This window comes from Corallococcus sp. RDP092CA, from assembly GCF_041903675.1.
Lineage (GTDB): Bacteria > Myxococcota > Myxococcia > Myxococcales > Myxococcaceae > Corallococcus.
In genome coordinates this window covers 1-41,828 of the sequence record NZ_JAYESI010000048.1, presented here as the reverse complement: position 1 = coordinate 41,828, position 41,828 = coordinate 1, and the positions used below count along the sequence as shown (strand labels likewise).

The following is a 41,828-nucleotide window of genomic DNA, read 5'->3' as shown; positions in this document are numbered from 1 at the left end:
CCCGCGCGGGTTTCTGGGGCGGCAGCAGTCCGGCCAACCGCTCCCATTGCGCGTCTGTCAGTTCTCCTCGGCTCATGCCCTTCTAACACCCGGCTGCGCTCGATTTATTTGCGGACACGCCCTAGAAGACGAAGGGGAAGTGCACGGGGGCGTTCATCGCGACGCGATGCACCGGGAACTTCCAGCCGCGCACCTGGTCCTCGATGCAGCCGGCGAGCGGGGAGCCCTTGAGGGCCTCGGTCTCCATGGCGACGCCGGACACGGCGCCGGTGGTGTCCACGGACCAGCGCACCTGGAAGCGGCCGCCGTTCTCCAGCGCGGTGCCGGTCTTGAAGTTCTGGACGCAGGCGGCGATGGCGGGCTGGTTCGTGACGACGACGTTGGTGATGTCTCCGGGCGTGAGGTTCTCGCGCTCGGAGGTCGGGGCGGGCGGGATGTAGACGGTCTTCTCCGGCTGGGCCTGCTTGGGGGCGGCTCCGGGGCCCTCCGCGTCGTCGGTGAAGCCCAGCTCGCGGGCGAAGTCCTCGTCGAGCTCGGACTCGGGCTGCGCGGCCTCCTCGGCCTCGGCTTCGGCGGCCTGACGGGCCCGGGCCAGCTCCTCCTCGGAGATCTCGCCCCCGAAGGACAGCTCGTGGACCTCGCCGGAGTCCTCGGGCGCTTCGAGCGTGGACGCGCGCGGGGCCACGAGGGCCTGCTTCTTCGTCACCGGCGCGGGCTGCGTGGACGCAGCGGGCTCCGGGGCCAGCGTGTGCAGGCCGGTGGTCAGGCCCGCGCTCGCGGGGCCCGCGAGGACAGGCGTGTCCGGCGTGAGGGCCTGCGCGGCGCGCTGTGCGTCCATCAAGGAGGGAGTGGTCACGCCGTCCGCGATGGACGTCGGGAGGTCCGGAGTGGCTGGGGCGCTGGAGGAGGCCAGGGCGGCGGGGTCCGCGACCACGGAGCCTGGAGCCGCGGCTTGCGTGGCCAGCGTGCCCGGCCGCGCCGCCGCGAAGCCCTGCGTGCCCGGAGCGCCGGCCTGCGCGGCCACGACCTGCGCGTGAGGCGCGGGCCGAGTCTCCTCCTTCGACGTGAGCCGCAGGCCCGCGACGACGAGGAGGCCCGCGGCGAGCGCGCCCATCGCCACGGCGCTGACGAAGGACATGGGGCTCAGGCCGAGGATGCGCGTGGACGCATCCGCGATGGCGGGCGGAGGCTCGGGCGCCACGGGGGCGTACGGCATCCACGGCTGCTGCGCGTAGGCCGCGGCCGGGGAACCCGGCGTGGCCCAGGCGGGCGGCGGCGCGGCGTCCCAGGACGTCACGGCGCCACAGGAGGTCTCCGCCGGGGCTTCGGGCGGGGCCTCGTCCGCGCGCAGCCACTCCGGGATGACGATGTTCGCGGCCTCGGCGGACAGCGTGAGCGCGGGCTCCACGTTGTCGTTGGAGGACGGTGGCAGCGACTGGAGCCAGGACTCCTCGGTGGAGGCCAGGTCGAGCAGCGTCCGCAGCGGGCCGGTCGCGAAGGACTCCGGCACGAGGTCCTCTTCGTCCGGGGTCTCGAAGGCGAGCGCGCGATCCAGGCACGCATCCAGCTCCGCTTCGAAGGACTCGGGGTCGCGGGAGAAGTCCGAACCGCACACCTGCGCCCGCGAAGACACATCCCCTGTCAGTAGCTCGCTCACGCCGCCTCCCGCCGCCCGTACCGCGCCAGACCGCCGACCACCGCTCACTGCCAGGGGGCCGATGTTAGGGACGCTCCCCGTTCGCGCCACCGCGAGCGTCCTGCCGTGAACGCTCCAGCGGTCATTTGCCCGCGACCGAGGCCCGAAACGTAAGGTCTCGCACTCCACCCTGTACGCCTGTGTGCCGACAGGGTCCGGCTTTCCACTGCCAACCTGCCATGTCAGGAGGGGGAGGTAGACCCTCGGGGCCCACCGGCACCGCATGAGCGCCAGGCCCACCGCCACCGATGCGGTCGAGCTCCTCCAGGCCGCCGCGAAGCAGCTCTCTGCGGTGGATCCGGTCCATCAGCGCCGCATCGCGAAGCGGAGCGACGCACTCGCCACGGAGCCCCGGCCCATGGGCGCGGAGAAGCTCAAGGGCAGCGACTGCCCGCGGATCCGCGTTGGTGACTACCGCGTCGTCGGCCTGTTCGAGGACGGCCGCCTCGTGGCGTTGCCCGTCGAGCTGGGCCACCGGCGGGAGCTCTGCCGCGAGAAACATACGTTCTGGACATCTCATACGGGACGCCCCGACACGGCGCGCCCCGCCCGTCCGAATGGCCCCTGGCCTCCTCAGTACCGCGGGGTGCCCGCCTTGGGCGTCATCAGGTTGCCCGGCGGGGCCTGGACCCCGTTCACGCGCAGGCCCGGGTGCATGAAGGAGGGCGCGCCCTGGAGGAGGGCCGCCGGGAAGTTGAGCGTGGGCTTGGACTCGTCATCCAGCGCCTTCACCTGCTCCGGCGTGAGCTTCACGTCCAGCGCGCCCAGGTTGTTGTCCAGTTGCTCCAGCGTGCGCGCGCCCACGATGGTGGAGGCCACGCCCGGCCGGCCCCGCACCCAGGCCAGCGCCACGCGCGCGACCGTGGTGTCGTGCTCCTTCGCCACGCGCTGGAGCACGTCGATGAGCCTGTAGGTCTTCTCGTTGAGCGACGCCTCCACCCACGCGCCCCGGGCCACCTTCTGCTTGCCCGCGTTCTCCCGCGTGTACTTGCCGCTCAGCAGCCCGCTGCGCAGCGGCGACCACGGCGTCACCCCCATCCCCAGCTCCCGCGCCATCGGGATGAGCTCGCCCTCCACCGTGCGCTCCAGCAGCGAGTACTCGATCTGCAACGCCACCAGCGGCGCCCAGCCCCGGAAGAAGGCCGTGACCTGCGCCTGCGACACCTTCCAGGCGGGGGTGTCGGAGAAGCCCACGTAGCGGACCTTGCCCGCGCGCACCAGGTCGTCCAGCGCCCGCATCGTCTCCTCGATGGGCGTGTTCGCGTCCCAGACGTGCATCCAGTACAGGTCGATGTAGTCCGTCTGGAGCCGGCGCAGCGACTCATCGCACGCCGCCATCACCGACTTGCGGCCCGTGCCACCGCCGTTCGGGTCCTTCTCGAACATGTTGGTGAAGAACTTGGTCGCGATGACCACCCGGTCCCGCTTCGCCGGGTGCCGCCCGAGGTGGTCCCCGATGATCTTCTCCGAGTGCCCGAACGTGTAGTTGTTCGCCGTGTCGATGAAGTTGCCGCCCCGCTCCAGGAAGCGGTCCATGATGGCGTTGGACGTCTCCACGCTGCTGCCCCAGCCCAGGTCCTCGCCGAACGTCATGGCGCCCAGACAGAGGGGGCTGACGCGCAGGCCAGAACGGCCCAGGGTGACGTAGTGGTCGAGCGACATGGACTGGACTCCCGCGGAAGGGATGGCACGACCGGAGACGCGCGCGGAGCCAATCCCAGACGCCTCCACCGCGCCAACCACCGTGGCGCCCGGACGTCCAACGTCAGACAGGCACGGGCGCGCATCCGCCCACCGGAGGACATCCGCGTGGCCCGGCGCTCCGGCCCGGCGCGTCAGACGCGCCCCACCGCGGCGCTCGCGCCGACGGCCGCCGCCCCTGGGAGCCAGGTCCATGTCCGGCGCCTGGATTCCCCGGCCTGCCCTCCTGGGATAGAGGGTGTCCCATGCGAATCCTCTTCCCTGCCCTCCTGGGCATGACGCTGGCCGCGGTGGGTTGCTCGTCGTCCCCCGAAGTGACCGATCCCCCGGACTCCCCCACCGTCGAGCGCGGCCCCAAGACCCTCGCCGTGGACGGCGACCCCAACGGCATCTGGTGGGACGCGGAGAGCGCGACCCTCTACATGGCCGACGACCAGAACAACCGCGTGCTGCGCTACCGCGACGGCGAGGGCATCTCGAAGGTGGCGGACCTGCCCACGGCGCCCGCGAACGGCCCGGGCCTGGGCGGGCTCGTGCGGCTGTCGGACGGCACGCTGGTGGTGGTGCGCTTCGGCGGCGGCACCGCGGGTGACGTCGTCTACGTCAAGCCGGATGGCACGTCCGCCGTCATCCCCAACCTGCCCGCGGTGCGCCGCCGCATCGGCATCACCGTCACCGAGGACGGGCAGCTCTACGACGGATACTTCGTGCGCAACAACAACGTGAACGTGGGCAGCGTGGCCCGCCTCACGCTGGAGGGCACCGAGGAGGAGGTGGTGGGCGCGCTCCAGAAGCCCGTGGGCGTGCTCGCGGTGAAGGACACGCTGTTCATCAGCGACCAGCTCGCGGGCAAGGTGTACCGCTCGCCGCTGTCCGCGCCGTCGCAGCTGGTGGCCTTCGCCACGCTGAACAGCCCGGACCTGCTGGCCGTGGGCCCCAGCGACACGCTGCTCACCGGCAGCCGCGACGGCACCGTGCTGAGCATCCGCCAGACGGGCGAGGTCAGCGTGCTGGCCGGCGGCTTCCAGGAGCCGCACGGCCTGGCCTACGACGCGAAGAACAAGCGCCTCTTCATCGCCGACCATGACGGCACCCCGGAAGACGGCACGAACCACACCCTGCGCATCATCCCGCTCGAATGAAGTCCGCCCCCCTCCTCACACTGGCCCTGCTCGCCTCGGGAACCGCCCTGGCGCAGGAGGACTCCCCGCGCTTCACCCCCACCTTCGTGGGGGAGGTGGACTACCGCGTCCACGCGGACGACATCGAAGGCCACAACGGCTTCAACCTGGCGCGCCTGCGCCTGGGAGGCCGGGGCCAACCCGTGCCCTGGCTGGTGGCCGTGGGCACGGCGGAGTGGGCGCAGGAGAAGCCCGCGCTGCTGGACGCGTACGTGGACTTCCTCGTCATCGACGGGCTGCGCTTCTCCGTGGGCTACGCGAAGACGCCGCTGTTCCCCGCCGCGAGAGACCAGAGCATCGAGACGCTGCCCATCCCGGAGCTGCCGCTGGTGACCACGGCGTTCTGGCCCCGCCGCGACCTGGGCGCGGAGGTGCAGTGGACGCCCGCGTCGCTTCCGCTGGAGGGCTGGCTGCGGCTGGGCAATGGCTCCGGCAGCCCGCTGGGCAACGACAACGCCCAGCCCTCCGTGGACGTGCGCCTGGACGTGCGCCACTCCGGAGTCCGCGTGGGCGCGGGCGCGCACGTGGAGGACGCCTTCGACCGGCCCGGCATCGGCGGGCGGGGGGAACAGAACTTCCTCTTCTACCGGCCGCCTCCGGTGTCCGGCTACCGCACCGTGACAGAGGCGCACGGGCGGGTGGACGCGGGGCCGGTGCGCGTGGACGTGCAGGCCGCCGCCGCGTGGGAGCACCGCTCGCGCGACACGGATGGCAACCCGGCCACGCCGCGCGAGTCCCTGCCCACGATGAGCAGCCAGGGCCTGGGCGTGGAGGCGTCCTGGGTCATCCGGGGCAAGCCGCGCGAAGGGGCGCGGTGGCCCGAGGCGCTCGCGGGCGTGGGCTCGGAGGGCATCCCCTCCGGCTCACTGGAGGTGGCCGCGCGCGTGGAGCGGCTGTGGCTGGGCCGGGGCGCGCCGGACGTGGAGCCCGGAGGCGCCACGGGCGGCGCGCTGGCGTTCCACTGGTGGACCACGCGCTTCCTCGGCTTCGGCGTCGCGGGCTACGTGAACCACTACGACACGCCGCCCGTGGAGATGCCCACGCGCCACTGGTCGTACCTGGCGCTCCTGCGCACCACGGTCAGCCTGCAATGACTAGCGGTGGTGCGCGTGCTGGCGGTCCGCGTGGTGCTGGAGCTGGCGCCGCGCGGCCTCGAAGGCATCGGTGACGGCCTGGTAGGCATCCGCGTGGGTCGCGAGCTCCACCGGCTCGCGGTCCGCGACGATGTCCCTGCCCGGCACGTGCAGCTCCACGCGCACGTGGAAGCGGTGGCCCTGCGCGTGGTGGCGGTGCGGCTCCTCCACCACCACGTTGCAGCCGGTGATGCCGTCGTAGAACTGCTCCAGCTTGTCCGCCTGGTCGCGGATGTGCTCATTGAGGGTGTCGCTCGTCTCCATGCCCCGGTAGGTGATTCGCAGTGCGCGCTTCATCGTCCGCCTCGGGTAGGGCTCCGTGCTCTGGAGCCGGTGTGGATTCAAGGCATTGCATGGGCCCTGCCAACCCCTGGGACCCACCGGGATACCTATAACGGCGCCATTTCCGCGGGGCATGACGGGACACGCGCCCCGGTGCATGGGGCACGTTGACTCATGGCAGTTTGCGCAAGCGAGGCAGCAGCTCCGCTACTGGACGCCCGAGGTCCTCCGCGTCCAGGTACACCTGCACCGCGTGTCCTACGCCTTCCACGGGTGCGTCGAAGTAGTTGCGCTTGGTGGGCACCACCCAGGCGAACCCGGTGCGCGGCAGGACGAAGCTCGGCGCGTTGCCGTAGGTGAGGAAGCCGCCCGTCCGCTCCCCCACCAGCGGCGCTCCGGTGGCGCGGTGCAGGGCGTACGCGCCGCTCTCGGACGGCGATGGTGGGGGTGAGCAGGCCGTCCTGGAAGGACACGGTGGGCCCGGACGCGGCCACCTTCGCGCCCCAGTCCTGGAAGAAGGCATCCGGATCGAACGTGCGGTGCGCGAGCAGCTCCGGCCAGCCGGAGTAGGTGGTGCGCAGGAGCTGGTGCAGGAAGCGCACGTCCTCCGCCAGCGCGGCGCTGTCCACGCGCGTGGCGGGGGGTGGGCTTCGGGCGGCGGAAGGCCTCGTGCAGCACGGGGCTCGCCGGATCGTAGCAGTACGCGGCCCCGGTGCTCCGCGGGTCCAGGTAGGGGGAAGGGGCCGCCGTCAGCAGGCCTCCCACGAGGAGGAAGAGGTGCATGCCCGGATTACGGCGCGGCCCCTCCCGCCATTGCCAGACACGAGGCTCAGCGACTCACGGTGAAGCGGCCGCGCGCGAAGAAGACGTGCGCGTCGTCGACGAGCACCTGCGTGCCCGGCCCCGAGCGCCACTCGTCGATGAGCGCCTCCATGCGTCCGGCGGGCAGCGGCCAGACGCTGCCGGCGGGGGGCTTCTCCACCAGCACCAGGTCGTAGACGAGGTCGTCGGGCTGGGGCCCGCCCACCGCGAAGACGTCGTCCCGCGCCCCTGCCTCCGCGACGAGGTTGCCCTCCAGCAGCACCCTCCCCCCGGGGTTCTCGGCGAGGACGTCCAGCGCGCGCCGGACGCTCGCGAGGCGAGGGGCCGTGGCCGGACAGTGCGCGGGGAAGACCGCTGGCGTGAAGAGGGTGCGCCCCGCGGCGCGCACGGTGTTGTCGTTGGTCGTGTAGAGCAGGAGGCCGGTCGCGACCAGCACCCAGGCCGGTGGGCGGTGCTGCCGCAGGAGCGGCAGGAAGACCATGACGACCGCGGCCATCAGCGGCGCGCCGTACTGGAACCGCCACGCCATGCCCGTGAAGCGGATGGCCAGCATGGGCAGCAGCAGCGCCAGCCACAGCGGATCCGGCCGCCACTTGCGGCGCCACGCCCAGATGCCCAGGGGCAGGAAGGCCGCCAGCAACGTGCCAATGCGCGAGAGCTGCTTCCCGCCCAGCCGCTCGCGCAGGTACGCGCCCCAGCCCTGCCCCGGCTCCGGCAGCAGCCGCGAGCGGTAGTCCACCGTCTGCCCCAGCCACCCCGCGCGCCCCACGAACACGAACGCGAGCCACGCCGCCGACAGCGCGAAGACCGCCAGCGCGGCCCGGCGCTCGCCGCGCAGCCACAGCCCTCCGGCGAGCACCAGGCCCACGAAGGGGAACTCCTCCTTGCACGCGAACAGCAGCACCAGCGCGGCCAGCATCCACCCCGTGCGCTTGAGGCCATACGCCACCGCGAGCCACGTCCACGGCAGCATGGCCCACGTGGTGGGGTGGATGGGGAAGGTGAGCGCGGCCGTCGTCCCGGGGTTGAACAGCAGCAGCGCGGCCAGGAGCGCGGTGGAGGCCCGGTCCAACAGCCCTCGCGCCTGGAGCCACACGAGCGGCGCGAGCGACAGCAGGACGAAGGCCGCCTCCGCCACGAGCCCCGCCCACTTCGCGGGCAGCACCGCGACGAGCGGCCGGGCCAGCCACAGCACCGGGTCGAAGTGGTCCGCGAACACGTGGACCTGCCGGACGCTGAGCCAGGGGTTCGGCTCCTGGAAGGACAGCCGCGCCAGCGCCTGGGTGTAGATGCCCAGGTCATAGCTCGCGAAGCACAGGCGCGCGGCCTGGAGCCACACCGGCGCCACGACCACGCCCAGCCACAGCAGCACCAGGCCCGGCAGCACGAGCAGGCTCCACCAGCGCTGTCGGGACTCGGAGGGGACGGTCATCGCGGACGCGCGGCCTTGTAGCGCGCTTCCGCCGGGGAGGCGATGGGTTCAGCGGCGCTCAGCTCGGGGACGGGATGGGGGCCCGGCCCGGCTCCACGACCTGCGGTCCTCGGCCGGGGAGTCGCACGTTCGCGTCGGCGTCGGACTCCTCCTTCTGCTGCTTGTCCAGGAGCGCCGCCTGCGCACGGGCGCGGTGCAGCCCTTCGCCCACCCACTCGTAGGTCCGGTGCAGGAAGAAGGACGCCGCGCTGAGCGCGAAGATGGAGGCCACGAAGCGCGTCTCGCGCGGGCGCACCGCCGACGCCACCATGAAGCCCGAGGCCACCCACGGCGTCAGGCAGAAGGGGCAGTCCAGCAGCTCGCCCAGCGCGCGCCGGGGACCTTCGCCCCGCGCGGTCTCCACCACCTCGCCCGCGGTGCTGTCGGACGCGTAGCGCGTGAAGGGGGCTCGCAGCACGCCGAAGACCCGGTCCAGGGCCACCAGCCGGGTCACCGCATGCGTCGCGACGCCGAACAGCACCAGGTCCTTCCAGCCCGGGCGCTCCGGCAGCCGCCTCCCCGAGACACGCATCCACCCCAGGAAGCCGAGCAGCGACGTGCTGAACGTCCCGATGAGCGCCGCGTACGAGCCCAGCGGGTGGTGTTCCGAGTCGTAGCCAGCGAACGGTCGCGTTGCCTCGAGCGCTCTCATGGGGTGCGCAGCCTCCGTGCCGCGAAAGGTGTGCACTCCCCCGGCCCCGAGCATCCGGGCAGCCAGGCGCGCGGGCACTCGCTCCGGCGCGGCCCTACTCCGCCGCCGTCATGTCCAGGACCGCGGCCCCTCGCACGCGGCCTTCGCGCAGGGCCTGGAGCGCCTCGTTCGCGGCGGACAGGGGAAACACCCGCACCTCCGTGCGCACGGGCACGCGCGGCGCGAGCGCCAGGAAGTCCGTCGCGTCCTCGCGCGTGAGGTTCGCCACCGAGCGCACCACCCGCTCCTCCCACAGGAGCGAGTAGGGGAAGGATGGGATGTCACTCATGTGGATGCCGCCGCACACCACCACGCCGCCCTTGTCCACGGCCTTCAGCGCGGCGGGCACCAGCGCCCCCACGGGGGCGAAGAGGATGGCCGCTTCCAGCGGCTCCGGCGGCAGCGTGTCCGAGCCTCCCGCCCACACCGCGCCCAGCGCTCTCGCGAACGCCTGCCCCTCCGCGTCGCCCTCGCGCGTGAAGGCATACACGCGGCGCTCCTGGTAGCGGGCCACCTGGATGAGGATGTGCGCGGCGGCGCCAAAGCCATACAGCCCCAGCCTCGCTCCCTCGCCCGCCATGCGCAGGCTGCGAAAGCCGATGAGCCCCGCGCACATCAACGGCGCGGCCTCCGTGTCGCTGTACGCGGCAGGCAGGGGGAAGCAGAAGCGCGCGTCCGCGACGGTGTACTCCGCGAAGCCACCGTCGATGTCGTAGCCGGTGAAGCGCGCCGTGTCGCAGAGGTTCTCCCGGCCGGAGCGGCAGAAGCGGCACCGCCCGCAGCTCCACCCCAGCCACGGCACGCCCACCCGCATCCCGGGCGCAAGGCCCTCCACCCGCGCGCCCGCCTCCACCACCGTGGCCACGATCTCATGGCCCGGCACCAGCGGCAGCTTCGGGCGCGTCAGCTCCCCGTCCACCACGTGCAGGTCGGTGCGGCACACCGCGCAGGCGCGCACCCTCAACAGCACCTGCTCCGGCCCGGGCTCCGGGATGGGGCGCTCCTCCTGCCGCAAGCGCTGTCCGGGTGCGTGGAGCACCATCGCCCGCATGGTCCCTGCCATGGCCCGCCTGCCTCCCCACCCGCGCCCTTCGCGGGTGTCGAGGACAAGCTAGTCAGTGCCAGTTGACCCGACCGCTGCCGTTGACCCGCACCTGGGTCGACTGCGCGTGGCCATACAGGTCCACGCTCCCGGACGAGTCGACCGTGACGACCGCCCCGCCCCCGTCCACGTACGAGGAGACCGCCCCCGAGCCCCGCGACGTGATGCGCACGTCCACGGCCCGCAGGCCCGAGGCGCCGATGCCACCGCTGCCGTCCAGCCAGGCGTCGAGCCGGTTGGCGGTGCCCGTGAGCGTCGTGAAGCCGGAGCCGTCCGTGAGGGCGCGCACCTGCTTCGCGGAGCCCGCCCACTTCAGGCGCCCGGAGCCGGTCTGCGACAGGTCCACCCACTCGGCCAGGCCCTCGCCGGCCGCGCACAGCTCCATGCTCCCGGAGCCGCTGAGCTTCGCCTCCAGGGTGCGCACCCCGCCGCAGAAGCTCAGCGAGCCGGAGCCCTTCGCCAGCAGCTTCACGTCCTCCTTCACGTGCTCGAAGCCCTCCACGCGCAGGGAGCCGGAGCCATCCTGCGTCGCGCCCACCATGCGCGGCACGCGGACCTCCACCCGCGCCGCGCCCTGGGGCGCGAACGCGCCGTCCGTCTCGATGACGAGCGTGTCGCCCTCCGACACGAAGGTGCGCACGCGGTGCTGGAGGTTCTCATCCAGCGTGACCTTCACGTCCGGCACCTCGCCCTCGCGCACCACCACCTCCAGCGAGCCCCGGTTCTCCACGGTGGTGAAGTCGGTGGTCACGCGCGACTCCGTGACGGTGTTGCCGTCGCCCTGCAGCTCGTCGGTGAAGTAGCAGCCGGACAGCAGCCCCACCGCGAGCGCAACCCCTCCCAAGCACTTCCACATGGTTCCCTCCCGAATCCCGAATCGGATGCCGCGTCAGAGCTGCACGCCCAGCAGGACGCCCGGCCACACGCGCACGGTGGTGCGGCCCCCGTCGGAGACGCTCCGCCACTCGGGCCCGATGCCCAGCTCCTCCCACCGGTCCCCGTTGTCCCAGGTCACGAGCGTGTTGCCGGTGACGCCGCCGATGAGCGCGAACCGCCTCGCCACCTGCCAGCCCGCCACCAGCCGCAACTGTCCCAGCACGTTCAGGCCATCGCCATCGCGAAAGAGGTTGTCCGTGTGGACGCCGCTGCCAATGACATCCAGGTCGAAGAACAATGGCCCCGCAGGGATGTGCGCGCCAAGGCCCACGCCTCCCACGTAGCGGCGGCGGTGCGTGTCCGTGCCCGGGTTGAAGCCCAGCGTCAGCAGCGTGTGGAAGTGCCGGCCGCCGAACTTCACCGCGGCGTTGGTGTACGCGATGTCGCTGGCCCACAGCTGGAAGTTCGCCTGGCCGTTGCCAATGAAGCTGAGCAGGCCCAGGGCCTCGCCCTGGGACTCGCGCGCCACGTTGATCAACCCCAGCTGGAGCCCCTCCACCTTGCCCGCGACGTTGACCAGCCCCACCTGCGCGCCGGACACGTCCCCGCCCACGTTGAGGAGCGACAGCTGCGCGCCCTCCATCTGGCCCGCGTAGTTGAGGCCCGTGGAGGCCTGGAGCCCCGTCATCGAGGGGGCGATGTTGGCGCCCACCGCGAACTGCGCGCCCTTGAGCGGCGCGCTCGCGATGTTCGCGCCCACCGTGAACTGTCCCCCCACGCCGCCCGAGCCCGCGATGTTCGCGCCCACGGAGAACTGGCCGCCGGACAGCTCGCCGCCCACGATGTTGCCGCCCGCGGAGAACTGGCCGGTCACCGCCGCGCCCTTCACCACGTTGAGGCCCACCGCGGCCTGGAGGCCATGCAGGTCGCCCGTGACGATGTTGCCGCCCGCGGAGAACTGCGCGCCGGACGCGGCGCCCCGCACCACGTTGGCCCCGAGCGTGAGCTGCGTGCCGGACAGCGCCTCGCCCACCCAGTTCGCGCCCAGGGACATGGCCACGCCGTCCACCCGCTTCGCGTGCGTCCCGAGCGCACCGAGCGCGAACGTGGTCACCAGCCGCTCCGTGGCCGTGCCCGCGGTGCTCACGTGCGGCAGGGCCATCAGCACCGCCGGGACGTGGATCTCCTCGGTGTCCGCGCGCTGCCGGGCCTCCGGGGTGGCGGGCGCCGGCGCGGGCTCACCGCCCGTCGCGGCTTCCACCAGGGGCGCGGGGGACAGCGCCGGGGCCGGAGCCGCGACGACCGTGGCGGGCGGCTCCGCGACGGGCGCGGGACGTGGCTCCGCCGCGGGGGCCGCCTCCGTCGGCGCCTCGGCGCCGGCCGCTCCCGCCGCCACCGCGACCATCACCCCGACACACACCGCGACCTTGCGCTTCATCGCCTGACCTTCCTCAAGAGGACTCGAGCAGGGCGTCGTCGCCCCTCGCGGCGAGGGGAACACCGGCGCCGTCCAGAACTGTCACCTGCCCGGCTTCCCCTCCACGGAGCGCGGTGTCCGGGGCCCCCGGCCGCTACGCTCCCCCCATGCGCCCGTCCCGCCCCCGCCCCCCTTCCCCCCGCGAGGTCCTGGTGGCGGGCCTCGGCGCCGCCCTCGCGCCGACCCTCGCCGCGCCCGCCCCGCCTCCAACCCCCGGTCCCCGCATGCGCACCCGTCCCATCCCCAGCTCCGGCGAAGCCCTGCCCGTCATCGGCATGGGCACCTGGCAGACCTTCGACGTCGGCGGCGGCGCGAACGAGCGCGCGCCGCTGGCCGAGGTCCTCCAGCGGTTCCTCGCCTCGGGCGCGCGCCTCATCGACTCCTCGCCCATGTACGGCCGCGCCGAGGCTGTCGTGGGCGACCTGCTCGCGCGGTCCCGCCAGGAGCAGACGCCGTTCCTCGCCACCAAGGTCTGGACGCGCGGCAAGGCGGAGGGCGCGGCGCAGCTCCAGGCCTCCCTCCAGAAGATGGGCCACGGCCGCATGGACCTGATGCAGGTGCACAACCTGCTGGACGTGGACGTGCACCTGCCCGTGCTGCGCGAGCTGAAGGCCGCGAAGAAGATCCGCTACGTGGGCGTCACCCACTACCTGCGCGGCGCCTTCGACGACCTGGAGAAGCACATCCGCGACAGCAAGCTGGACTTCGTGCAGCTGCCCTACTCGCTCGCGATGCGCGACGCGGAGGCGCGCCTCCTGCCCGCGGCGAAGGAGCACGGCGTCGCCGTGCTCGTGATGGAGCCCTTCGACAAGGGCAGCCTCTTCCGCAAGATGAAGGGCCGGCCGCTGCCGGACTGGGCCTCGGAGTTCGACTGCGCCAGCTGGGCCCAGTTCTTCCTCAAGTTCATCCTCGGCCACCCCGCGGTGAACTGCCCCCTCCCCGCCACGTCCGACCCCGCCCACCTGGAGGACAACGTGAAGGCGGGCTTCGGGCGGCTCCCCGACGAGAAGCTGCGCGCGCGGATGGTGAAGCTCTTCGAGTCGTAGGCGGCGCGGCCTACAGGTCGGGGGCGGGCGAGTAGCGCAGCTCCCCGCCCGGCTCCAGCACCAGCCCGGTGCCGGGCTCGCCGGCCTCGTCGTCGCGCCCCACCTCCAGTACGCCCTCCTCCGCGTCCCACTGGCCCAGGTAGTACTCGCCGCCGGCCGCCATGCACGCGCGCCCCTCCGACACCACCGTCTCCACCACTTCCTTCTTGTCGCTGGTGAGCCGGTAGAGCGTCCACTCCTTGCCGTCCTCGCGGAAGCCCTTCACCAGATCCGCCAGCTCCTCGTCGCGAGGCGTGCCCCCCGCCTTCTCCTCGCGCGTCCACTGGCGCGGCTCCCGCGCCGGCCGCGTCTGCTGCCACGCCCGCGCCAGCTCCAGCAGCTTCTGCTGGGCCGCTTCCTGGAGCGCGTGCATCGCGTCCGGCAGCTCGATCTCCTCCAGCGCCAGGAGCGCCGTCTCCAGCTGCAGCGCCTTCAGGCTCCACTCGTTCCACGCGGTCTTCAGCATCCGTGTCGCTCCCGGCCGGCCCGCCTCGTTCCCAGGGAAGAAACAAGCGGGCGGTCCCGGCACGCCCCCTATCACACGCCCGGCTGCCCTGGCGCCGACCCGCCCGCGCCCCCGGTGTTCGCTGCCCGGCCGCTGCCTACCTTCAACCCCCAAGGGAGGCCGAGCACATGACGACGACGAAGACGCCGCAGGACGTGGTGGAGCACCTGGGCAAGCTCATCCACGGCATCAAGGTCGCGATGATGACGACCGTGGACACCGACGGCAGCCTGCGCAGCCGGCCCATGTGGACCTACGACAAGGACTTCGACGGGGAGCTGTGGTTCTTCACCCACGACCACACCCACAAGGTGGACGAGGTCCAGAAGGACCACCACGTCAACCTCGCCTACGCCGACCCCGCGCGGGACCGGTACGTGTCCGTCAGCGGCCGCTGCCAGATGATCCACGACCAGGCCAGGGCCAGGGAGCTGTGGAACCCCTCCCTCAAGGCCTGGTTCCCCCAGGGGCTGGATGATCCGAACCTCGCCCTCCTGCGCGTCTCCGTGGAGAAGGCCGAGTACTGGGACACGCCCAGCAGCAAGATGGTCCAGCTGGTCGGCTTCGTGAAAGCCGTCCTCACCGGCGACAGGTACCACCCGGGCGACCACCAGAAGCTCGACACGGGACCGGCCCGGCGCCATTGATCGGGAATCCGGCGGAAGGCCGCCGGAATCCCGGCGGTTCCCACACTCTCAAAACCTGACACGCGTGTCAGGGTGTGTGTGAAAGCAGGACAGGCACAGAACCGTACCACCCCGGCCCACCCGGCAGGCGCTCCGAGGGTGCCCGCCGTGGTGGGTGAGACTTTTGTCCCATGGTTGCTGTTTCTCTGACAGCGCCGTTCGCCCTGGCTTGTAGCGGAGCCCCGGCCCGAGTCATGCAGCCGGCCGCCGCCGTGGTACGAGCCGGGCACCGTCCGCACATCACGTTGAAGTGACAGACGGTTTAGAGTATCAACCATCCGCTTTCGAGATTTTCCACCTTCCGTCCGGCAGCGTTGCCGGCGCCGGATGGACGGACTCGGAGACGCTCATTGGGCGGAGCGATTTCCCGCCTTTCGAAGGAATCAGGACGATGGAGAACAAGAAGAAGGTCGCGAAGCCCGAGGGCAAGCTGGCGGTGCTCATCCCGGGCCTGGGCGCTGTGTCCACCACGCTGATGGCGGGGGTGGAGCTGGCGCGGCAGGGCAAGGGCGCCCCCATCGGCTCGCTCACGCAGATGGGCACGGCCCGCCTGGGCAAGCGCACCGACGGCCGCACGGTGAAGCTCAACGAGCTGGTGCCGCTGGCCACGCTGGACGACGTCGTCTTCGGCGCCTGGGACATCATCAGCGAGGACGCCTACCAGGTGGCCGTGCGCTCGGGCGTGCTGACCGACAAGCACCTGGAGCAGGTGAAGCCCTTCCTCCAGGGCATCAAGCCGAAGCCGGGCGTGCACGACCCCGAGTTCGTGCGCCGCATCGCCGCCAACCACATCAAGTCCACCAAGACGCACCGCGAGAGCATCGAGGCGCTGCGCCAGGACATCCGGGACTTCAAGAAGGAGCTCAACGCCAAGCGCGCCGTGATGGTGGTGTGCAGCAGCGTGGAGACCTTCCGCCCGCTGCCGGAGGCCTTCCAGACGCTGGCCAACTTCGAGAAGGCGCTGGACGCGAACAGCCCGGACATCAACCCCACGGCGCTCTACACCTACGCGGCCATCAAGGAAGGCGTGCCGTTCGCCAACGGGACGCCGAACGCCGCCGTGGACACGCCCGCGCTCCAGGAGCTGGCCAAGCAGGAGGGCGTGCCCGTCGCGGGCCGTGACCTCAAGAGCGGCCAGACGATGATGAAGACGGTCATCGCGCCGGCGCTCAAGGCGCGCATGCTGGGCCTGGAGGGCTGGTTCTCCACCAACATCCTGGGCAACCGCGACGGCGAGGTGCTGGATGATCCGCAGGCCTTCAAGGCCAAGGAAGTGACCAAGTCGAGCGTGCTCGACACCATCCTGCAGCCGGACCTGTACCCGGAGCTGTACAACAAGTACTCGCACAAGGTGTCGATCCACTACTACCCGCCCCGCGGCGACGCGAAGGAGGGCTGGGACAACATCGACATCACCGGGTGGCTGGGCTACCCGATGCAGATCAAGGTCAACTTCCTCTGCCGCGACTCCATCCTGGCGGCGCCGCTCGTCCTGGACATCGCGCTGTTCATGGACCTGGCCAAGCGGCTGGAGTGGCGGGGCATCCAGGAGTGGATGTCCTTCTACTTCAAGAGCCCCATGGCCCACGCGGGCCTGCCGGTGGAGCACGACCTGTTCATCCAGCTGACCAAGCTGAAGAACACGCTGCGCGTCGTCGCGGGCGAAGAGCCGATCACCCACCTGGGGATGGACTACTACGGGGATGACCTCCCGCTCTCCCGCTAAGAACGACTCCGCGTTCAAGTGGCTCGTCACCGTCATGGCGACGGGCCACTTCGCGCTGGTGGTCTCCACCGGGAGGGTCCGGTGGGAGCACGTCGCGGCGGACCTGCTGCTGGTGGTGCTGGCCTGGGCCGGCGCCGGCCCGCGGCGGTTCCTCCGCGGCGCGTTTCCGCTGTGGCTCACCGGGATGATCCTGGACAGCCAGTCGCTGTGGCTGGGGGTGCGCGGCACCATCCACACCGGCGACCTGTGGAACCTGGAGAAGTCGCTGTTCCCCGCCCCGGGGGGCATGCACTGGCCCGAGTGGTGGTCGCATCACCCCAACACGCCGTTGGACCTGCTGTGCGGCTTCGCCTACGCGGCCTACATCTACGAGGTGTTCCTCGTGGCGCTCTGGTTCTTCTTCAAGAAGGACGCGCGCTTCGAGCAGCTCTGCTGGGCCTTCTTCGTGGTGAACGCCATTGGCGTCGTCATCTACGTCATCTACCCCGCGGCGCCCCCCTGGTACGTCCTGAAGTACGGGCCGGGGCTCGCGGACCTGGCGGCGCCGCCCAGCCCGGCGGGCACCGCGCGCTTCGATGCCTTCTTCGGCATCCACTACTTCGCGAACTTCTACGGCCGTAACCCCAACGTCTTCGGGGCCATGCCGTCGCTGCACGCGGCCTACCCGCTGATGATGGTGCTCGTGCTCTGGCACAAGGGCCCCGTGTGGCGGGTGGGGACAGGGCTGTTCGCGTTGCTCGTCGCTTTTTCCGCCGTGTACCTCACGCACCACTACATCCTCGACGTGCTCGCGGGAGTCACCGCGGCGGTCGTGGCCTTCGTCGTCGTGAGGGCCGTCTTCGCAAGACGGGCCGTGGAAGCGCCAGCCGTGGCGCCCATGACCCTGCCGTCTGGAGGGAACACCCGTGCATGACCACGTCCTGGCCTGGCTGAGTGGAGACCTGTCGCCCTCGGCGCGCATCTGGACCGCGCTGGCGCCCGCGCTGTTCGCGGTCGCGTACTTCCTCGTGGGCCTGGTGCTCTTCTGTATCCGCTGCGCCATCAAGGGCATCCCCCGGGACGCGGAGACGCTGACGCGCGGCAAGTCGGTGCTGGTGGGCTTCTTCCTGCGCCACTACTTCTTCTGGGTCATCCAGCCGCTGTGGCAGGTGCTCCTGCGCTCGGGGCTGCCGGCCAACGCGCTGTCCATGCTGTCGGGCCTGCTGGGCGTGTCCTCCGGCGTGGCGGTGGCGGCGGGCCGCTTCGCGCTGGGCGGCTGGCTGTTCCTCTTCGCGGGCGTGCTGGACGTGATGGACGGCCGCGTGGCGCGCACCCGCAAGGAGGCCAACCCCGCGGGCGCGGCGCTGGACTCCGTGCTGGACCGGTACGTGGACTCCGCCATCCTGATGGGCCTGGCCTGGTACTACCGGGACACCTGGGTGCTGCTGCCCGCGCTGGGGGCGCTGATGGGCTCCTCGCTGGTGCCGTACGTGCGCGCCAAGGGCGAGGGCCTGGGCGTGAGCGTGCGCGACGGCGCGATGCAGCGGCTGGAGCGGGTGCTGTTCCTGGGCGTGGGCACGGCGCTGTCGCCCATCCTGGAGGCGCTGTTCTGGCCGCAGGAGAAGCACCCCATGCACTGGCTGGCGGTGGCGGGCCTGGTGTTCGTGGCCATCCTGAGCAACGTCACGGCGGTGTCGCGCTTCCGCACGCTGGTGCGGGCGCTGACGCCCAAGAAGCCGGTGCAGCCGCGCTCGGGCGTGGCCCTGTTCGGCTTCAACGCGGCGGCGGGCGCCATCGCCACGGCGGTGGACTTCGTGGCGGTGCTGGGCATGGTGGAGTGGGCGGGCCTCTCCCCCGTGTGGGCCACGGTGGCCGGCTGCGTGCTGGGCGGCGTGGTGAACTACTCCCTCAACCGGGTCATCACCTTCCGCAGCCAGGGGGCGGTGGCGCCGCAGCTGGCGCGCTACACGCTGGTGAGCGCGACGAGCGCGCTGCTCAACGCGGGCGGCGTGGCGCTGCTCACGCTGCACCCGCAGCTGGCGTACACGCTGGGCTGGTGGGTGGTGCGCGGGGTGGTCTACTTCGCGTGGAACCTGCCCCTGCAGCGCGACTACGTCTTCAACGACCAGGCCTCGGACGAGCTCATGGAGCAGCGGCCCCATGCGGCGTGAGGCGCTCACCCGCGGCTTGAGGGCCCTCTGCGTGGGGGCCCTGCTTTCGCTCCCGGGGGCGGCGGCGGCGGGTGGCGTGCTGGGGCTGTCCTTCGACGCCAGCGACCGGTACGGCGAGAGCTTCACCTTCGTGGCGGACACAGAGGACGGCACCTACGTGACGGTGAACCTGACGGTGACGAACATCGGGCCGGGGTCGCGCACGGGCATCTGCCGCGCCACCGTGCTGCTGCCGGGCAAGGCCCCCTGGGCGCCGCAGTCGCGCCTGGGCGCGAAGGAGTGGAGCTACGCTCCGACCACGGACACGCTGAAGGTGGGCGCGTGCCTCGCGCGGGCCTCGGACACCGGCCTGACGGTGGACGCGCCCCTGGACAACGGCCGGGTGACGCTGGAGTACGCGCGCAAGCCGGAGCCGTGGTCGCCGGAGGGCTCCGTGGTGGAGGACGGCAAGGACCGCTACCGCCACGAGGTGGTGGTGGCCGGCAGCCCCGTGAAGGTGACGCTCCAGTTGCCCAAGGCGGAGGCGGTGACGCTGTCGGGCGGCGGGTACGTGGACCACTCGCGCAGCACGGTGGCGCCGGCCAGGGTGGCGAAGCGCTGGGTGCGCTTCCGCGCGCTCCGGGGCCCGCCCTACGCGGTGGTGCTGGGGCGCGAGGGCCAGGGCGGCGACTACGCGCCGGTGTACCTCTGGGAGGACAAGGGGGCCGCGCGGCTCCTGGAGTCATTCACGCTCACCCAGACGGGTGAGAAGGCGAAGAGCACCTGGAGGGCGGAGTTCATCGACCGCGACGGCAAGCCGGCCATGACGCTCAAGGGGACGACGCTGCTCCAGCGCAGCGCGCCGGTCGAGTCGCTGGGCGTGCTGAGCGGCCTGGTGCGGCCGATGGTGGGCTCGCCGGTGACGTACCTGCTGCGGGGCGTGATGGAGCGCCCGGGCAAGGCGCCGGTGGAAGGGTTGATGGAAGTGACGTTGGAAGGCGAGTAGCCGCACGGGAGTGCGTCAGCGTGAGCGAGTCGTTGCTGCGGTCGGTGCATCACGTCCCCGGGGTCCGGGGGTTCGTGCGCAAGCAGGTGCTGCGGGTGGTGGCGCGCGGGGTGGAGTGGACCACCAAGCTGCCCGGCAAGCGCGCCCTCAACGTGTCCCAGGTGAACCCGTGGCTGCACGTGGGCGGCAGCGTGTCCCGCGCGCGCTACGGCGAGCTGAAGGCCCGCGGCATCACCTGCGTCATCGACCTGCGCGCGGAGCGCTGCGACGACCGCGAGGCCCTGGCCGCGCTGGGCATCGAGCTCCTGCACCTGCCGGTGACGGACCGCCATCCGCCGTCGGTGGAGCAGCTGTCGGAGGGCGTGCGCTGGGCGCTGCCCCGGCTGGACGCGGGCGGCGTGCTGTACGCGCACTGCGAGCACGGCGTGGGGCGCGGGCCCTTGATGGGGCTGGCGGTGATGGTGGCGCGCGGCTGGGACGCGCCGGAGGCGTACCGGGCGGTGCGCCACGCGCGCTGGCAGGCGACGCTCAACGACCGCCAGCTGCGCGGCCTGGCGGACTTCGTGGCCGCGTGGACGGGCGTGCCGGAGCAGGCCGCGTAGGCAGGCGCCTCACTCCGTCCCGGAGCGCCGGTCGCGCCGGCCGTCGCTCCCCAGCAGCCGGTCCATCCACCGGTTGCTGATGCCGAAGTTGCGCTCCGGCGTCGCGAAGTGGTGCGCCATGTGGTGCGCGCGCAGCTTCCGGCCCCAGGCCGTGCGCGGCGTATGCGCGTGCGTGGCCCAGTGGATGCAGTCGTACGCCACGTAGCCCCACACGATGCCCACGAAGTACGGGAGCATCTGCGTCGGGCGGCCCACCCACCACAGCAGCCCGCCGATGAGGCCGACGACCGGGGCGCTCGCGCCCAGCGGCATCACCAGGCGCATGGGGTCGTCCGGGTACCTGTGGTGGTAGCCGTGCACGACCTCGTGCAGCCGCCGGGTGAGCGGCCCCCTGCCCTCCCAATGGAAGACATACCGGTGGATGCAGTACTCCATGACCACCCACGTCAGCAGGCCCAGCGGCACGAACAGGACGCTGGCCCCCACCGTCGTCCGCCCCGCGTACAGGCCCCACCCCAGCAGGCCCAGCGTGAGCGGGCCGTAGAAGAGGAGCGGCACCGCAGGATGGAGCTTCGAGCAGGCTTCGAGAAAGGCGTTCTCGAACATCGGCCCGGACTGATACCTGAAGTATGAACGTCCCATACTGGACGAAGGTTGGGACGGGGAGTCCCGGGCGCCCGTGCCCGTCCACCCCTCGCCATGTCGCCGGACGGAGCGGCCCCAGCCCCTCCGGGCGCGCAACGGAAAAGGCCCCGGCGTGAGGGCCGGGGCCTTCCTGTCCGCACGGGCGCGCCCGACGCGCTTCAGCTCTCCGCGGGGTGCTCGGCGCCGTCGCCGCTGGCCGGGGTGGGCGTGGTGCTGTGCTTGTGGCGCCAGCGGTCCACCAGCAGGAGGAGCGCCGGGAAGCCCACCAGCACGATGACCATGTTCACCGCGAAGCCCAGGTTGGCCAGGTCGCCAATGGAGTTGAGGCCCGGGTGCTTGGCGAACACCAGCGCCAGGAAGCCGATGGCGCTCGTCAGCAGGCCGCCCGCGATGGCCCGCCCGGTCTCCGCGTAGACGCTCACGAAGTCCGAGCCCGGCTCACCCAGCCGTTCAATCAGGTGCACGCCCGCGTCCACCGTCGTCCCGATGAGCACCGGGATGACGACGATGTTCAGGTAGTTGAACTGGAGGCCCATGAGGGCCATCAGGCCCACCAGCGCCGCGATGGAGAGCAGCGTGGGCAGCATGCAGATGACCGCGTTGCGCAGGCTGCCCAGCGTCAGCCACATGGCCAGGAAGACGCTGACGACCGCGGCCACCAGGATGCGCGGGCCCTCGGACGCCACCATGTCCAGGATGTCCGCCAGGATGAGCGCCTCGCCCGCCGCGGACACCTGGCTGCCGTCCGGCATCTGGAGGTTGCGCACCTCCTTGGTGAAGCGCCGCGTGCCCGCCCCGTCCGACAGGCTCACGTTCGCGTAGACCAGCACCACGCCGCCCTTCTGGCCGACCGCCGGCTCGAACTGGCGGCGCAGGCTCACCGGCAGGTCCTCGCGCACGAAGGGCTTCGCGGCCGTCATCTTCACCGCGCGCGCCAGGTCCTCGCGCTGGGCCTTGTCCACCCGCTCCGGGTCGATGCGCTGGAGCTTCTGGTGGATGGACTGGAGCAGCGCGTGCTTCTCCTCCTGCTGCCGGGGCACCAGGTCCTCCAGCGCGCCCACGAAGTCGATGGTGGAGTCCTTGCCGTACTTCGCCTTGCGCGCCTGGAGCTGGTTCACCACCTCGCGCTCCATGGACTCCGTGTCCGTCAGCACCACCACCGGCGTCGCGGAGTAGCCCAGGATGTGGTCGATGCGGCGGTCCAGCCGCACGCTCGGCAGCGACACGTCATCCAGCTTCGTGGAGTCGTAGTTGAAGCTCACCCGGTACGCCTGGCTGATGAGCCCCACCAGCGCCACGCCGATGACCAGCGCCACCGCGCGGTAGTGGCGCGGCAGGAAGCGCGCGAGCATCGCCATGGGCCCGGACTGCGACTGGTGCTCCCGCGGCACCCAGCCAAAGCGCGACACCAGGCCCAGCAGCGCCGGCAGGATGAGCAGGTACGACGCCACGCTCACCATCATGCCCACCGCCGCGATGACGCCGAACTCGTGGAACGCCCTGAACTCCGACCACGACAGGCTCAGGAACGTGAGCGCCGCCACCAGCGCGGAGATGAGCGCGGAGAAGCCCGTGTGCCGGAACGTCTCCCGCACCGCCTCCTCCGACGTCATGCCCTCCGAGCGCAGCGTGCCCCACCGCCCCAGCAGGTGGATGCCGTGCTCCACGCCCAGGCCGCCCAGCACCGCCGCGAGGAAGCCCGTGAGCAGGTTCACCTGCCCGTACGCGATGCCCACGAAGCCGTAGGTCCACGCCAGGCCCGCGACCACCGGCGCCATGGTGAGGCCCACGGACAGCGCGCTGCGGAAGTGGAAGATGAGGTAGGCCAGCAGCAGCACCAGCGCCAGCGTGGACGCGCGCGCCAGGTCGCCGGTGATGACCTCCTGCTGGTCGATCTTCTTCTTGAACGTGCCGGTGATCTCCGTGTGGAAGCCGGGGCCGTACTTCGACAGGTCCTGCTTCGCCAGGTAGTCCTCCACCTGGGAGATGACCGTCTTGGAGTAGCCCAGGTCCGCGGAGGAGCCCTTGGCCTTGAGGAGCATCACCACCATGCGCTCCTGCGGATCCAGGTAGTACAGGCCGCCCTGCCCCGCGAGCCGCATGTTCGCGCCGCCGGTGTACTTCTTCTGGATGTCGCTGAAGTCCAGCGACGGGGCCGGCTCGTCCTCCAGGCGCACGAAGAGCGGGTTGGCCTGCTCCTTCTCCCACGCGAAGCGCGCGTCGATGCGCTGCTCGATGGTCTTCAGGTCCGGCAGGTCCACGTAGTAGAGGCCGTGCTCCTCGAAGAACTGGCTGGGCCGCTGCGCGTTGACGAAGCGGATCTCCGACAGCGTCGCCAGCTTCGGCGCCAGGTCATCCACGAACTGCTTGAGCTGTTCGGGCTCCGCGCCGATGCCGGCCACCACCACGTTGCCCATGCCGCCGAAGCGCGTGCGCAGCTTCTCCAGGTCCTGCACGGACTGGAACGACTTGGGCAGCAGGTTCGCCAGGTCCGCGTTGAGGCGCAGGTCGCGCGCGAAGAAGGTGCCCAGGCCCGTGAGGACCAGCGTCACGAACAGCGCCACCCAGGGCCGCTGGTGGCTGCGGGCCGCCAACGAGCCCATCGCCGCCTCGAACCGCCCGGACCACCGCGTCTCACTCATGGATGTGACTTCCTGCTGAAAGCCCGCGCCGTGACGGCGGGGAAAACCTTGAGCCCGGACGAACCGGGCCGCTCACGCGTATATGCCCCGGGCCATCGTGCGTCCAGGCATCGGCCCCAGGCCTCCACTGGCCGCACGCCTGTCCCTGGAACAAAGGGGGCATCAACGAACCCCGCCATGTATGCCGCCCCGGCATGGGGCGTGCCAGGGGAACCGCAGCGCGCCGGGGTTTGAGGCATTTTGCCCCAGGCCCCGTGAGCGCCGGGGAGCAGGCGGGCCGCCCCTCGCGCCGTCATGCCGGTGGGGCGCGGCATGGCCAGCTTCTGCTTCGACACGGGCCCTGCGTGGGAAGCAGGCGCCGCTTGGAGGGGATGCGTCCGCGTGCCCCGGTCCGGTCGGTGCCGGCTCCCGGAGCGCGGGCGTCCACGCTCGATGGCCTCGAACCCGACCTCAGCCGCGGAGCGCGGGTGGATTCACCGCGTGGAGCGCACGATGGGTGCGCTGGCCGCGCACAACCACCGCCGTCCCGGCGTCGCGCTCGTCTGCGCCCTGGTGCTGTCCGCCCTGGGCATGCTGTCCGCCCGCCACCTGGCCCTCAACGCGAACCTGGTGGACCTGCTGCCCCCCTCGTTCGAGAGCGTGCAGGCCATCCACACGCTGGAGGAGCGCTTCGGCGCCCAGGGGTGGGTGGTGGTGGTGGGAGAGGGCGCGGACCCGGCGCAGCTCCAGCGCTTCGCGGAGGACCTGGCGCCGAAGCTGGAGGCGCTGCCGGGCATCCGCTACGTGGAGATCACCCGCCCCAGCAGCTTCTTCCGCAGCCACGCGCTCTACTTCCTGTCGCCCGAGGACCTGAAGGAGGTGGAGCGCCGCATCGAGGCGCGCCTGCGCTGGGAGCGGCAGCGCGCCAACCCGCTCTTCGTGTCGCTGGACGACGAGCCGGCCCCGTCGCTGGACTTCTCCGACCTGGAGCGGAAGTACGGCGGCGGCGCGGTGACGCGCCTCTCCAGCCACCCCAGCGACTACTACCTGGACCCCGCCGCGCGCCGCGTGGTGGTGCTGGCCAGGCCGGAGATGTCGTCCGCGGACCTCACCTTCTCGACGAAGATCGTCGACGAGGTGCGGGGCGTGCTGGAGCAGCAGGACCTGTCGAAGTACGGGCCCGGCTTCCACACGGAGCTCACCGGCTCGTACCAGAAGAAGATGGATCAGCAGGCGCAGATCACCCACGACGTGGCGGTGGCCTCGACGGTGGCCTCGGTGCTGGTGCTGCTCTACCTGGTCCTGCACTTCCGCAGCCTGCTCGCGGTGGGGATGGTGCTGGCGCCGGTGGGCGCGGGCCTGGCGTGGACCTACGGCCTGGTGGGCGTGGCGTATGGCCGGGTGAACCTGCTCACGGCCTTCCTGGGCGCCATCCTGGGCGGCCTGGGCGTGGAGCACGGCATCCACCTGCTGGGCCGCTACCTCGCCCTGCGCGGAGAGGGCCGGTCCTCCGAGGAGGCCACGCGCGAGTCGTTCACGCACACGGGAGGCTCGGCGCTGGTGTCCGCGCTGGTGGCGGCGCTCACCTTCTTCGTGCTGGGCACCTCGCGGCTCAGGGCGTTCCGAGAGTTCGGCGTCATCGCGGGGGTGGGCATGCTGGTGCTCATCCTCGCGTACGTGCTGGTGCTGCCCGCGGTGCTGGGGCTGGTGGCGCGCCACGGCTGGAAGCCCCGGGCGTCCTCCACGGAGGCGACGGAGGCCCCCCTGGGCCGCATCATCACCCGCCGGCGCGGGCTGCTCACCGCCGTGTCCGCGCTCGTCGTGGCGGGCCTGCTCACGCAGATTCCGCGCCTGCGGTTCGACTACGACATCGGCTCGTTGCAGGACCAGCGCCTGGACTCCTTCGTCCTGGACCGCGCCGTCAACCAGCTCATCGGCTATTCGCAGGTCCCGCTCGTGGTGCTCACGCGCTCGCGCGAGGAGGAGGCCGCGGTCGCCCGGGAGATCCAGGCGCGCAAGCAGCAGCGGGGCGCCAGCTCCACGGTGGACTTCGTCGCGGCGCTCGCGACCCTGGTGCCGGACCGGCAGGGGGAGAAGCAGGCCATCCTGGCGGACATCGGGAAGCTGCTGGAGAGCGTGCCCGAAGGACAGCTCACCTCCGAGCACCGCCAGCAGCTGGCGGAGCTGCGCAGGCAGGTGGCGGCGAAGCCCTTCACCGTGGCGGACCTGCCGTCCAGCGTGCGCCAGCAGTTCGAGGGGCGCGACGGCCCGGGCACCGGCTTCGTGCTGGTGTACCCGTCCGTGGACCAGTCCGACGGCCAGGCCACGCGCCGGCTGGCGAAGGAGGTCCGCGGGGTGACGCTGCCGGATGGCCGGCCCGCGGTCGTGGCCGGCGAGGCGCTGGTGCAGGCGGACATCTTCAACCTGGTGGCGCACGAGGCGCCGTTCATCCTGCTGGGCTCGACGCTCGCGGTGCTGCTGGCCATGTGGCTGACGCTGGGCGGGCTGCGCGTCGCGCTCCTGTGCCTGATGCCCACGGTGGTGTCGCTCTTCGCGCTCCTGGGGCTGATGCCCGTGCTGCGCATGGAGTTCAACTACCTCAACATCCTGGTCATCCCGGTGCTCATCGGGACGACGGTGGACGCGGGCGTGCACCTCATCACGCGGCTCGCGTCGCCGGGCAGCGACTTCGTGCGGGTGTACTCGGAGACGGGCAAGGCCATCTGCGGCGGCCTGATGACCAGCGCGGTGGGCTTCGGCGCGCTGCTGCTCGCGGACCACCCGGGGCTCAACTCGATTGGCGCCCTGGCGAACGTGGGGTTCGGGATGAACCTGCTCATCATGCTGGTGGGCTTCCCGGCCCTGCTGCTGGTGCTCTCCGAGCGCAAGCGGCGCCACCGTGCGGTTCCCTCACAGCCCCGGGGTGAGCACCTCATCAGGGAGGGCCCGGGCCCCCAGCGGCCCACGCCCACCCCCTAGGCCGGGGAGCCCTCCGCCCGGCCCCCTACCGGCAAGGAGCGAGGACGATGTCTCAGCAATGGATCTGGATGAGCGTGGCGGCGGGCACCCTGGCGCTGGGCTCCGCGAGCGCGCAGGTGGATCCGACCTCCGCGGGCGCCATCACCACCGGCCAGCCGAACCCCGGGGCTCCGGCGGGCACGCCCGCCCCCAGCGGAGGCGCGTTGGACACCCCGGTGGCGCAGCCGCTGGGTGACACCCCCAGCGCGGGCACGGGCGGCAGCGGCACGAGCACGGGCGGCGGCACGAGCACGGGCGCGGTGATTCCGCAGCCGTACAGCCCCCAGCCGTCCCTCTCCGGCAGCGCGTCCGACACCCTGCCGCCCAGCCCCGGCAACGCGACCACCGTGACGGGCGGCGGCACGGTGGTGGCGCCGGGCAGCGCGACCACCGTGACGGGCGAGGGCGCGGTGCTGGCTCCCGGGACCGGCTCCGCCGCGACGGGCTCCACCGGCTCCACCGACACCACGGGCGCGCTGATGCCGCCCGCCACGACCACGCCCGGCACCTCGCTGCCGGGCGCCTCCAACAGCACCGTGACGCCGGGCACGCCGACGGGGACGATGTCCAGCACGGGCGTGGTGCTGCCTCCGGCCCCCAGCACCACGCCTCCGAGCATCACGGGCGGCTCCCAGTCCACCACGCTGTCGCCGGACAGCAACACGTCCAGCAACTCCGTGACGGCGCCCGGCGGCGGCGACGTGACCCAGCCCCCTGTGGGCCCCTGAGTCCCGCGGGGTCGGGCTCGCTGGCTCGCACTCCGGGCCACCGGGCCCGACGTCCGGCGGACAGCCCCGCCCGGGCAAGCCTCCCCTTGCGTCCGCCTCTGCCGTCCCCCGACCAGGCAGGCGGATGAGCCATCCCTGCACACACATAGGGGCCTGCTCACCTTCGCTCGTGCAGGCGGCCAGGACCTTTCAAGCAGTCAGATTCCTATCGGGGGATTCCCACATGAAGAAGTTCCTGAAGACCCAGCTGACGGTGGCGGCGGTTCTCGCGGGCGCGCTCGCGCTCGGCACGGGCTGTAAGTCGGATCAGTCCGCCACGCGCGGCAACGAGCCGACGACCGACTCCACGATGGGCACGGACTCCAGCGGCACCGGGACGGACACCTCCGGCTCCGGCACCACCACCACGCCGCCGCCCAGCAGCGGCGGCTCCGGCTACGACACGGGCAGCACGTCGCAGGACTCGACGCTGCCGCCGTCGGACATGGACACCGGCGGCTCCGGCACGACGGATGACTCCACGCTGCCGCCCGCCGGCAACGACAGCACGCTGGACCCCGGCACCGGCGGCGCGGGCACCGGTGAAGCGGAGCCCGGCGTGCACGACGGCGAGGCGACCGAGCCGGGCACGGGCGGCTCCGGCATGTCCACGGACGACAACGCCATCCCGGATGACAGCACGCTGCCCAACGACTCCACGCTGGATCCGAACAACAGCTCCAGCACCCAGGGCAACATGACCACGCCGGTGCCGGACTCCAGCGGTACGCTGGCGCCCGACAACGGCACCACGCGGTAGTCCCGGGCGGGCTGGAGCTGGGAGCGCCCGCGACCCTCACCGGCCGCGGGCGCTTCGCCTTTTCCAGCGCCCGGCCTCCGCCGGGAACGACAAGACCCCGCCGACGCGCAGGGGCGTCAGCGGGATCATGGGGCCCCGAAGCCTCGACCTGCTCAGGTCACCTTGACGCCCGGCGACCAGGGCTGGCCGACGGGTTCGATGATCCGCGGGTTGCCGTTGTCACCCGGGCCATTGCCGGGACCGCCCCCCGGGTCGAAGGTCGACGGCACGTGGCGCTCCTCCGGCTCCTCCTCCGTCCCGGCTTCGCGCGCCGGCGTGGGAGGCAGCCCCTCCAAGGGAATGTGCAGCACGTCCTTCTTGCTCATGACGAACGCCTCCTTTCCCTTTCAGGTTGGGGTGCCCCCGAGCCATCCGCCACCGGGCGCCTCTCCGCCCGCATGCCCTCCTCGTCGGAATGTGTCGCTCCGGGGTGACAGGGAGCAGGCTGGGGCTTATCCAAAGAGGTCCACAGGCAGCGCGCACCCGAACCGAGAGCGTCCAACGCATGAAGCTGTTGCTGGCAGGCCGACGAGGAGCAAGCGACCCGCTGTTCGCCCCCCCGGAGGCGGCCAGGCCATGGCTGCAGCGCGTGGAGGCCTGGGTCCAGCAGGCGGCCGAGGGCGTGCTGGAGGACAGCCGCATCGAGGAGGGTCCCCAGGGCGCGCCCGTGCTGCGCCTGCATCCGGCCGCCGCGGAGGTGGCGCTGCTCGCGGCGAGCCAGGAGCGCATCGTCGTGTCCGCGGACACCAGCGCCGCGGGCCCCGGCTACCACCGCTACGTGGTGGACCTGCTCAAGGCCCTGGGGGATCAGCAGGGGATCTCCTGGGCCCCGCCCGACGAGGACGTGGGCGTGGGCGACGCCACGGGCTACTTCCACACGGGTGACGCGAGCCAGGTGGAGGAGCACTTCCTGGGGTGGCTCCAGCACTCGGTGGGCCAGGTGCTGCGCATGCGCGGCCTGGGCAACTCCGGCTTCACGCTGTCCATGCACTTCGGCCACACCTTCCAGCACCCGGGCGCGCTGCTCACGCCGCTGGGGCCTCGCGACGAGCGCTGGCTGCGCACCGTGTTCGAGGAGCCCCGGCGCGGCGCGGACGTGTTCCCCTGGTGGAGCCCCGGCGTGGGCGCGCGCGAGCGCTTCACCCGCGCCCTGTGCCGCCTGTGGACGGACGTCGTCTGGCGCCCGCCGCTCCTGGACGAGGAGCGCCAGCGCCTGCGCGACGTGGCCCGGCTGCTGGAGCGGGCGTGGCGCGAGGACGCCTCGCTCCCCTTCCCCTGGCGGGAGTGGCAGGAGGTGCTCGGCTACCTGGGGCTGGGCGGGACGGTGGCGGAGGAGGTCCACCGCCGCGCCCTGGAGTCGCCCGGCGCGGGGCCGTCCATCGGCTACCGGCGGGGCTCCGTGCAGGTGGCCCTCCCCGAGGGCTGGGAGATCCGCATCCCCGGCTCGCTGGCGGAGACGCGCCTGGAGGACGGAAGCTGGGTGGCCCGCGACCACCGCCGCACCGTGCGCGTGGTGCCCCTGGCGGACTCCGCGGAGGAGCAGCTGGCGCCCACCAGTCCGGAGCGCCGGGCCCTGGAGCTGGAGCACCACGGGGCCCGCGTCAGCGGGCGCGCGTCCCTGCACATGGGCCCCGGCGAGTGCCGGCTGACGGCCCTGTGCCGCTCCGGCCACCGCCGCGCCCTCTGCGTCGTCAGCTTCGATGATCCGGACGAGCAGGACTGGGCCCTGAGCACCTGGCGCTCGCTGGACCACGCCGTCGCCGCCTGACGGACCGGAGCGGGGGCCGACACGGCCCGCCGCCCCCAGCGCCGTCCGGTGGACAGTCAGCACGCCCAGGCGTCTTGCCGCAGGGCGCCGTCGCACCCACATTCCGTCGGCAATTTCTCCACGGAATCGAGCGAGACGCATGAGCGGCAAGCGGGAAGTGTGGCCGGGAAAGCCCTGGCCGCGGGGCGCGACCTTCGACGGCGCGGGCACCAACTTCGCGGTCTATTCACAGGTGGCCACTCGCGTGGAGGTGTGCCTCTTCGACCGGGCGGACCCGGCCAAGGAGCTTGAGCGCTTCGACCTGCCGTCCACGACCGAGTTCGTCTGGCACGGCTACGTGCCGGACCTGGAGCCGGGGACGCTGTACGGCCTGCGCGTGCACGGGCCCTACGAGCCGGAGAAGGGGCACCGCTGCAACCCGCACAAGCTGCTCGTCGACCCCTACGCCAAGGCGCTGTACGGCGCGGTGGACTGGAAGCAGCCGGTGTTCGGCTATCCGCTGGAGCACAAGAGCAAGGACCTGATGCGCGACGAGCGCGACAGCGCGCCCGGCGTGCCCAAGGGCGTGGTGGTGAGCGACTTCTTCGACTGGGGCAATGACCGGCGCCTGGACATCCCGTGGCGCAAGACGGTCATCTACGAGGCGCACGTGCGCGGCCTCACCATGCGCCACCCGGGCGTGCCGGAGCACCTGCGCGGCACCTACGCGGGCCTGGGCTCGCCGGCCATCATCGAGCACCTGCAGAAGCTGGGCATCACCGCGGTGGAGTTCCTGCCGGTGCAGGAGTTCGCGGACGACTCGTTCCTCAACGACAAGGGCCTGACGAACTACTGGGGCTACAGCACGCTGAACTACTTCTCCCCGGAGCAGCGCTACGCCAGCCGCAAGACGCCGGGCGGCGCGGTGGCGGAGTTCAAGTCGATGGTGAAGTCGCTGCACGCGGCGGGCATCGAGGTCATCCTCGACGTGGTCTACAACCACACGTGCGAGGGCAACCACCTGGGGCCCACGCTGTCGTTCAAGGGCATCGACAACGCGTCGTACTACTGGACCATGCCGGAGGCGCGGCACTACCTGGACTTCACCGGGTGCGGCAACAGCCTCAACGCCTCCAACCCGCAGACGGCGCGCTTCATCGTGGACTCGCTGCGCTACTGGGTGGAGGAGATGCACGTGGACGGGTTCCGCTTCGACCTGGCCACGGTGCTGGGCCGCGTGGGCAAGGGCGGCTACGACCCGAACGCGCCCATCTTCCAGATCATCAACCAGGACCCCGTCCTGAGCCGCGTGAAGCTCATCGCGGAGCCGTGGGACGTGGGGCTGGGCGGCTACCAGGTGGGCGGCTTCCCGTCGCCCTGGCACGAGTGGAACGGCAAGTACCGGGACGCGCTGCGCAAGTACTGGAAGGGCGACGAGAACCAGGCCGCGGAGGTGGGCTACCGGCTCACGGGCAGCGCGGACCTGTTCGCGGCGGCGCGGCGGCGCCCGCAGGCGTCCATCAACTTCGTCACCGCGCACGACGGCTTCACGCTGCACGACCTGGTCACGTACAGCAGCAAGCACAACGAGGCCAACGGCGAGCACAACCGCGACGGCGCGGACGACAACCAGGCGTGGAACTGCGGCGTGGAGGGGGAGACGGACAACAAGGACATCATCGCCCTGCGCGAGCGCCAGAAGCGCAACCTCCTGGCGTCGCTGTTCCTGTCCACGGGCGTGCCGATGATCGTCGCGGGCGACGAGATGGGCCGCACGCAGCAGGGCAACAACAACGCCTACTGCCAGGACAACGAGCTGTCGTGGGTGGACTGGAACCTGGACCCGAGGCGCCAGGACCTCCTGGAGTTCACGCGCAGGCTCATCCACTTCCGCGACGGGCAGCCGGTGCTCCAGCGCCGCCGCTTCTTCCAGGGCGAGCACCTGTGGGACTCCGAGCACAAGGACCTGGCGTGGTTCCGGCCGGACGGCACGGAGATGAGCGCGGAGGACTGGCAGAAGCCCTTCGTGCGCTCGCTGGCGTTCCTGCTGGGCGGCGACGCCATCCCCACGGCGGACGAGCGCGGCCAGCGCGTGAGCGGAGACTCGTTGCTGGTGCTGCTCAACGCGCACCATGACACGGTGACCTTCACGGTGCCGCCGCCGGGCGAGGGCGGCGCGTGGCGGCTGGAGCTCTACACGGCGGACGACAAGCGCGGCGACGAGGAGATGAAGCCCGGCAAGTTCGCGATGCTCGGGCGGTCGCTGGCGGTGTTCCGGAAGCCTGGACCGGGGCCCAACGGCGCGCCGTGATAGAGCAGGCGCACCTGTTGTCGAGGAGCGCACGGCATGGTGGACCCCAGGGGCAGCGAGAGGAGCGAAGAGGCCGCTGTCGCGCGGGTGTACGGGGAGATCGCCTCCGCGTACGAGGTGCTCTACCCCGCGCTGCACCGCTACGGCGACCGGGTGGAGCGCTTCCTCGCGGACGCGGTGAAGCCGGGCCTGCGCGTGCTGGACGTGGGCTGTGGCCCGGGCCTGCACACGCGCGGGCTGGACGCGTCCGTGGACGTGGTGGGGCTGGACCTGGCGCCGGAGATGCTGGAGCTGGCGAAGCGCTCGCGGCCCTCCGGCACGTGGCGCGTGCGCAGCTACCTGGAGCCGGTGCCAGAGGACCTGGGCGCGTTCGATGTCGCGCTGGCCATTGGCTGCCTGGACTTCTGTGACGACCTGCCGCGCGTGCTGGGGCACGTGGGCCGCGTGCTGAAACCAGACGGCCGGATGTTGTTCACGGTGCTGGAGCGCAGGCCCGGGTTGGAGGCGCACGAAGCGTCCACGCGACGGGTGCGCACGGCGGACACGGACGTGACGCTGCACCTGTGGAGCGCGGAGGAGACGGCGCGCGCGGTGGAGGCAGCGGGGCTGCGCGTGCGCGAGTACGTGCACGGACCCGGCTGGGAGCTGCTGGCCGAGGAGCGCGTGATGTGGTTCGGCTGGTGGGACGTGACGCGCGGCTGAACGGGGCGCCACGGCTTCCTCTCGCCGAGTCAGGCCCGGCGGGAGCTGATGCAGTCGAAGCAGGCGGCCTGATTACAAACCAACCTGGTGTCTCAACAATTCGGTGCGGTACAGATGCGGGCTACCAGGGGCCTATCGTGGCGGACGCCGCGAAGCAGGCGGGACTAGCGGTGGAGATTGTCCGGCGCGAGGAGGAGGACACGGGCTTCGTCGTGCAAAAGCGCCGCTGGGTGGTGGAGCGGACCAACGCGTGGCTGACGCGCCAGCGGCGCCTGGCTCGCGACTACGAACGTCACGAGCACTCGTCCGAAACCTTCATCCACATCGCGATGACCGGCCTCATGCTGCGCCGTCTCGCGTGATGGACCAATTCAACACGCTCTGAGAGTCGAGGCCCTCGGACCGGAAGCGCGGTCCGGGGCCTTCGTGCGTTCAGCGGGTCTCGTAGCGGTACCGCTACTGGTTGACCCCTCCCCCTGTTTCGGGCGAGCTAGGGCACATGTACGTGAAAGAGGTCCACCTCTCCAACATCCGATCCATCGAGTCGCTCGTGTGGGCACTGCCGGATCATCCGGGCCCCGGGTGGCACGTCATCATTGGTGACAACGGCGCCGGAAAGAGTTCGTTCCTCCGGTGCATCGCGCTCGCGCTCGTGGGACCAACGGAGGCATTTGCCCTCCGACAGGACTGGACCGGCTGGCTCCGTTGGAATGAAGAACGTGGGTCCATCAGACTCCAACTTGAGCCAACGCTTGGTTCAGACTCCATTGTCGGAACACCGGCGGATCTAGATGCTCCGCACTTCCTGGATCTCATGCTCTCCCGCAGCCGCGACCAAGTTCGGATTTTCCATCCCTCTTCGGAACACTCAACCCCCGAGCATTCCGTTTGGGGGGATAGCTCGGGTTGGTTCAGTGCTTCATACGGCCCATTTCGGCGCTTCACTGGCGGCGACCAGGAACAGGAGAAACTGTTCCAGTCGAATCCCAAGCTGGCCCGTCACCTGTCGGTATTCGGTGAGTCCGTCGCACTCTCTGAAAGCCTTGAGTGGCTCAAGCTCCTCCAGTTCAAGAAGCTGGAAAACGATCCTGAAGGGGCCCTTCTTGAGTCCTTGCAGCAGTTCATCAACCAGCCTGACTTCCTGCCCAACGAAGCCCGACTTGAGTCGATCTCGTCCAAGGGGGTTCGCTTCGTCGACGGTAACGGCTGCGAAGTTCCAGTTGAGAATCTGAGCGACGGCTACCGCTCCATCCTGAGCATGACTTTCGAGCTGATCCGCCAGCTCGCGCGCGCCTACGGCGCCAGCGAGCTCTTCGCTCCTGGAGACTCAACGACCATCATCGTCCCCGGTGTCGTCCTGATTGACGAGATCGACGCGCACCTGCATCCCGTTTGGCAGCGTAGGGTCGGTCGCTGGTTCCGCGAACATTTCCCGAACATCCAGTTCATCGTCACGACGCACAGCCCGCTCATCTGTCAGGCCGCGACCGTGGGCAGTGTGTTCCGCCTCCCCAGACCGGGCAGCAATGAAAAAGCGGGGATGGTCACGGGTGTCGCACTGGATCGTCTTCTCTACGGCAACGTCCTGGACGCCTACAGCACCGGCGCATTCGGCGACGTGCCCCTGCGCTCACCCGAAGCGCTGGAGAAGCTTGAACGGCTCGCCATCCTCAACCAGAAGGAACTTGCACAGGGCCTGTCCTCCTGGGAGCAAGCCGAGCAGCAGCAACTGCGCGCGCAGCTCCCCACCGCATCCAGCGCCCTTCCGTCCGACACGGAGGTGCCGCAGCCTTGATCCCCCTTCCGAATCTCCCGCTGCCGGAACCCGCCAAAACGCAGCTCGCTGGCTACCAGCAGGAAATCGATTCGCTCCCTGACTACGAGACGCGCGTCAAGCGCGCGCAGGAGCGATTCAGCAGCCTGAACAGGAAGGGCCATGCGACCTTCGATACCGTCAAGGCGACCCTGTCAAAGATGTCCGTGGGCGTCCAACGCTGTGCCTACTGTGAGGACTCCCTGGCCGACGAGGTGGAGCACATCCGGCCCAAGGCACTCTATCCAGAGCTGACCTTCGCCTGGATGAACTATCTGTACGCATGCGGCCCCTGCAACGGCCCCAAGAACAGCCGCTTCGCGGTCTTCGCCCAGGGAACAGGCACCCATACGGACGTAGGTCGCCGCCGCAACGCCCCGGTGGTTCCTCCCGTGCCGGGCACGCCCGTACTGCTGGACCCTCGCGTAGAGGATCCCATGAACTTCATGAGCTTGGAACTCCGGCAGACGTTTCTCTTCACGACTACCGCAGCACCGGGCACCGTGGCGTACCAGCGCGCGAAGTACACCATCGATCTTCTTGGCCTCAACAGCCGCGAAGCGCTCCCGCGGGCGCGTTACTCCGCCTATCGCGACTTCGTCATGCACCTCAGGGGATACGTCCAGGATCGTGCCCAAGGTCACGCGCCCGAACATCTCCTGCACTTGGCGCATGACATCCAGACCCGACAGCACGCCACGGTCTGGCGGGAGATGAAACGCCAGCACCAGCACATTCCGGAGTTGAAGCGTCTGTTCGAAGCCGCACCCGAAGCCCTCAGCTGGTAGCGCCGGCCCCTGTGGCCCTGTGGCCACGGGCCTGCGCCCAGACTGTCTCCCGCCGCCCCCACTCCCAGCCTTTTCAGAGAGGAACCGGCGTTGGCCCGGGGACTGCAATATCCCCGGGCACACCCTGAAACCAAGGTTCCCGACCATGCGAGTCCTGCTCGCCACGCTCTTCGTCTGCCTGCTGGCCGCCCCGGCCTCCGCGCAACCCTGCCCTCCGGCCGCGTCGCCCACCGCAGGCATCGCCCAGGGCACCCTCGTGGCGCGCTTCCGTGCCCAGCCGCAGGCGGCGGACACCCCGGCATGCCCGGACCCCACGCCGCGCACCTTCAGCCTCAAGCACACGGAGGTGGACGCGGAGGTCAGCGGGTTCCTCGCGTCCGTCACCGTGACGCAGGTGTTCGAGAACCCCTACACCGCGCCCCTCGAAGCGCTCTACGTCTTCCCGCTGCCGGAGCTGGCCGCCGTGGACGGCATGGAGATGCACCTCGGCGAGCGCGTCATCCAGGGCGTCATCCAGACCCGCGAGCAGGCCCGCGACACCTACGAGCGCGCCAAGGCCGGGGGCAAGACGGCCGCGCTGCTCGACCAGGAGCGCCCCAACCTCTTCACCCAGTCCGTCGCCAACATCCTCCCGGGTGAGACCCTCCGCGTGCGCATCCACTACGTGGAGCGCCTCCCCTACGACGCCGGCACCTACCGCTTCAGCTTCCCCATGGTCGTCGGCCCCCGCTACATCAGCGGCACGCCGCTGCCCACGCGCCAGGGCGAAGGCGAGGAGCCCGACACCACCACCGTCCCCGACGCGAGCCGCATCACGCCCCCCGCGCTCGCCGACACGCGCAGCGGCCAGGACATCCAGCTCACCGTGCGCCTGGACGCGGGCCTCCCGGTCCACGCGCTGCGCTCCACCACCCACCGCGTGGACGTGACGCGCGACGGCCCGTCCCGCGCCACCGTGAGCCTGGGCCGCGGTGACCGCATCCCCAACAAGGACCTCATCCTCGAGTACGTCGTCGCCGACGCCCTCATCCGCCCCGCCGTCCTCGTGCACCGCGACCCCGGCGCGGACCACGGCTACTTCCTGGTGATGCTCAACCCGCAGCTGGCCCCCACCCCGAAGGAGATCGTCCCGCGCGAGGTCTACATGGTGCTCGACACCTCCTGCTCGCAGTCCGGCCTCGCCATCGAGAAGTCCAAGGCCATCACCCAGGAGGTGCTCCACCACCTGATGCCCGAGGACACCTTCCAGGTCCTCAACTTCGACACGCAGGTGACCAGGTTCGCGCCCACCGCCGTCCCCGCCACGCCGGAGAACATCCAGAGCGCCCTGCCCTACGTCGCCAGCTTCTGGGGCGGTGGCGGCACCGACGTGCGCGTCGCCGCCCAGGAGGCCATGGTCCCCCCGAACGACCCCGCCCGCCTGCGCATGGTGCTCTTCATGACGGACGGCTTCATCGGCGCGGATGAGCAGGTGCTCGGCACGCTCCAGGACCACCTGCGCGAGGAGACGCGCATCTTCTCCGCCGGCGTGGGCTCCAGCACCAACCGCTACCTCATCACCAAGATGGGCGAGCTGGGCCGCGGCGCCTCCACCCTCGTCAACCTCGACCGCCCCGAGGAGGACGTCGCCCGCGAGTTCGAGCAGCGCATGCGCGGCCCCGTCCTCACCTCGCTCGCGGTGGACACCGACGGCCTGCCCGTCAGCGACGTGTACCCGAAGTCCGTGCCGGACCTCTTCGCCGGTCAGCCGCTGTTCCTCGTGGGCAGGTTCACCGGCACCGGCGACGGCGTCCTCCGCATCTCCGGCCGCGTGCGCGGCGAGGTCCGCCACTTCGACGTGCCCGTGCACTTCCCGGAGGTCGCGCCGGAGCATGACTCGCTCAAGAGCCTCTGGGCCCGCCAGCGCATCGAGGAGCTCACCGTGGAGGGTTACCGTGGAGAGACGCCCGAAGTCGTGCGGGGCATCACCGACACCGCGCTCCAGTACCACCTGATGAGCCGCTACACGTCCTTCGTCGCGGTGGAGCAGGTGGCCCGCACGAGCCCTGACGGCGAGACGGTCCGCGAGGTGGTCCCCGTGCAGCTTCCCGACGGCATGGTGTCCGGCGCGCTCAGCCGCGAGGAGATCCCGCCCGGCGACCCCATCATCTCCGTGCGCGCCCCGCGCGACGCCCGCCGCGTCACCGCCTACTTCCCCTTCGGCCTGGTGAAGCCGCTCACGTTCGACCCGCTCACCCGTTCGTGGCGCGGCCGGTTCCTCGTGCCGCTGGGCATCGAGGATGGCTACTACACCGTGTTCATCATCTCCGAGCTGGCGGACGGCCGCGTGGAGCGCAGCGAGGTGCGCTACCGCCTGGACTCGCAGGGCAACGACTTCGAGGTCGTCCTCTCCCAGAAGGAGCTCCACCCCGGTGACACCCTGATGGTGGACGTGGACGCGGTGGAGGCCACGCAGGAGGTCAGCGTGTACGGCGACCTCTTCGGCGAGGACCAGCACCTGCTCGACACGCGGGACCGGCTGCGCTTCACGAAGTCCCTGGTCGTCCCCGAGGGCACGCCGGCCGGCGCCTACGCGCTGGTGTTCGTCGCCCGCGACGCCGCCGGCAACCGCTTCGAGCGCCGGGAGACGCTGCGCGTCATCCACGCGCCGCGTGACTGACCCGCGAATCAATCTCGGCTACCCTGGCGGTCCGTTTCGGCCCCGCGCCCGCACCGGCGCGGGGCTGTTTCTTTCGCACCTGGCCGCGAGGAGTCCTTCGATGTCGTCGTCCCTGCACTACACGCCCAACCTCCGCGATATTGAGTTCAACCTCTTCGAGTTCCTCGACATCGGCCACACGTCGCTGGGCAAGGCGCCCTTCGGGGACCTGGACGAGACGGCGGCCCGGCAGACGCTTCAGACGTTCGCGCAGCTGTGCACGCAGGAGCTGGCGAAGAGCTTCGACGAGTCCGAGCACAACCCGCCCAGGCTGGAGAACGGCGAGGTGAAGCTGCCCCCCGGCCTCAAGGCCGCGATGGGCGCGTACTACGACGCGGGCATGCACCTGTTGGAGACGCCGACGCACCTGGGCGGCCTGGGCGCGCCGCCGTCGCTGGGCTGGGCCGCGTTCGAGCTGCTGCTGGGCGCCAACCCCGCGCTGGCGTTCTTCACGCTGGGCAACCTGCTGGCGCGCGTCATCGACAAGCTGGGCACGGAGTCGCAGAAGCAGCGCTTCCTGCCGCACATCCTGGACAAGCGCTGGAGCGGGTCCATGGTGCTGACGGAGCCGGACGCGGGCAGCGACGTGGGCGCGGCGCGCACCAAGGCCCGGCACGTGGACGGCGACGTCTGGGAGATTGAAGGCGTCAAGCGCTTCATCACCAACGGCGAGTCGGACATCGCGGAGAACATCATCCACATGGTGCTGGCGCGTCCGGAAGGCGCGGCGCCGGGCACCAAGGGCCTGTCGCTGTTCGTGGTGCCCAAGTACTGGGTGAACGAGGACGGCAGCCTGGGCGCGCACAACAACGTCGTGTGCACCAAGCTGGAGAAGAAGATGGGCCTGAAGGGGTCCGTCACGTGCGAGCTGACGTTCGGCGACGGCAAGCCCACGCGCGGCCTCCTGCTGGGCGAGGTGCACGACGGCATCCGGCAGATGTTCCACATCATCGAGAACGCGCGCATGGCGGTGGGCCTGAAGTCCATGGCCACGCTGTCCGCGGGCTACTTCCGCGCGCTGTCGTTCGCGAAGGACCGCGTGCAGGGCAGCGACCTGGCGAAGGCGCGCGACAAGACGGCGCCGCGCGTGAACATCCTCCAGCACCCGGACGTGCGCCGCATGCTGATGGCGCAGAAGGCGCACGCCGAGGGCCTGCGCGCGCTGGCCCTCTTCACCGCGTCCGTGCAGGACCAGGTGGAGTTGCAAGGCGGCCACCGCTCCACGGCGGCGGGCGAGGCGGACGTGCTCAACGACATGCTGCTGCCGCTGGTGAAGGGCTACAGCTCGGAGAAGGCGTATGAGCTGCTGTCGCTGTCGCTCCAGGTGCACGGCGGCTCGGGCTTCCTGACGGACTACCCGGTGGAGCAGTACATCCGCGACCAGAAGATCGACTCGCTCTACGAGGGCACCACGCACATCCAGGCGCTGGACCTGCTGATGCGCAAGGTGGCGCGCGACGGCGGCGCGACGCTGATGGGGCTCCTGGAGCGCGTCCGCGCGACGGCGGAGGGAGACGAGGGCGGTCCGGAGCTGAAGGCCGAGCGCGCCGCGCTGGGCGAGGCGGTGGGGCACCTTCAGACGCTGCTCGGCACGCTGATGGGCAAGCTGGGCGAGTCCGTCTACCACGTGGGCTTCCAGGGCAACCGCGTGCTGTTCGCCGTGGCGGAGGTCATCATCGGCTGGCTGCTGGTGCGCCACGCGGCCGTGGCGCTGGAGCGGACGAAGACCCACCCCGGCGACAAGGCGTTCTACGCCGGCAAGGTGGCCAGCGCCCGCTGGTACTGCCACGAGGTGCTGCCCGGCATCGCCCACGCCGCGCGCATGGTGGAGAACGGCAACCTGGACCTGATGGACCTGCCGGAAGAGTCGTTCTAGGCGTGATGGCCCCGGGCCGCGGGTGCGGCTCCGGGGAGACACACCGCGCTGGCCCGGAGTTCGCAATGGGGGTGGAGCATGATGCTCTCCACCCTCACCGCGCTGACCCTGGCCGCCACCGTCACCAACACCGAGGCCGTGCACGACCTGAAGCCGTTCGGCGGCCACGTCGTCGCGTGCACCGAAGGCGGCCTGGAGCTGTTCACCCCCGCCGGCCGGCCGGTGCGCGTCCTCACGGTGGAGGACGGGCTCCCCAGCCACTCCTGCCGCGCGCTGGAGTCCACCGGCGACCGGCTCTTCGTCGCCACGGGTGAAGGGCTCGTGTCGCTGGACGCCCGCTTCCAGGTGACGCCCGTGCTGGACGTGCGCTGGCAGGCGCTGCCTCCTGCTGACGACGCGAGCACCTCTGACTACGTAATCCGGTTGGAGTCACTGGCTTCGGTGCTGCCTCCTGGCGTCACGTATACGGCGTTCTCACCGCGCTTCGCGGGCACGGCGGAGGGGCGCCTGTTCGAGCTGGGCACGCAGCGCGCGTGGTCGCTGCCGGGGCCGGTGCGCTTCATCTCCGACACGCGCGACGGCGTGGACGTGGGCACCACCGAGGGCGCGTTCTCCATCAGCGCCACCGGCCGGCTCTCCGCGCTGCGCGACGTGCCCACCGGGCCGCTGTCCTTCACCGTGACGGAGCAGGGCGTGCGCATCGTGGGCAGCCAGGGCGAGGTGCACGCGTGGGAGACGGAGTCCGTGCCCCTCCAGGCCGTGAGCGTCCCCAAGGGCGCCACCGTGCTGCGCGAGGGCTGGGCGGGCACGCGGACCTCGGGCGTGTTCCTCCAGGAGAAGAAGGGCTGGCGCCGCGTCACGCCCACCGGGCAGCTCTGCGGCAATCACATCACCGCGCTCGCACGCCACCAGGGCCAGCTCGTGGTGGGCACGTTCGACCGGGGCGCCTGCATCCAGCGGGAGGATGGAAGGTGGCGGACCGTCCGCACACCTTCACTCCCCAGCGACCAGGTGCTGGGCATCACCAGCGACGGGCCGAACCTCTACGTCGCGACGACGTATGGCCTGGGCTTCCATGATGGGAAGACGTGGACGCAGATCGCGTACGGCGCTCGCAACCCCGTGGCGCTGGGGAAGCTGTCCGTGCTCAACGTGTCCCAGATGGATGACGGCGTCGCGCTGGTGGACGGCCGGGGCATGTCCCTGGTCACCCCCGGGACATCCCCCCTGTCGCTCGTGAAGCGGCTGCCGCTGCCGAAGGAGTGGAGCAAGCACCCTTCCGTCGCTGAAGCCTCGGGCCGCTTCCTGTGGATGGGCAGCGAGGACCGCGGCCTCACGCGCTGGGACGGCGCGACGTGGCAGCGCTTCCATGACGGCCGCGACCTCACCGACAACTGGATCACCGCGCTGTCCGTCGACGCGCGGGGTCGCGCCGTCGCGGGCACCTGCCAGGACGGCTTCAACTACTTCGACGGCGCGAAGTGGACGCGCGTGCGCGCCGCGTCCGGCCTGCCCTCCCCGGCCATCGTCTCCGCCGCGCTCGTGCCGGGCGGGGCGCTGGTGGGCACGCTGCTCGGCGCTGCGTACTTCGACGCGGCCACCGGGGAGACGCGCGCCCTGCCGAAGCTCGCGGATCCGCGCGTGTACGCGGTGCTCCCCGACGGCGACTCCGCCCTCTTCGGCACCGAGGGCGGGCTGTCGAGTGCGGCCTGGAAGGCCTTCTCCGCTCCCGCCCTCAGCCAGCGCTAGGAGCGTGTCGGGGTAATCGGAAGAACCGATTTGAAAGGGAGGCAGAGGCGTGGTGCTCTTTGCCTCCCTATGAGCAAGACCTTCCGCCCCTACGCACCGGAGCAGTCGGAGTTGCTGCCGCCC

At 71.1% G+C, this 41,828-nt stretch carries 35 protein-coding genes; 22 read left to right on the top strand and 13 right to left on the bottom strand.

What is annotated here, in order from left to right; all coding sequences use genetic code 11:
- Positions 1 to 121: 121 nt before the first annotated feature.
- Together U8525_RS32530 and U8525_RS32525 are read right to left on the bottom strand one after the other, a co-directional pair.
- On the bottom strand, positions 122 to 1,657 hold the full coding sequence (locus U8525_RS32530) for an AgmX/PglI C-terminal domain-containing protein (RefSeq protein ID WP_374270619.1): 1,536 nt from the start codon (positions 1,655 to 1,657) through the stop codon (positions 122 to 124).
- A 612-nt stretch (positions 1,658 to 2,269) separates the two neighbouring features.
- On the bottom strand, positions 2,270 to 3,358 hold the full coding sequence (locus U8525_RS32525) for an aldo/keto reductase (protein WP_374270618.1): 1,089 nt from the start codon (positions 3,356 to 3,358) through the stop codon (positions 2,270 to 2,272).
- A 284-nt stretch (positions 3,359 to 3,642) separates the two neighbouring features.
- Between U8525_RS32525 and U8525_RS32520 the strand changes: the two genes are divergently transcribed.
- Positions 3,643 to 4,539, top strand: coding sequence for a hypothetical protein (locus U8525_RS32520; RefSeq protein ID WP_374270617.1), 897 nt, complete (start codon positions 3,643 to 3,645; stop codon positions 4,537 to 4,539).
- On the top strand, positions 4,536 to 5,672 hold the full coding sequence (locus U8525_RS32515) for a hypothetical protein (protein WP_374270616.1): 1,137 nt from the start codon (positions 4,536 to 4,538) through the stop codon (positions 5,670 to 5,672). The genes U8525_RS32520 and U8525_RS32515 overlap by 4 nt, the downstream gene beginning before the upstream one ends.
- On the opposite strand, the gene U8525_RS32510 is transcribed toward U8525_RS32515, so the two are convergent.
- Entirely contained in the window at positions 5,673 to 6,008 is a 336-nt protein-coding gene (locus U8525_RS32510) for an HPF/RaiA family ribosome-associated protein (RefSeq protein WP_374270615.1), read from the bottom strand.
- 157 nt (positions 6,009 to 6,165) lie between these two features.
- Positions 6,166 to 6,378 (bottom strand): hypothetical protein, encoded by a 213-nt coding sequence (locus U8525_RS32505; RefSeq protein WP_374270614.1) that lies wholly within the window; start codon positions 6,376 to 6,378, stop codon positions 6,166 to 6,168.
- 62 nt (positions 6,379 to 6,440) lie between these two features.
- On the opposite strand from U8525_RS32505, the gene U8525_RS32500 reads away from it, so the two are divergent.
- Positions 6,441 to 6,563 (top strand): hypothetical protein, encoded by a 123-nt coding sequence (locus tag U8525_RS32500; protein ID WP_374270613.1) that lies wholly within the window; start codon positions 6,441 to 6,443, stop codon positions 6,561 to 6,563.
- A 259-nt stretch (positions 6,564 to 6,822) separates the two neighbouring features.
- Here the strand turns inward: U8525_RS32500 and U8525_RS32495 are convergent, their stop codons facing one another.
- The 5 genes from U8525_RS32495 to U8525_RS32475 form a co-directional block, all read right to left on the bottom strand.
- Entirely contained in the window at positions 6,823 to 8,247 is a 1,425-nt protein-coding gene (locus U8525_RS32495; RefSeq protein ID WP_374270612.1) for a DUF2079 domain-containing protein, read from the bottom strand.
- Between the two features lie 58 nt (positions 8,248 to 8,305).
- Positions 8,306 to 8,938, bottom strand: a complete 633-nt coding sequence (locus U8525_RS32490; protein WP_374270611.1) for a DUF1360 domain-containing protein — start codon at positions 8,936 to 8,938, stop codon at positions 8,306 to 8,308.
- A 94-nt stretch (positions 8,939 to 9,032) separates the two neighbouring features.
- On the bottom strand, positions 9,033 to 10,040 hold the full coding sequence (locus tag U8525_RS32485) for a zinc-dependent alcohol dehydrogenase family protein (protein WP_374270610.1): 1,008 nt from the start codon (positions 10,038 to 10,040) through the stop codon (positions 9,033 to 9,035).
- Between the two features lie 52 nt (positions 10,041 to 10,092).
- The gene (locus U8525_RS32480; RefSeq protein WP_374270609.1) at positions 10,093 to 10,935 is read right to left on the bottom strand and encodes a GIN domain-containing protein; all 843 of its coding nucleotides are present in this window, start codon (positions 10,933 to 10,935) and stop codon (positions 10,093 to 10,095) included.
- 33 nt (positions 10,936 to 10,968) lie between these two features.
- Positions 10,969 to 12,393 (bottom strand): hypothetical protein, encoded by a 1,425-nt coding sequence (locus U8525_RS32475; protein WP_374270608.1) that lies wholly within the window; start codon positions 12,391 to 12,393, stop codon positions 10,969 to 10,971.
- A gap of 263 nt (positions 12,394 to 12,656) precedes the next feature.
- Here U8525_RS32475 and U8525_RS32470 point away from each other — a divergent pair, with 263 nt between their 5' ends.
- Positions 12,657 to 13,478 carry an aldo/keto reductase gene (locus tag U8525_RS32470; RefSeq protein ID WP_374270607.1) on the top strand — a complete coding sequence of 274 codons (822 nt, stop codon included), beginning with the start codon at positions 12,657 to 12,659 and terminating at the stop codon, positions 13,476 to 13,478.
- Positions 13,479 to 13,488: 10 nt separating this feature from the next.
- Here U8525_RS32470 and U8525_RS32465 read toward each other — a convergent pair whose 3' ends face one another.
- Entirely contained in the window at positions 13,489 to 13,983 is a 495-nt protein-coding gene (locus U8525_RS32465; protein ID WP_374270606.1) for a hypothetical protein, read from the bottom strand.
- Positions 13,984 to 14,150: 167 nt separating this feature from the next.
- On the opposite strand from U8525_RS32465, the gene U8525_RS32460 reads away from it, so the two are divergent.
- The 6 genes from U8525_RS32460 (at position 14,151) to U8525_RS32435 (ending at position 20,171) form a co-directional block, all read left to right on the top strand.
- On the top strand, positions 14,151 to 14,669 hold the full coding sequence (locus U8525_RS32460) for a pyridoxamine 5'-phosphate oxidase family protein (RefSeq protein ID WP_374270605.1): 519 nt from the start codon (positions 14,151 to 14,153) through the stop codon (positions 14,667 to 14,669).
- 430 nt (positions 14,670 to 15,099) lie between these two features.
- Positions 15,100 to 16,434 carry an inositol-3-phosphate synthase gene (locus U8525_RS32455; protein WP_374270604.1) on the top strand — a complete coding sequence of 445 codons (1,335 nt, stop codon included), beginning with the start codon at positions 15,100 to 15,102 and terminating at the stop codon, positions 16,432 to 16,434.
- Positions 16,412 to 17,347, top strand: coding sequence for a phosphatase PAP2 family protein (locus tag U8525_RS32450; protein ID WP_374270603.1), 936 nt, complete (start codon positions 16,412 to 16,414; stop codon positions 17,345 to 17,347). Before U8525_RS32455 ends, U8525_RS32450 begins: the two co-directional genes overlap by 23 nt.
- Positions 17,340 to 18,584 (top strand): GtrA family protein, encoded by a 1,245-nt coding sequence (locus tag U8525_RS32445; RefSeq protein ID WP_374270602.1) that lies wholly within the window; start codon positions 17,340 to 17,342, stop codon positions 18,582 to 18,584. The genes U8525_RS32450 and U8525_RS32445 overlap by 8 nt, the downstream gene beginning before the upstream one ends.
- On the top strand, positions 18,574 to 19,569 hold the full coding sequence (locus tag U8525_RS32440) for a hypothetical protein (protein ID WP_374270601.1): 996 nt from the start codon (positions 18,574 to 18,576) through the stop codon (positions 19,567 to 19,569). Before U8525_RS32445 ends, U8525_RS32440 begins: the two co-directional genes overlap by 11 nt.
- A gap of 20 nt (positions 19,570 to 19,589) precedes the next feature.
- Positions 19,590 to 20,171 carry a phosphatase gene (locus U8525_RS32435; protein ID WP_374270600.1) on the top strand — a complete coding sequence of 194 codons (582 nt, stop codon included), beginning with the start codon at positions 19,590 to 19,592 and terminating at the stop codon, positions 20,169 to 20,171.
- Positions 20,172 to 20,180: 9 nt separating this feature from the next.
- Here U8525_RS32435 and U8525_RS32430 read toward each other — a convergent pair whose 3' ends face one another.
- Positions 20,181 to 20,777, bottom strand: coding sequence for a sterol desaturase family protein (locus U8525_RS32430; protein WP_374270599.1), 597 nt, complete (start codon positions 20,775 to 20,777; stop codon positions 20,181 to 20,183).
- 197 nt (positions 20,778 to 20,974) lie between these two features.
- Positions 20,975 to 23,458 carry an RND family transporter gene (locus U8525_RS32425; protein ID WP_374270598.1) on the bottom strand — a complete coding sequence of 828 codons (2,484 nt, stop codon included), beginning with the start codon at positions 23,456 to 23,458 and terminating at the stop codon, positions 20,975 to 20,977.
- 492 nt (positions 23,459 to 23,950) lie between these two features.
- Between U8525_RS32425 and U8525_RS32420 the strand changes: the two genes are divergently transcribed.
- From U8525_RS32420 to U8525_RS32410, 3 genes are all read left to right on the top strand, one after another.
- Positions 23,951 to 26,416, top strand: coding sequence for an RND family transporter (locus U8525_RS32420; protein ID WP_374270620.1), 2,466 nt, complete (start codon positions 23,951 to 23,953; stop codon positions 26,414 to 26,416).
- 47 nt (positions 26,417 to 26,463) lie between these two features.
- Positions 26,464 to 27,183, top strand: coding sequence for a hypothetical protein (locus U8525_RS32415; RefSeq protein ID WP_374270597.1), 720 nt, complete (start codon positions 26,464 to 26,466; stop codon positions 27,181 to 27,183).
- A 223-nt stretch (positions 27,184 to 27,406) separates the two neighbouring features.
- On the top strand, positions 27,407 to 27,982 hold the full coding sequence (locus tag U8525_RS32410) for a hypothetical protein (protein ID WP_374270596.1): 576 nt from the start codon (positions 27,407 to 27,409) through the stop codon (positions 27,980 to 27,982).
- A gap of 152 nt (positions 27,983 to 28,134) precedes the next feature.
- Here the strand turns inward: U8525_RS32410 and U8525_RS32405 are convergent, their stop codons facing one another.
- Entirely contained in the window at positions 28,135 to 28,347 is a 213-nt protein-coding gene (locus U8525_RS32405) for a hypothetical protein (RefSeq protein ID WP_374270595.1), read from the bottom strand.
- A gap of 179 nt (positions 28,348 to 28,526) precedes the next feature.
- Here U8525_RS32405 and U8525_RS32400 point away from each other — a divergent pair, with 179 nt between their 5' ends.
- The 9 genes from U8525_RS32400 to U8525_RS32360 all read left to right on the top strand — a co-directional run bounded on the left by U8525_RS32400 (position 28,527) and on the right by U8525_RS32360 (position 41,705).
- Positions 28,527 to 29,789: a hypothetical protein gene (locus tag U8525_RS32400; protein ID WP_374270594.1), complete on the top strand. Its 1,263-nt coding sequence runs from the start codon at positions 28,527 to 28,529 to the stop codon at positions 29,787 to 29,789.
- Positions 29,790 to 29,928: 139 nt separating this feature from the next.
- On the top strand, positions 29,929 to 32,079 hold the full coding sequence (gene glgX, locus U8525_RS32395; protein WP_374270593.1) for a glycogen debranching protein GlgX: 2,151 nt from the start codon (positions 29,929 to 29,931) through the stop codon (positions 32,077 to 32,079).
- Positions 32,080 to 32,115: 36 nt separating this feature from the next.
- Positions 32,116 to 32,781 carry a class I SAM-dependent methyltransferase gene (locus U8525_RS32390; protein ID WP_374270592.1) on the top strand — a complete coding sequence of 222 codons (666 nt, stop codon included), beginning with the start codon at positions 32,116 to 32,118 and terminating at the stop codon, positions 32,779 to 32,781.
- A 137-nt stretch (positions 32,782 to 32,918) separates the two neighbouring features.
- The gene (locus tag U8525_RS32385; RefSeq protein WP_374270591.1) at positions 32,919 to 33,143 is read left to right on the top strand and encodes a transposase; all 225 of its coding nucleotides are present in this window, start codon (positions 32,919 to 32,921) and stop codon (positions 33,141 to 33,143) included.
- A gap of 137 nt (positions 33,144 to 33,280) precedes the next feature.
- Positions 33,281 to 34,576, top strand: coding sequence for an AAA family ATPase (locus U8525_RS32380; RefSeq protein WP_374270590.1), 1,296 nt, complete (start codon positions 33,281 to 33,283; stop codon positions 34,574 to 34,576).
- Positions 34,573 to 35,382, top strand: a complete 810-nt coding sequence (locus tag U8525_RS32375) for a hypothetical protein (RefSeq protein ID WP_374270589.1) — start codon at positions 34,573 to 34,575, stop codon at positions 35,380 to 35,382. Before U8525_RS32380 ends, U8525_RS32375 begins: the two co-directional genes overlap by 4 nt.
- Before the next feature lie 145 nt (positions 35,383 to 35,527).
- On the top strand, positions 35,528 to 38,041 hold the full coding sequence (locus tag U8525_RS32370; RefSeq protein ID WP_374270588.1) for a VIT domain-containing protein: 2,514 nt from the start codon (positions 35,528 to 35,530) through the stop codon (positions 38,039 to 38,041).
- 100 nt (positions 38,042 to 38,141) lie between these two features.
- On the top strand, positions 38,142 to 39,956 hold the full coding sequence (locus tag U8525_RS32365; protein WP_374270587.1) for an acyl-CoA dehydrogenase: 1,815 nt from the start codon (positions 38,142 to 38,144) through the stop codon (positions 39,954 to 39,956).
- A gap of 78 nt (positions 39,957 to 40,034) precedes the next feature.
- Positions 40,035 to 41,705: a hypothetical protein gene (locus tag U8525_RS32360; RefSeq protein WP_374270586.1), complete on the top strand. Its 1,671-nt coding sequence runs from the start codon at positions 40,035 to 40,037 to the stop codon at positions 41,703 to 41,705.
- Positions 41,706 to 41,828: the final 123 nt, after the last annotated feature.

Bases quoted from the DNA above. Each gene is read 5' to 3' on its own strand.
- U8525_RS32390 (WP_374270592.1), top strand. From the start codon at position 32,116: ATGGTGGACCCCAGGGGCAGCGAGAGGAGCGAAGAGGCCGCTGTCGCG.
- U8525_RS32450 (WP_374270603.1), top strand. From the start codon at position 16,412: ATGACCTCCCGCTCTCCCGCTAAGAACGACTCCGCGTTCAAGTGGCTC.
- U8525_RS32480 (WP_374270609.1), bottom strand. From the start codon at position 10,935: ATGTGGAAGTGCTTGGGAGGGGTTGCGCTCGCGGTGGGGCTGCTGTCC.
- U8525_RS32380 (WP_374270590.1), top strand. From the start codon at position 33,281: ATGTACGTGAAAGAGGTCCACCTCTCCAACATCCGATCCATCGAGTCG.
- U8525_RS32420 (WP_374270620.1), top strand. From the start codon at position 23,951: ATGGGTGCGCTGGCCGCGCACAACCACCGCCGTCCCGGCGTCGCGCTC.
- U8525_RS32490 (WP_374270611.1), bottom strand. From the start codon at position 8,938: ATGAGAGCGCTCGAGGCAACGCGACCGTTCGCTGGCTACGACTCGGAA.
- glgX (WP_374270593.1), top strand. From the start codon at position 29,929: ATGAGCGGCAAGCGGGAAGTGTGGCCGGGAAAGCCCTGGCCGCGGGGC.
- U8525_RS32440 (WP_374270601.1), top strand. From the start codon at position 18,574: ATGCGGCGTGAGGCGCTCACCCGCGGCTTGAGGGCCCTCTGCGTGGGG.
- U8525_RS32415 (WP_374270597.1), top strand. From the start codon at position 26,464: ATGTCTCAGCAATGGATCTGGATGAGCGTGGCGGCGGGCACCCTGGCG.
- U8525_RS32370 (WP_374270588.1), top strand. From the start codon at position 35,528: ATGCGAGTCCTGCTCGCCACGCTCTTCGTCTGCCTGCTGGCCGCCCCG.
- U8525_RS32495 (WP_374270612.1), bottom strand. From the start codon at position 8,247: ATGACCGTCCCCTCCGAGTCCCGACAGCGCTGGTGGAGCCTGCTCGTG.
- U8525_RS32360 (WP_374270586.1), top strand. From the start codon at position 40,035: ATGATGCTCTCCACCCTCACCGCGCTGACCCTGGCCGCCACCGTCACC.
- U8525_RS32430 (WP_374270599.1), bottom strand. From the start codon at position 20,777: ATGTTCGAGAACGCCTTTCTCGAAGCCTGCTCGAAGCTCCATCCTGCG.
- U8525_RS32410 (WP_374270596.1), top strand. From the start codon at position 27,407: ATGAAGAAGTTCCTGAAGACCCAGCTGACGGTGGCGGCGGTTCTCGCG.
- U8525_RS32405 (WP_374270595.1), bottom strand. From the start codon at position 28,347: ATGAGCAAGAAGGACGTGCTGCACATTCCCTTGGAGGGGCTGCCTCCC.
- U8525_RS32525 (WP_374270618.1), bottom strand. From the start codon at position 3,358: ATGTCGCTCGACCACTACGTCACCCTGGGCCGTTCTGGCCTGCGCGTC.
- U8525_RS32365 (WP_374270587.1), top strand. From the start codon at position 38,142: ATGTCGTCGTCCCTGCACTACACGCCCAACCTCCGCGATATTGAGTTC.
- U8525_RS32455 (WP_374270604.1), top strand. From the start codon at position 15,100: ATGGAGAACAAGAAGAAGGTCGCGAAGCCCGAGGGCAAGCTGGCGGTG.
- U8525_RS32460 (WP_374270605.1), top strand. From the start codon at position 14,151: ATGACGACGACGAAGACGCCGCAGGACGTGGTGGAGCACCTGGGCAAG.
- U8525_RS32425 (WP_374270598.1), bottom strand. From the start codon at position 23,458: ATGAGTGAGACGCGGTGGTCCGGGCGGTTCGAGGCGGCGATGGGCTCG.
- U8525_RS32475 (WP_374270608.1), bottom strand. From the start codon at position 12,393: ATGAAGCGCAAGGTCGCGGTGTGTGTCGGGGTGATGGTCGCGGTGGCG.
- U8525_RS32510 (WP_374270615.1), bottom strand. From the start codon at position 6,008: ATGAAGCGCGCACTGCGAATCACCTACCGGGGCATGGAGACGAGCGAC.
- U8525_RS32520 (WP_374270617.1), top strand. From the start codon at position 3,643: ATGCGAATCCTCTTCCCTGCCCTCCTGGGCATGACGCTGGCCGCGGTG.
- U8525_RS32400 (WP_374270594.1), top strand. From the start codon at position 28,527: ATGAAGCTGTTGCTGGCAGGCCGACGAGGAGCAAGCGACCCGCTGTTC.
- U8525_RS32515 (WP_374270616.1), top strand. From the start codon at position 4,536: ATGAAGTCCGCCCCCCTCCTCACACTGGCCCTGCTCGCCTCGGGAACC.
- U8525_RS32465 (WP_374270606.1), bottom strand. From the start codon at position 13,983: ATGCTGAAGACCGCGTGGAACGAGTGGAGCCTGAAGGCGCTGCAGCTG.
- U8525_RS32470 (WP_374270607.1), top strand. From the start codon at position 12,657: ATGCGCACCCGTCCCATCCCCAGCTCCGGCGAAGCCCTGCCCGTCATC.
- U8525_RS32485 (WP_374270610.1), bottom strand. From the start codon at position 10,040: ATGGCAGGGACCATGCGGGCGATGGTGCTCCACGCACCCGGACAGCGC.